Genomic DNA, 47985 nt, shown 5'->3' on the forward strand with positions numbered 1-47985 from the left:
CTATAATATAGTAAAAAAGAACGAAGGCAGATTTGTGAAATAATGAGAGAAGTTTGAAAAGTTAGGCGTAATGCCTATGAATAAGAATATTTAGAAGCTTCGGTTAATTTTAAATAGTAAATTGGAACTATAATGACTATAAAAAGATAAACACGTAATAGTCATTATTAATACGTTTGAAGCGGAAATCTGAATTTTAAAAAGTAAATTTAAAAAATATGAAAGAATAAATAAGTAGGGGAGCAAGCTATGAATCCGGTAAATATAAAACAGTTATGGCAGTTTTCAAAGATCCCAAATATTGAGGAGTCGAACTTTAATAAAGTTTTAGAGAAATTTTTTAATTTAAGGATTCCGGGCTTAACACGTGAAAATACACAAAATGCACTAGACGGGCGCCTTCTTGATTTTGATAGACCCGTTATTTTAACTATTAATACAGGTACGATAAAAAAAGAAGACATCCCGGGTATTGATGAAGTTATTGAGCGTATTTCATGTCTAAAAGGACGCAACAGTTATACAAAAGAAGCGATTGGACATATGCGTAATAAAATGGATCAAGATGAAGTGGGGTATATTTCTTTCGAAGATTTCAATACGCGAGGTCTAAAGGGTGCCATAAATGGTCAAAGTGAATCAAAGGAAGATACGTGGGCGATTTATGCTTACAACAAGGGGGTTCACTCAGAAGAAGAGGATGAATCAGTAGAAACGTCACGCGGTGGCTCTCACGGAGTTGGGAAAATTGCTTCTAATGCAGCATCTGATTTAAACCTTATGTACTTTGCCAATTGCGATGCAGAAGGGAACCAGCACCTTGGTGGTACAGTACAGCTGATCGAGCATACGTACCATGACCAAAGTTATCGCTCATCTGGCTATTTCACAGATATTGAGATCCTTGGTGATAAAAAAACGAAGTTCTATCCATTTGATAATACGTTCCACAAAGTATTCGAGAAGAAAACGCGTGGTTTAAAAATTGTTATTCCCTACCTGCGTGATGAGTACAACAATGAAAAAGAAATTATTAAGAGTGTTTGCGATAGCTTCTTTATTTCGATCCTTCAACAAAAGCTAGAAGTTGTAGTCAATGACAAAAATATTACGTCTAAAACGATTAAGGATTATGTAGAGAATCCAGATTATTTTGTGCAAGAAATAGGAGAAATGAAGAATGAATTTACACCTTTATATGTAGGTACGTATTTAAACCAAGAGCCAAGATCATTAAATGTATCAGATGGTATGAATGATTATCAGTTCAATCTTTATTTCCGTTATGATGAAGCAATTCCTAAAGGCCGGATGGCAATTGTCCGAACGATTGGTATGAAAATAGAAGACAAGAAAATAAAAGGGAATGTGAATAAGCCATTCAATGCAGTATTAATCGGGGGCGCAGCAGAGGATGGTTACTTAAAATCATTAGAAAACGAATCACATACAGAGCTTTCCTATGAGCATATTAAAGATCCGAAGCTTCAAAAGCGTGCGAAAAAATTTATAAACAACCTATCTCGTGAAATTTCTAGCATTATCGAAGAAGCAATCAAGAAAAATAACCCAACAGATGGGCTGATGAATACAAAGGATATTTTGTATGTTGTGGAAAACCAGTTTAAACGGGATTTATCAGACTCAATTGCAACCGTTAAGATCAATAAAGGTAAGTCACTTGTGAAAATGACAACAGATGTTCCAAAAAAGAAGAAAAAATCAAAAAGTGCTACAAAACCTGGCGAAACACGAAAAAAGATAAATTACGTAAAGAGAGTGAATCGCCAACTAACTGTAGAAAATGAAAGCGCTCAAGAACCAGAACGTGATAAATACATTACGCACCCAGATATCGTTGAGCGTTTAATAATTGGGAATAATGAAATGGTCCATTTTGATTTTAAAGAAAGTAAAGAAATAAATAAAGAGCACTCATGTAATATTTCATTATCAATTATTGATGGTATGGGAGTAGAGTATACGGATGAATTTAATCTTCATGAAAATTACAGCCGTGTTATTGATGGCACTACCGGTAAGGTTTGTAAAGTTGAAAACAATATCATTAAAGATGTTGCCATCATGGAAGGTGTATCTAAACTTCAATTAGAGTTAAAAAACAATTTCAATAAAGCTTTGAAATTTGTTTACTATGTAGAGGTGTAACATGATTTATAAAAAGGACGCAAACTTCCCATATCCATTATTAACAAATACATCAACAAGTTATGAAAGCAGTCAATTTACTTTAGATGTCCAATTACAGGAAAATGTAAGTAATTATCGTTTTGACATACAATATGATATCTCTTCGGAGTTTATGAATCTATTACTAGAAAAAGGAAAAGCACAGCTTATTTTAGTTATTCAATCAAAGGACAATAAGTTCTATAAACTAAGTCCGCAGGACACGTTCATTGAAATTCCAAAGTCACGTATTTCTGTCAGCAAACGAACATCTATCCAGTTACACCTTCAATCGAAAACGGATATAAATTTTAAAGACAATGATGATCTAAGCGGCATTTACCAATATTATAAAGATAACATCGTTGTACCAAAGCATTCAATTTTAGGATTCTCAAACATTGAGATATTTGAAGGAAGTTACGAAAAACCATTAGAATTATTTGAGAAGAAAGTAGATCCGAATTTATTAAGTGATGTCAAAATTGAACTTGGCAGTGAAACAATTATTATTCATTTTAAAAATGAACAGTTGCAGTTTAATCATTTGCCAATGAGTAATACATTAAATAATCCATATATTTATATGGGACTTCAAAAGGCGCTTCAAAGGTTTATCGAAATTAACGGAGATGACGGAGAAGTAGATCTAGAGCAACTCGAAACACCAATAGATCCATTGGACTTCAAATTGTATAATTTAATGAAGAAAAAGATGATTAATGAAATAAGAATTGATACGATTGACGAAGTCATTTATGCCATTTCGGATAGAATCATAGAGAAGTTTACTGCTGCTGTGAAGGGGCTAAGTTCAAATGGAAATTAGACTGCTTAAAAAAGGATATAAAAACAACGAACAGTTTTACAAGGATTTTTTAGACGATCAAATTAAGTATAAAGACGATTATTTTTCGGGGGATGTTGTCTATATAGACGAAGCGCCTGATTTCCCGATTTACTTGGCACAACGAACCGAAAAAGATCGAAAAGAATTGTTCCTGGAAGCGTTTGATGTACTGTCGCGTACCTATTTAAAAACCGATCGTGATCTTCACTTTGAAGAGGTATTTTGGCATTCCTTACTCACTGTAAAGAAGCGGGATAACTTGCTAGAGCAATACCCACAAATTGCAGATGGCATCAATCATTTTAACAATATAGTTTTAAAGGATTTTAACTGGGAAAGCTATATTTATAAATGTGTCCTTGGTGCTCAATATATTAACGATGCGGTGTCAGATAAAGCGGAGCGTATACGTTATTACGAGTTGTTAATTGATAATTTAGATATGTACAACTACATTATTAAATATGAAATTTTCCGCAATGATCGTTTCTTATTGAATATTTTAGACATTATTGACGAACTGAATGTCTCAAAAGTGATGAAGTCGAAAATTATCGGGCGTGATGATCTAGGAAAAGATGAGCGTGTTGGCCGACGTGTCATTTTCGAATTTAATAAAAGCTATCCGGTCATTATGTCACCCATGATTGAAAAGGAAGATTTAAAAGAGTTCTTCTTAACATATTTAGGCTACTATTATGACATTTCGTCGTTACAGGCAACAGTTTAAAATAAGAATTCCTAGAGAAGCCAAGTGATTTTCGATTTTCTTAGACTATTTATAATGGAAAAAGCACTTATATGTGTCGCCAAAAAATTAGGCAATGTAAAAGACTTCAAAGGATAACGAAGAAGACGAACTAATCGTAAAGGCTGCCTTGACAGCTGGCAGAGGCACGGTAGATGTATTAGTAATAAAGCAGGACTGTAATTAATCTCTCCAGTGAAGACCTCTCATGTAGAAATATGATCTTGTTAATGACGTAAATTTAAAAGGAACCTTTTTATTGACCAAACAGAATGGTACCATATGCAAAACGAATATGCCTGGACCAGTACTAGCAGGAAAAGATAGAACAACAATAGAGGAGATGCTAAACTACCACCTTAGAAAAGCGATGGATCAAAAACAAATACTCGAACCATCAAAAATTGATGCAATAGACGTATTCTTAACTTCAATAGGAGCAGCATCCATCACAGGTGAAGAAATTGATGTTACAGGTGGTATCTAATAATAAGTTAGATCTTCCCATATACTAAAATGAGTACGAAAAGATCGGAAAAGAGCATGATTTCAATTTAAATCATGCTCTTTTTTTATTAATTGATTTGAAATCTACTAGCCCTTCCAATCAATGTTACTTAAATTAGAACGTCAAAAGAAATAATCAATTTTGAAAAAAGTGAATTCTAATTTAGATCGTTTCTGTTAAATTTTTTATAGTCATTTTAATTGATGGAGATACTCGCCATGTAAAAAGTGAAAGAATCTGTACCAGTTGCAATAAGTAATAGTTTACAAATAAAGGTGAAAATTTCAAATATAATATATAATGGTACTTATATAAAATGGTTTCTTTCATTTGAATTAACCATGAAAATTTTCATTACTTTATATATTGTTTCAATATTAACAATTATTTATGAATTAGTAATTGTTAATGATTACACATTACTCTTTCATTATCACATGTCTACACAGACGAACCTATTTTATTTTCATTCGATGAATATTCAGGGAGAAGTATGTGTAAAAATATTACATAGATATTTTTGGAGGGAAAAACATGTCCATAGTTATAGAGAATTTACACCAATCTTTAATAATCAATCCTTATATTGAAGGAAAACGGAAGCTCAGAATCCTTTCCGGATATGCTTCTCCCACCTTTGTTCATCACATATTATATGCATTGGAAAATATAGAAATTGAACTTATTATTGGTATGATAAAATATGATCCCATTACAATTTGGGAGCATAATGAATATATAAAAATGGCTGATAGTACAAAACGTTTAGAAGTGAAATATTATATGGGGGATAAACCAATACATTCTAAGGTATTGTATTGGGAAGCAAATGGTATTCTTGATGAACCCTTAGCTTTTATAGGATCTGCAAATTTTACTAGGAATGGGTTTGTAAATTATCAGGAGACTATGGCCTCGGTTGAACCAGCAGAAGCTTTGACTGCCTTTCCTATTGAAAACCTGTTGAGTTTTAAAACTTCTTCTATTGAGGAATTAATAAACTTTACCTATCAAGTTAGACATACTACAAGTATTGATACATCAGCAGTTGCACAAGTTGTAAGAAACACCAAGCCATGTGTAGATTTACTGTTAACTACAGTAGATAACCCCCGTAAAATACATACTACTGGAGGATTGAATTGGGGACAGAGGCCTGGTAGGGAACGTAATCAAGCTTATATTCCTGTATCAAAGAAGTTACATAATGCTAATCCAGGTTTCTTCCCAAAAAATAAAGAAGAATTTACCCTGTTAACCGATGATGGAGAAAACTTTGTTTGTGTGATGGCCCAAGAAAATAATAAAGCACTAGAGACTTGTCATGATAATAGTATTCTAGGTAAGTATTTTAGAAATAGATTAGGCGTGCCTTTAGGAGAGTTTGTAACTATAAAACACCTGGATGATTATGGGAGGAATTACGTTACAGTATATAAATTAAATGATGAGACATATTTTATGGATTTTAGCTAAAAATCAGGAGGGTAAATAATGTTAAAACAAGTGAAAAGTAGGGTTAATAAGCTTGCAAGAGTTCTAAGAGACGAAATTGACGAAGAAGGAATCAATCAAATTATTGATACAGCCGAACAAATAAATGAGAAAATTGGCTTAGTATCTGACGGAAATGGGCAGGGTCTGTTGTTTGGACAAGTGCAGAGTGGCAAAACAAATAATATGTTAATGACAATAGCTAAAGCTTCTGATAATGGCCATCGTTTATTTGTAGTTTTAACTTCTGATAACTTGTGGCTATATGAACAAACATTAGAACGTGTTCAAGAATCGCTTCCTGGTTTATTAACATTAGGAAAAGATTCATGGAATGTGGATTCTATGACTAGCAGAGTAGAGACTGCCTTAAAACATACTGGGGTTGTACTAGTTGCAACTAAAAATAGTAGGATACTACCAAAAATGAAGGAATTTATTGAACAGCACATCTCTAATAATCTAAGAGCAATAATTTTCGATGACGAGGCAGACCAAGCTAGTTTAAATACTTTAGCAAATAGTGATAAAGATGAATTAAGCAGAATAAATGGAGACATAGTTGATATAAGAAATTATTTTGAAAGACATGTTTTCATACAAGTGACCGCAACACCACAGGCTTTATTTTTACAAGGAGCTAATACGACATTTAGACCAGATTTCACTATAATTTTCAAGCCCGGTAAAGGCTATGTGGGGGGAGAATCGTTTTTTGAGGAGAACTCCCACACAATGAGATTATTTCAAGATACAGAAATAGAATCCCTAATGAATGGAGAAAACTACGAAAATATACACAATGGGTTAGCCATCCCGACTGGATTAAGACAAGCCTTATGTACGTTCTTTATTGGAGCAGCATTAAAAATCTGTGAAGGTGAAGGAACAAACTATACTTTTTTATGTCACGTTAGTCATAAACAAGATGACCATAAACGGCTAGAAACAATAATCAATGGATTTATTACAAAACTTACTTTAGCTCTTCATGAAGATGATATGCCCGAGAGGGAAATTGTATATGGTTATCTACATGAAGCGTATCTAGATCTGAGTCAAACAAATGAAAATCTACCTTCATTTATAGAGATAGTTGAGGAAGTAGCTGAAAACATTACAAGTACACAATCACAATTACTTATTTCTGGGAGTCATTTTAAACGACCAAACTATAAATCTCCGTTTAACATTTTAATTGGTGGAAATAAGCTGGGGCGGGGAGTAACTATAAAAAGGTTGCTAGTAACATATTATGGCCGCACAAGCCAGGCACCGAAATTAGATACAATATTACAGCATGCAAGGATGTATGGTTATCGTAAAAGTGATCTTGGAGTATCAAGATTCTTTACAACCAATACAATATGGGATGTATTTAAGGAAGTATATTCTTCGGAGAAACGATTAAGAGATGTCATAGAAAAATCAAACCCAGATGATTTACAAGCTCTTGTCCTCTCGAGAACCAGTCAATCGATACTACGCCCAACAAGATCCAATGTCCTTTATGTTGACTCAATACTTTTCTATATGCCAGGAAAAAGATATTTTCCTAGATATCCTATGGAGAGTCATGTTGAAATTCTAGATGATGTCCTTAAACCGTATGAGAACAAAAAAGATTTGACGTTAGTTAAAATTCAGGACCTAATAGAGATTCTAAATCTAACAAAATCAGAAAAGACTGAAGGAGGAAGCTGGGATGACGAGGCAATTATAGCTTGTTTAAAAAACATGAAAGAAATGTATAATAATCAAGGCTACATTGCTGTCCGTACTGGTAGGGATATCACGAAAGGATCCAGATCAATGCTTTCTCCAGATGATAACACATTATTTAATGGAGCTGGTCCTACCTTAACCATTTATAAATATAATGGTAAGGAGGAGAATGGTTGGAATAACAAGCCTTTGTGGGTCCCTAATTTAAGATTCCCCGATGGTAAAACGTATTTCATGTTTTCTACAGTGGATATAACATCGGAGAACTAATTTTTGCGGTGTTAAAAGGAGTTAACATTTAAAAAAAATTTTAAAAATTATTTGGTAATATGTTACAATTAAACGTTATTTAAATTAAATGACTTTCTTGTTGGGCTTCATGTATGTTAACCTTAGCTAGGATATTTTAAATTCAACATCTAACTCATACTGCTGAATCCATTCCCTTTTATAAAAGTTGTGCAATTGGATTAAGTAGTTCGAAATAGCTGCATATGTTCGGTTCATGAGTTATACTGTATATACAAATAATGAACGAACAAGAGGTGTTCAACATGAAATTTATTAAAGGAGAATTGTTCTGCGGTCCTGGTGGATTATCTTTAGGAGCTAAAATGGCAAAATTCACTACAGGCAGTGGTGAGGTATTTGAAGTTGTTCATGGGTGGGCTAACGATAATCATCCATCAACATGTGAAACATTTCGAAGTAATATTTTGTCTGAAAGTGATGATCCTCATAGTGTAATTTGTCAAGATGTTAGGGAATTAGATATTGAGGCCTTACCAAAGATAAACGCATTTGCTTTTGGATTTCCTTGTAATGACTTTAGTACTGTAGGGGAATCTCGCGGTTTGGAAGGTAAATATGGTCCGCTTTATTCATATGGCGTTAAGGTATTACGATATCACCAACCAGATTGGTTTATTGCTGAAAATGTAAGTGGATTGCAGAGTTCCAATGATGGTAGTGCTTTTCTTCAAATTCTTAGCGAATTATCTGAGACAGGATATGTACTTACTCCACATCTGTATAAGTTTGAGGAATATGGAGTTCCACAGGCAAGACATAGAGTTATTATTGTAGGAATACGCAAGGATTTAGATGTGACTTTTAGAGTCCCGGCACCAACCACTCCAAGTAAAGAGGAATGGAAAAGTTCTAAGGAAACTTTGGAAAACCCTCCGATTCCATTAGATGCTAAAAACAATGAAAGAACTACACATAAAGAGAAAGTTGTTAGGATGTTAAAATATATTAAGCCTGGAAAAAATGCATGGAGTGAGGATATACCTGAAGATTTACGTTTGAACGTTAAAGGGGCTAGACTTTCTAATATATATAAGCGTTTAAATCCAGAACTACCAGCATATACTGTCACTGGATCAGGTGGTGGTGGTACACATATGTATCACTACTCAGAACCGAGGGCTTTAACAAATAGGGAACGTGCAAGATTACAAACTTTTCCTGATTGGTTTGTGTTTGAAGGAAAAAAAGAGGATGCAAGAAGACAGATTGGTATGGCGGTGCCCCCTGAAGGGGCTAAAGTTATTGTCGAAGCTATTTTAAAAAGTTTTGCTGGTATAGATTACTCTTGGATTGAACCGAAATGGAAAGATTTGTTGAGTATAGAAAAAGCACGTGATAAGAAGAAAAGAACTGCAAAAATAATTGAAACCGAAAACGGTCAATTAATGTTTAATAAAATGAATTAGTTACCTTAATAAAACTCTTCCTAATAGGAGGAGTTTTATTTTTAAAGATTAAAGGAAAAATGGTGTTAACCTTTCTGACTAAATCGATTATTAGCCCCTAGTTTTCACGGCGAAAGACTCATAATCGGAAGTAAGAGTTAACTTTATCTATATACAAGGAAATAATTTTTTAGATTTAGATGATTCGAAACTTTATTGGTGTAAAATAGTATTGCAAATGTTAGATTCATATTCTATTTTTTATAAATAACGCAGAGATTTATATAGCAGCAAAAACTGCCTCAGTTCTTTTTCCTAAATGCTTATACAAATATTAAGGTATCGTCCTCTTAATATCTAGAGTAGATGGCAACATATCAGACAGTCTTGATATACTTCAATGTAAAAAATACATTGAAAAAGCTGATCGACCTTTATAGCTAGTTGTATTATATGCCTGATAAAAATGAGATTCTACATGTATTACAATTATAAATAATTAGTATTTTTCAGGAAGTGATAGTATGACTAAGATAGAAGATACAGAGATTTCAATTCCAAGTGCAGCTCCACTAATAGGGTCACTGCGATCAATTGGATATGATTTAGAGACAGCAATTGCTGATATTGTAGATAACAGCATTGATGCAGGGTGCAAAAATATTGATATTACAATGAATTGGGATGAAGATGGAAGCTTTATCCGTATAGTAGATGATGGGTCAGGAATGGACAGGGAATCATTAACTGCAGCTATGAAATTAGGATCTAAAAATCCTCAATCGAATCGCAACAAGAGTGAGCTTGGGCGCTTCGGGATGGGGTTAAAAACAGCTTCTTTCTCACTCGGAAAAAGGTTGACTGTCTTAACCAAAAAAAACCAAACAACCAATATTAGATGCTGGGATTTAGATTATATTGCAAAAGAGAATAAATGGGAGATATTTTTGTTCCCTCGGGATGAAGTATCTATTGAAAGATTAGGGGATATAGAGACGGAGTCAGGTACAGTTGTTTTGATTGAACAATTAGACAGAGTAGTGAAGGAGCCCTTTTCAACGGCCAAACAAAAAAGTTTCTTCAATAAGATTGGCAAAGTAAGAAGTCATCTAGGGATGATTTTTCATCGTTATTTGAGCAGGATTGATAAAAAGATTTACATATCTTTAAATGGAAATTTAGTTGAGGGCTGGGATCCATTTTTTAATAAATCTTTTGCCACTCTAATCAGACCTGTGGATCAATATATGATCTATGACAGCCCTGTAAGTGTACGTATTTCTATCTTGCCCCACTTTTCCAAATTAACAGAACAGGAGTATGAGCAGGCAGGCGGGCCAAAAGGCTGGAGCGCTCAGCAAGGATTTTATATTTATCGCAACAAACGGATGCTGATCAGCGGCGGCTGGCTGGGTTTATTCAACCGAGAAGATAGCGCCAATTTAGCCCGTATCGAGATCGATATACAAAATGATGCTGATTTTGAATGGAATATTGATATCAAGAAGTCTAAAGCAACGCCGCCGTCCGAGATGAAAGCTATATTGGAGAAAATTGGTGCAGAAGCACGAAGATTATCACATGAAGTTTATTACCGCCGTACCGTGACAGGTGTTGGAGGAAGATCAACATTACAGCTTTATCAAGATGAATATTTATGGGAGCAAGTATCCAAAAACTCAGGTGTTCATTTCCGGATTAACAAGAAACATACTCTTCTGAGAGAAATTAGAAAAGAACTTGATGAAAAACTGAACAATAAATTAGATTACTATTTTTTACTTCTTGAAGAATATAGCCCTGGCAACTTGTTCGCCTATCCTACAAAAGCGGAAGAAAAGTATATCGAGCTTGATAAGGAACAGCAGCAAAATGTGCTTCAAATTACACAGTTGCTTAAAGATACTACAGAAAATAATCAAGACATAATAATCCAGCATATTTTGTCTTTTGAAACGTTTAGTAGCATTGATCCTAAAGAGTTAAAGAAATTCATTGTAGAAAACTGGTAAGGAGGGCTACAAATGATTGACGTTCTAAAAGATATAGTGTTAAGAATGATCGAAAAGCCATTAAATGACGGAGTACAACCAAATATAGTTGTGCCGCCAGCTGTTGAACAAGCGATTGCTCTTCCGATGTTTGTATCATTAACTGAGACAGATAAACAGCGTGCTATCGATGAGTTGATTACAAGTTTAAAACCAAGTGCTCAAAGTGGAGCTTTATTAGCAAACAAAGATGATGTGAACCATAAAGCTTGGTACAAAGAAAAGAAGGAACACATTGAATTCAATTATTGGAATCGATACCGGAAATACTTGTTACAAAAGAAAAATTGGGCTTTGGATGTTGTAAACAAGCTGGATGATTCTACTGATACAATTTTAGAGCTTTTAGAAGATCCTATGGAAAAAGGTCGCTCTTTTGACCGCCGAGGATTGGCTTTTGGTTACGTACAATCAGGGAAAACTGCCCATTTTACAGGACTAATTAACAAAGCTTTTGATGCTGGATATAAATTAATTATTGTTTTAGCAGGGATGCATAATGATTTGCGTACACAAACACAAATGCGCTTAGATGCTGAAGTACTGGGTTATGAAAATAGTGTTAAGCATACCTCGCAAAACAAAGAAAACCGTATTGGTGTAGGTACACTGCCAGGCCACTACATCTTAGAAGTTGATTCACCCACTGACCGTACTGAACAGGGGGATTTTCAATCTACAAGAGCCCTAACATTCAATAAACAGATTATGGTTATTAAGAAAAATAAAACTGTGTTAGAGAAATTGTTGAAAGCCTGTCAGAGGAGTCCACAGGCATTATATGTATCAGAGGAAGACAGTGAAGGGAAAAGGGGATATAAGATTATACATGATGTACCAATTCTCATTATTGATGATGAGGCAGATCAAGCTTCAATTGATACATCAAATATATATGATGAAAACGGTGAAATTCTAGAAGAGTATGATCCGAAAGCTATTAATAGCTATATACGTCAAATCTACAAAACGTTCAGTCAGCGTGCTTATTTGGGGTATACTGCCACACCGTTTGCGAATGTATTGATTAATCAAGATGCTGTAACAGAAATGCATGGACAGGATTTATTTCCTCAAGATTTTATAGTTAACTTGCCAAAAGCATTTAACTATGTGGGACCTGCAGAATACTTTTTGAAAACAGACGGGGATACGGGCAAATTACCCTTTGTTAGAGAGATTAATTATGATGAAAATTTTGCACCTTATCCGCATAAAAAAACATTTGAACCTGTTAAAATTCCGGACACACTTAAAAAAGCAATGTATTCTTTTATTTTATCGATTGCACTTCGCCGTCATCGCGGGCAGGAAAAAATGCATAACTCTATGCTGATACATGTTACTCGATTTAAAGACGTTCAGGAGAAAATCAAAGTACTAGTTAGCGCTATGCGAAAGGAGATTTTAGAAGACGTCGAAAATGGTCAAGGACGAGGCGAGCATTATAAAGGAATTAAAAAGCAATTTGAAGATGAGTATAATGCACAAAAATTAAATGCGATTCAAAAAATGTTTCCGGACCAATTCGATGATTACTTTACTGCGGAATGGTCCGAAATTAATCCTTTAATTTTAGGTGCTATCAAATCTATTTCGGTCATGAGTATTAATGGAAATAGTGCGGATGTTTTGGAGTACGCTGATTACGAAGACAAAGGGTTAAATGTCATCGCTATCGGCGGCGATAAACTTTCAAGAGGGTTAACGCTTGAAGGACTGACAGTAAGTTATTATTTAAGGGCTAGTAAAATGTATGACACACTTATGCAAATGGGCAGATGGTTTGGATTCCGCCAAAACTTTTTAGATGTGTGCCGTTTATATACTACGAAAGACCTTGTCGGCTGGTTCCAGTACGTAGCAGAAGCAACAGATGATCTAAGGGCGCAGCTTGATTATATGGCTGAAATTAAAGCAGAACCGAAAGAGTTTTTATTGCGCGTGCGTTCCCACCCGAACTTGCTGATCACAAGTCAGAATAAAATGCGCTCAGCAAAACAAATGAAGGTAAATTACAGCAATGAGTTGGTTCAAACGACAGTATTTCCAATTGATGATGAACAATTCTATAAGCAAAACTATTCAGCTGCGCGTGCATTAATCGAACAGGTTAATGAAAAGTATGAAATGAATCCGCAAATAGATATGCGAATTGCAAAACTAAACTCTAGCCACTATTTCTGGACGGGCGTCGAAGCTCAGCCAATAATTGATTTCTTAGAGCAGTATCAGACTGTATCAAGTGCAACAAGGGCAGACAGCAAGTATATCGGGAGGTATGTAAAAAGCTTAAGTGAAGTAGGAGAACTTACAAATTGGACGGTTGTATTAATTAATACAGGCGGTGAAGAAGAGGTATTTACAAGTAGTATTTCTCTTCAAAGAGGTATTAAACGGACAGGGATAGAAGATAAAATTCATAATCATTTAACATCTCTTAAAACTCTTATTTCAGGAGACCATGTGTTTTTCGATTTCTCTCAGAAAATGGCTGAACAAGCAAAGGAGATAAAGGGGAGAGACGAGGTTGAAAAGAAAGCAAAAGGGACAACAGCTTTAAAGATCCGGGCTTTGCGTAAGCCAACAGATGCGTTGCTTATACTATATCCTTTTAATAATGAAATTAATGGTGTCAGCAAATTAGTCGGTGATCTCACATATGCTAATAAAAGCAAGCCATTCGCCTTTGCGATTTTAACACCTGAAACTTCATCTGAAGAAGCTGAAGTTGATTATGTAATTAACGAGTCAATTGTAATTGAAAAAGATGCAGGTGCAGAGTATGTATGAATTAAAGAAGATTTTTGACCATCTAGCTTCTCTGGAAAGAGAGCTAGATGAAGCATATTTAATTCAGGAAGTGCTTGATTTGGGTGTAACCAGTGTTCTCGCAGGTTTAGACGCAGATCATAAGCGATGCGTAATTATCCCTATCAAATTACCAATAGAACGTACGGAGTATGATCGCTTTCCCAAATGGAACGGATTATCGATTGTACAGGAAAAACATGTGAATACTCTCGCGAATGGTGAGAAAAGATGGTTTTTAATATTCAAAGAAAATAAAAAGTTTGCGAATATTAATGATGAGATCATAATTCATATTTTTGAAGACATTTGCAAATCAGTCCAAACCGAAATGGTCCTTTCGCGAATTTTTGATAAAATTAGAATAGTGTTAAGGAAATGGGAAGATTTCTTTCATAAAATAGAAGGGAATCCAATTTCCAAGCAAATATTACAAGGATTGTTTGGCGAACTGCTTTTTTTGAAGCACCTTTTAATCGAAAGGGAAGAAAGTCAGCAAATTCAAATTTTAAACGGCTGGTATGGAATCGATTATGCTAAAAAAGATTTTCAATATAAACAAAAATTTATTGAAATTAAAACGTCAACTCAGCAAAAGCCATATTCTGTACGTGTATCGAGTGATACACAATTGAAAAAGCCGGATGATTATCAATTATATCTATGTTGTTTCATGCTGGAGGTAGATATTCAGCTAGGAAAAACAATTAAGATGCTTATTGAAGATATTGAAAGCCTTCTTTTAGATGATGTAAAAACATTGTTTAAGCAAAAACTTATGAACATAGGCATAATTGTGGACCTGCTGGACAACAGCTTACTAGATTTCTTTATAGTGCGTGATACATTGGTTTATGAAATTACAGAACAATTTCCAATAATCAAATCAAGTGAACTGCCAAGTGCAGTATTTAAAATTGAATACTCCTTAGCATTGGATCAGTGTGCGGATTTCAAGCTGGGAATAAATCGATTACTGGGAAAAATTGAGGTATGATAATATGAATTTGCAAGAGTTTGTAATTGAATTTAAAGACTTGCACAGCGACGGACAGAATCAAGAAGAAAAGTTCATTAATGCTTTTTGCGAATATTTAGAAGCAAACGAACTATTTACTGATTTTAAATTAAGTTACCGATCCCAATTAGGCATTCAAGCTAATGCATATGCTTATGACAGAGATCACAATAAATTAATTTTCATTGTTGCAGATTACGAAAATTTTCATTATGGAACATCAGTCTCTAAAACGATCATTCAGAAACTGTATAAGCGTGCGTTAAAATATATAAAAAAAGCAAGAACAGATTTAGTTAATGTGATTGAAGATATAGCAGGTGACTATCCTTTAGCACAATTAATTTATGAATTAGATTATGAACAGACAGAGATCGAAGTGTTAATTCTTTCTAATCGTATTTACAAAAGCAATGCTTCTGTAGAGATCGAAGTGGTTGAGGGGAAAGAGATTGTCTATCAGATTTGGGATATAGAGCGTTTATTTCAATTAGTGAACGAATCACAAGGTGTAGAAGCCATTGAAATTGATTTAACAAAGTTGTCTCAAAAAAGCTTTTCTATGCTTCGAGTAGATGAAAACAGCAACGATTTTGATTGTTTTGTCGGGTACATTTCTGGGGATACCTTAGCTACTTTATATGAACAATGGGGACAGAGATTAATTGAACGAAATGTGCGTTCATTTTTACAGTCAAGAGGTAAGGTTAACAAAGGAATTAAAAATACACTGCGCAGCGAAAAAGAAATGTTTGTCGCATATAACAATGGAATTTCAACAGTAGCCGAAGAGGTGGAAGCAGAGGTTTCAGCAGATGGCCTTCTTTATAAGATCAATAAAATAAAAGGATTGCAAGTCGTGAATGGCGGGCAAACTACAGCATCTCTGTATTATACAAAGAAAGAAGATAAAGTTGATTTAAGCAATGTATACATACAGATAAAATTAACAGTCATTAAATCACGTGAAAAGATGAACATGATGACTTCCAAAATTTCAGAGTATGCAAATACACAAAATAAAATTTCAGAATCAGATTTAAAAGCAAACCATGAGGCGCTCATCAATCTAGAAAATTTATCTCGTACCACGTGGGTTCCTTCAGCATCTAATTTGAAGTCCAATAATCGGTGGTTTTTTGAACGTGCGCGCGGCCAGTATTTAGTTGATTTAAGCAGGGAAACTACTCCTGCAAGGAAAAATGAATTCAAAAAAGTAAATCCTAAATCACAATTGCTCAGCAAAACAGATGTGGCGAAATTCTACATGTCATGGATACAATATCCTCATAAAGTAAGTAATGGAGGTGAATCCAACTTTAAAGCTTTTATGGAGCTTATCGATCAGTCCGTTGCTGATATAAATACAGCCTTTTATAAACAATTAATCGCAATGGCAATTTTATTTAAAACGTGCGATGATTTGGTGAAAGAAGCAAAGTATCCTGGTTATAAAATAAATATTGTCACGTATACCCTTGCTGCGCTTTCTTATGGAAAAGGAAATCAAATTGATCTAATGGAAATTTGGAGTCAGCAATCGGTTCCTGAAAAATGGATTTTTGAGCTTGCAAGACTTCTCCCGATTACATGGGAACATATTAATAATCCGCCAGTCTCTGGATCCAATATTACTTCCTGGTGTAAAAAGGAAGAGTGTTGGCTAAATTATCAAGAGAAATTAAAAAAACATAATAAGCAAAGTTAACTATCAATCATAAGCAGAAATATCGACATTGCTAACAAAGCAAGGATCCTTACGCTACTTTTGGGAAAGAAACCAAACAGCTTAGATATATCCCGTGTAACGTAAGGACAATTTATGGGCAATAAAAGTAGCATGACCTAGAATGGAAACAGCCATTAGAGTACTTGCTCATTTACTAGCCCCTAATAATCTAGCAAATGCTAGAGGAGCTATTTATAATCTTGAAAATTCATTAGAAAGAATTAATGGAAAAGCTAAAATTATTTTAAGTTCATAGGCCATGTTAGAGAAAATTTGATTTTTCTATTATTGTTTCTTTATGTGTAGTCTGTCATAAAAAACTGCACCATAAGTTATAGGGCCAATAGTTGAAAAATTATTTGATCATAGAAATAGAGAGAGTAAAAGGTTGTAATATTGTGGGTTCAAAAACAAAACTATTTGGAGATTAAAATAATATTTTATACTATGCTTGTTTTATGTTTTATGAGGTGGAATTGATATGGAAAGAAAATTTAAATTAGCTTTAATTGTTGCATTTTACTTATCAAAGTATGATTTAAAAGCAGCACAAGATTTAGGTTATAAATCTAGGAGACAGGCCTTTAGAGGTGTAGGTGAAAAAATAAATGTTAATCACAATACCATTAAGCATATGAGAGACCAATTTGATACTGTCCTTTCTCATAGAGCTGGTTACCACCAAAGTCCCTTACCTCCATCAAGAGCAGAAGTAGTTGAAAAATATTCCTTTTTAAGTGAGATGGCATTGTTTGAAATAGTAAAAGATATTCTTAATGTTGGTATGGAGAACAATGAGAATATAGAATCTTATGTAAAAGTGCTTGAAGAAGTAGAAGAAAAAGATAATAAAAATAAGAGAAAGGCAAAGGTTAGTACTGAATATACCACTAGAGGAATAACTGGCATAAAAGCAGAGGAGCTTTTTTTAACTAAATTTAATGAAGGAAAGATAAATGGATTTTCTGATGGAGCATTAATTGATACAAGACAAGATGGTACTGGTTATGACTTTAAATTACCAGGAGATCCTGATATTTATTTTGAGGTAAAAGGGTTGGCTTCTGTAAAGGGAGGTATATTATTTACTGATAAAGAATGGGCTGTTGCCGAAGAGAAACAAGAAGAGTATATATTGGTTTTTATTACTAATATAAGTGAGGAACCAAATATACAAATTATTAGAAATCCTTATATGAAATTAAAGCCAAATAAAAGTATCTATACCACTATTACAGTAAATTGGGCAGTAGATGCTTCTCAGCTAAAAAGCTAGATATTAGCAAGAAGTTGCTTTCTATTTGGAGAATGTGATGAAAAGGTTTTGGGGAGCACAGCGCAATCTATTATACTTTTGTATGGTCATTTTTTATGTTTTTGTACTTAGATTTCTTTTTAAGAATTTTAATTTAAAGAGAAGACACATTCCACCAAAGGTATGTCTCTTCTCTTTATAAACTCAGAAAAGTCAACATCCCTTCATGTATCGCTTCTTCTATGGGACACGGTCCAAGACAATCCCCTATTTGTTTCACGATGGGAGCATGCCTTTTCATTTCTTCGAATAATTCTGTAATGGGAATGCGGCCAAATGTACCCTAGCTAGAGTAGACACTAAAAAAGTGTCTACCTATAGGGTGCTTTTCTGTATAATTATAAAAAAATGAAATTTGGGGAGATATCTAATAAGTAAAAAGTTTTTTACAGAAAAAAAGATGGATGTACTTTCAAATAACCCTTACGTGAAATAATTGAGTCCTAAGGAATCAATTATACGGACGATTTTAAGCAACTTTTTATTACCGAAAATGAAAAGGGCAAGCTTCAAAGACAAATACTTGTGGAATGTGGGTTCGATATATTCACGTTATAGGAATGGAGCGGGTTCAGTCATCAGGAAAAAAATGGGGAAGTAAAAAGGTTTTTAATACATAGAGTGTGTTAAAGGGTGAATTCCACTACTCTTGTTATATAATATCTACAACCAGCATTCGAGCCGTTGCGAAGTTATAGTTAATATAAACCATAAAACATCCTATTTGTTTAAATAGGATGTTTTATGCGTGGGTGAAGTGAGCCTTTTTTACTGTGGGAATTTTTCATCTAATTTTTTATTAATCGAAAAAACAAATTTATTAGATTTAGAAATGTTTATTATATTTTCAGAAGGATTACTTGATTGATATTCTTTTAAAATCTCGTAAAGTAAATCATAAGTTTCACTTAATTTTTCTTGTGAAAGTAAAGATAAATCAAATTTACTAAGTTCATGATCTATGTATCTAGATTTTTGTAAAATTAAACTTACAACTATTCTAGATAAATGGTATGCAAAGTTTTTGGCTAAATCTTTTTCAATAGAGTCATTTGTATTTATTAATTTTGTTACCTCTTTATGAATAAGAGCAGCCTTTAAATATGCTCCAAATTCCAATTTGGCATTAAAGATTTTATTATATGAAGAGTCAGTTTTTATTAAAGTTGTAGGCTTTGAGCGTGCATTTGCAGGACTGAAATTTAAAATAGATTCAATAGCTTGCGCCATACTTTGTATACTTATAATTTTATTAGCCGCTTTACCTTGATTCTTATAATAATTTTTACGTCTATCGTAGAAGTAACCTTGTTCTAAACAATAGATTTCAAGATTCCTTTGAATTTCATCAGTTGCTCGTAATAATACTGGGGGTACAGGATTTTGGCTATTAGATGCTGATATAATTGTATCAATAGTTTTTTTAGTTTCTGTTTTGACCACTTTAATTAACACACAGCGATTATCTTCGGGATTAGGTGTAAAGTATTTACCTATCGAGTAAGAAGTCTGTAGTCCATTAACTATTTGAGGATTATCAAGGAATAAAGATTTTAGCAAAGGTTGACATTTAGAAGATATGATAGTAATACCGTTATTTAACCACCAAAAGTCCCTTTCATTATCATCTGAAAGGGTTTTGGCAATCTTATTATTCACATCTACTTCCCCTTGATAGTGTCTAATATTACTTTCGAAAATATTTTCTCTTATAACGTTATTTTCATCAGTAATAAAATTAAAGTAATTATTTAAGGTTGCTACTCCAATATAGCCATATTCATCATCCGAAAAGGAGATAGGAGTAGGATTTTCTTTAAACATGATTTCGAGTTGTGGCGAGTGATCTTTACTGTATAATGAAAGTAGTTCTTTAGAACTGTATGGTGTAAAAGAAATGTCTGTTACACGTGTTTGCTGTTTAGTAAGGTCAATTAATTGATCAATCTTTGATTGAAAAGCTGCATTTATACAAATTTCATTACTTTTACAACTATATATATAGTTTATTGATATTTTTGCATTTTTTACAATACTTTTCCTCCAAATTCGTCTGAATAGACCGATTTTCTCTACTAATTTCGAATTAAAACGAGTTAATAAGTGGTCTTCGTCAATATCGAGATTTAATATAAGAGGCATTGAAGATTGTAATCGATTAATAGGATCTTCTTTGAAGGAGTTTTCAAACTTAGACTGAGCAATTAAAACTTGTACTTCAGTTTTCTCTGTAATTTTAATTTCTTCTAACTGCTCGATTGACATTATAGATTTGTCATTAATTAAAATTAGGAAAGAATCTATACCTCCATCAAGGCTACCATCTACAATACATTCTGAAATTTCATCAAAGGATGTTTCTGAGTTTTGAGTTATCAATAACATTGAAAAAATTTCAAATAATTCACTAGTCCTTAGATCATTTAATTCATTAGATTGTTTAAATTCTTCTAGACATTCCGTCAATAGTGCAGAATCGTTCATAAATTTGCCTCCAATTATAATAAATAGAATTATAACATAAAAAAGTAAATTTCTGTTCTCGTTTTAGACTATTTAGGGAGAACAGTACCTTAAGTAAAGCTTCTGGTATCAAGGTGCCTATGACTAAGTTTGAAATTCTGTGAATATACTTGGATGGGGATTTTTATTCACTAAAACTGCCTATTGACTTTCTATATGGGGACTCCCTTGCTTTCCCCAACATCAACCCGGTACTAACCAATAAAAACAAAAGAGGAAAAACCATGTGGAATGCTGTCTATTGGGAGAGGGTTTGGGTTCTGATGTCCTGCTCGGTGCTCTTGAGGCCATCTTAATTTCGATTAAGAAAAACATAATTGGCTATATTTTGACATTTGGAACTGACCTATTGATTGGTGCGGTAGCAGATGAATTGCTTGCTGATTCGGTAGGTAATGGAGGAATCTGGACGGCGTAGATCGGTTTTATAGCAGGAGCCGCCGGGTTTACGCTCATGGATTTTCTTGTTTCTAAAAAAGCTGCTCCGATAAAAGGAATAGTTCAAATAATAGCTCTACATTCGAAATAATATACTATGGTAATATAGTTGGCAGTCTTCTTTTAGTAAACCAATGAGCCAGTCATGCCTAACCTATATAATCAAAAAAGAGACATCCCCCCAAGGAATGTCTCTTCTTTTTTATAAACTAATAGCACTCATCATCCCCTCATGCGTCGCTTCCTCTATCGTCCGCGGTCCAAGGCAATCCCCAATCTGTTTCACAACAGAAGCATAACCTTTCATTTCTTCGAATAGTTCTGTGTTGGGTATGCGGCCAAGGGAGAGGACGATGGAGTCCCAGTTGGTTATTTCTTCTTTTTGTTGGGTGAATAGATTCCGGATGATGACGTGATTTTCTTTGATTGCCCCGATGTCGTAGTGGGGAAGGAGTTTGACGTTTAGGTTGTATAGTTTTTTTAGGTATTCGTTCCTGAGATATTGGTGGACGGTTTCGCCGATGTGCAGTCGTGATGATATGAGTGTGACCCCATGGCCTTTTTCGGCTAGGTAGATGGCTGCTTCCATGCCGGGCCAGTCGCCGCCAAAGTCGAATACGAGTACGTTGTCCCCGACTTTTTTTGTTGAGCTGTATAGGTCATCACTCATGATGATCCGTGGGTCATCAATTCCTTCGATGGCTGGTGTATAGGGCCGTGAGCCGGTTGCACAGATGATGGCGTCCGGTTTCGCTCCTGATATTTCTTGGGCGGTGGCCGTCTTTCCTAATTGTACATTTATATTGCTTCTCATCAGTTTCCGGGAGTAGTTATCGAGCATCGATTCTGCCAGTTCGTGCCGCATCGGTGCTTTGCGCATGGTGCGGAGCAGGCCGCCGATTGATTTGCTTTGATCGATCAGTGTAACGGAATGACCAAGTAAATCTGCTGTTATGGCTGCTTGTAATCCGCCGGGTCCGGCGCCGATGACGAGGACATTCTGTTTGTTTCTTGTTTTCTTTAATTCTGGTAATATCCATGCTTCTTTACCTGTTGTCGGGTTTTGGACACAACCAATCGGCAGTCCTTTATGATAGTGGCCGATACAAGCTTGTAAACAGCCTATGCATGCATCGATTGCTTGCAGGTCGCCGTTTTTTGCTTTGTTGGGCATGTCAGGGTCGACGATTAAGGCCCTGGTCATTCCGACGACATCGGCTTTTCCGGTGGATACGATCTGTTCGGCTTCAACGGGGTCGACGATTCGATTTCCGACAAAGACCGGTACGGCTCCCGCCATCCTGATTTTGAATCCATGTGGAGATAGGTATGCGTGCTTTATCGGTGATGGCGGCACGATATGTGTTGATCCCTCGAAGGTACTTGAATCTCCGGCCGTGACATTGATGAAATCCAATCGGACTTTTTCCGCGAGATATTCGACGATTTGCACGGAATCCTTCATCGTTGTCCCGTCCATTGTCAGTTCATCCGAGCTCATGCGAATGCCGACGGTAAAGTCTTCTCCGACTCTTTCCCATACCTTCTCCAATATTTCCACGATGAATTGCATCCGATTTTCAAAAGATCCGCCATAGAGATCGGTGCGTTTATTTGTATGCACCGACCAAAACTGGGCAGGAAGATATCCGTGTGAACAGCAAATTTCGACTCCGTCAAGTCCGCCTTCCTTTGCCAGCTGTGCTGAATGGGCGAACCCCTCAATCACTCCTTCAATATCTTCTAAACTCATTGGTTTTGGCATGACGCCGAAGCGCAGGCTGGGAACGGCTGATGGCGCCCAAGCCGCATTCCGGTAGTCGCTCGATACGACTTCCCGTCCGCCATGAAATAGCTGCGAGAAAACCTTCGTTCCATACTTATGGAGCGTTTCGGAAATCTCTTTGTAGGCATCGACGATTCTTTCGTCATATCCTGCAATCGTTTTGGACGTAAGCATGCCGGATGGATGTACGGATGCTGCTTCAAGGATGATCAATCCGACGCCCCCTTTGGCGCGGGCTTCATGATAGGCGACCATATCCGAAGTGGGGATTCCGTCCGTGACATGGTTTGTTTGATGTGCTGTACTTAAGATCCGGTTTTTTAATTCAGTAGAGCCGATCGTTAAATGGGTAAACAGATTCTTGAATTGAGCCATGATCATGACCACTCCCTAATGTTAGATAGAATGAGAGTATAGAGGGCACCAATCGTCCTCTACCTATCCCTATACAGGTTCAATATGCAATAATCATGCCGTTCGGGAATTTGGGTTCATCATCGTTTTTTTACTTTGATAAAGAGGGTATGGCTCATGAATCTAGTATTTTATAGATAGATAACTGAACCTTTTTTGAAAAGTGGTGATTCATAAAAGGTTCAGCTTTAAATTTGGTTGGTATATGGACATTCGTTGCTAATGAGAGGGGCGCTTATTTCTTTGCCGCCCCGAAAAGTGTAACAAAATCGGTTCGAAATCAAATGATGGGGTGATTGTGTGGATACGGAAGCAAAAAAAGAATCACTAATTGTATTTTCCGATATTTCTATTTTGGATATAAAATCCTTACTGAAAATCAATTCTTCTCCTTTTATTGTCATGAAAAATCACTTGGAAATCCTCGGCATTTTAGAGGAAGGTTTCTTTTTGAAGAGATTGGATAGTGAGGGTCATGATCAGGAAATCACGGCTTATCTTAATACATCGTTTGTCGTCGTTGATGTTTTAGATAAGCTAAGTGAAGAGGATCTGTGCACCTTTGATTTTGTGATTCAACATGGCGATAACCAATATAGATGCTATCCGATCACTGAAGTCAGGGAAATTCTGCTTAAACAGAAGATTAAGAGCTTAATAAGTCTAAATGAATCACTGCATGAAGAGCTGGAGGTGACAAGAAAGAAGGTCAAAGAGCTGACGCAAATCCTGGATTCCAGCTATGATGAAATTTTCGTGACCGATGCCAACGGGGACACGTTATTCGTGAGTGAAGCGTGCAAGAAGCTTACAGGGCTGCCGCCGGAGGCCTTTATTAATAAGAACATTAAAGAGTTAGTTGAAAAGGGATTGATTGTCAATTCGGTTACATTAAAGACCATGAAAACGAAAGCGATCCATTCAGCGGAACAAACCTATCCGCATGGGCTGACTGTATTCTGCACCGCGAAGCCGATTTTTGATGAGGAGGGGAATTTATATAGAATCGTTTCGAATTCCAGGGATATCACCGAATTGGTTGAGATGAAGAGTAAATTGAACAGAGTGAATCTTAGGAACAAGCGAGCCCGGCATGAGAATTCAAGAACCGTTTCGTTCAATAACTTCATTACAAATTCGGATAAGATGATAAAGGTTTTGGAATTAGCTGAAAAAGTCGCACCGATGGATTCATCGATCTTCATCCATGGTGAAACCGGAGTCGGGAAAGGCGTATTAGCAAGGGTCATTCATGATCTTAGCAGTAGAAAGGATAATAAATTCATTCAAGTGAATTGCGGCGCGATTCCATCGGCATTAATCGAATCCGAGCTGTTTGGCTACGAAAGCGGTGCATTTACGGGAGCCAATAAGCATGGGAAACAAGGGCTTGTTGAGAGTGCTGATGGCGGCACGTTGTTTCTTGATGAAATCGGGGAAATGCCGCTCGACATTCAAGTGAAAATCCTCCATCTGGTCCAGGAGAGAACGTTCATGAAGGTGGGAGGTACGAAGGAGAAAAAGGTGAATATTCGTATTATCTCCGCTACGAATAAAGACTTGAAGCAAATGATCAGGAAAAATCAGTTTCGCGAAGATCTCTATTATCGGCTGCATGTCGTTCCAATGGAAATACCGCAGCTGCGTGAGCGGAAGGAAGATATTCTATTATTGACCGATTATTTTCTGAAGAAATTCAATGAAAAGTACGGTCAATCCATCACGATCGATGATCATTCGAAGTTAATTCTGCAGCTGCAGGATTACCCGGGCAATGTTCGCGAATTGGAAAATGTTATAGAACAAATTGTCGTGACGGCTAGAAAACCTATCGTAACGATAGAGGATTTGCCTTCCGAACTAACCTACAAAGATACGGCGCTAGTCAATTTAACAGGAATCATTCCTTTGAAAAAAGCGTTAGAGGAAACGGAAAAGCAATTATTGTCCCAGGCCCTTTCCACCTATAAATCTACCCGGAAAATGGCCAAGGCCCTGGAGGTCAGCCAAACGACGATCATGCGCAAACTAGGCAAATACCAATTTAGCTATCATGATGATAAATAAAATCAACCTCTATTGAAATCTGAATATTCAAAAACTTGGTATGGATATTGCATATTTCTTTATTGATTATTTCTATTTTGATAAGGGGGTCAAGAAATGGGTGAGTTGATTTTCTCTTTAAGTTATGGAGGTTCCTTAATTGTCATGGGGTGGATCACGAAGGTGTTCCTGGTGAAAATGAAAAAGAATCAAGAAGAAATAAAAGCAAAAGATCCGATCGAAAAGGTGGGGATGTAAGTGGCCTTTCTGCTTGGTATTATCGTATCCTTTTGTGTATATGTCTCGATCGGCATTTTCTTATTCAGGAAAGTGAAAAGCTCAGAGGAGTATTATGTTTCTGGACGGAGCGGAAACACATTGATGATAACCGGTACGCTTGTTGCCTCTTTCCTAAGTACGGTATCTTTCATGGGAGAAGCGGGATTTTCCTATGAAGGGTATCCGATCCTGCTGCTTATCCTCGTTATTTTTAATGCAAGCGGCTATATTTTCGGGGTGTTCCTGTTTGGCAGGTATTTAAGAAGAAGCAAATCATTGACCGTTCCTGAATTTTTCGGTAATCGCTTTCATTCGAAGAAGGTAAGACTGGCAGCTGCCATCACGACGATTCTCGGAATCGCAGCATACTTGGTTGCCGTTACCCAAGGGGCAGCGGTTTTATTGGCCGAGGTTTCCGGGGTTTCCTATCCAATGGCCCTGGTGATCATGTGGGTCGTGTATTCATCCTTTACCATTCTCTCAGGTGCGAAGGGGGTCATGGTGAATGATACCGTGATGTTCTTTTTATTCTCGATCGCAACGTATCTTAGCTTTCCTTATATCATCAAATCAGCAGGCGGTTTCCCTGATGCCATTACTAAAGCGGCAAACCTGGCCGAACGGCCTGATTTATTAAGCTGGCATGGCATTACCGGACCTGGCGCAACGATGGGCACGCCTTGGGAAGCATTGGCCTGGGCAGTCATCATGGGTTTGGTCTGGGGCATTGTCATTGCAGTGAGTCCATGGCAAAGCAGCCGATATTTGATGGCTAAGAATGAACACGTAGCCATCCGGGCCGGCGTATGGGCAACGATATCGATTTTAACCGTCTATTTGTTCCTTCATATCAGCATCTCGACAATCACCACCATTAAAGCGGATATCGCTCCGACGGAAAAGGTATTCATTTGGGCAGCGATGAATATTGTCCCGACATGGCTTGGAGTCATCATCGTCAGCGGCATCATGGCTGCGGCTTTATCTTCCTGTTCGAGCTTCCTTCAGATTATAGGAAGCAGCATAACACGGGATATCATGGAACAATCACGGAAAAAGGAATACACAGATCAACATTTATTACGGGCCAGCCGCATTTCCATGGTCGTGATCAGCTTGATCATTCTATTGATTGGATTGTTCCAGCCGCCTGCCGTCATGTGGATCGGCTACTTTGCGGCTACATTATTTGCGGCATCATGGGGGCCGATTGCCATATCAAGCGTATTTTCAAAGAAGGTAACGAAAGAAGGAGCCTTTTGGAGCATCGTATTCGGCTTCTTTGGCGTGATTCTCGGAGAAAGCCTCGGCATGTTCGGAATAAGCCTTCCCGTTTACCTCAATCCTGTCATCATAGGTTTAATCTTAAGCATAGGTGCACTCATCATTGGCTCCAAGTATGGAACGATCACCATCGAAGAAAGGGAGTTTCAAGCCAATATCCTTCAAACTCCTATTGAAATAGACGAGCAAAAAGAAATGAACATCACCCGCAGATACCCAGCCTATTTAATGATCAGCGGCGTCATGATCATCATGGTTACGCTAGTGTTTTATTATTGGCCGATCAGTATGAATTGATGGAAATGGCAGGGGGGATCCCTGTCATTTTTTTCTGAAAACTAGCTAAAATTCAAACTATGTATCACCCTGTCTATTTTTCAATGAATATTCACTTTAAAATTCGGGTATGATATCCTTATATTAACATAAACTAAAAACAGCCCCATGCTGGAACATGAGGCTGACAACTAGCAAGAGTGGTTGGTCACAACTAATAACTCTTAATCAGAAGAAGAACCATTGCCATCTTGGAGGGATGAGTGGTTCTTTTTCCTTTCTTGGCGAACGCAGACAGGAGTCATTAATCATCTATTATAATAAATATTGACTATTGGAAATATTCTGGTTAGAATAGGGGCAAGAATTGAAAGGAGCGATAAACGTGGCATTTTTACATCTATACTGATATACACACATATTATGGAAAAAACCACTTTGTATAAGGGGTTATTTGCTGTGTGTATAGGATGGATATGTTGTAGGAGTTTTGTCGTTCTACCGGATATCTATGCGGTTTTTTTCAGTACACAGAGCCTTCTGTGTACTTTTTGTTTTGGAGGGATTTTTACATGATGCTGTTACTTTTCACGAGTTTGGAAATTTCGAATATGTGATCATTCAGCGGTGACTTTGAAGACGGGGGGAATGTACATTGCAGTTCTTATTATTCTTTTGATGCGAGCTTGAAATAGAAGCTCGTATCGATCCAAGCTATCGATACGAAATCAAAAATTTCGGAGGTAGCGAATATGGAACAAATATGCTTTGAATTGGAAAATGTCGAAGTGACATATTTAGATAAACAGATATTGAAGATTGAACGATTGGCTGTACATCAATTTGACCGCATCGGCATCGTCGGGAAAAATGGTACAGGAAAAAGTACGTTATTGAAGTTACTTGCCGGAGAAATTCAACCGGCAAGCGGAAAAGTAAAGGGGTATGTTGATCGTGGTTATTTTGAGCAAGTAGAAGCGCCTGCTGTTGCAGAGGCTGATCCGGCGTTACTGGGAAAATTGGCAGTTCCGCGATATTCAGGGTCGCTAAGCGGCGGTGAGCAAACGAGGCTGAAGCTTGCCCAATTGTTTACCCACTATTTTGAAGCGTTACTTATCGATGAGCCGACAACCAATTTGGACCAAGACGGGATTTCGTTTTTACTTGATGAATTACGCTATTACTATGGTGCGCTTGTATTAATTAGTCATGACAGGGCTTTATTGGATGAACTTGTGACAACGATTTGGGAAGTGCATGAAGGCAAGGTACACGTATATTCAGGAAATTACAGCGAGTACATGGCACAGAAGCAGTTACAACGTGAACAACAGAGGCAGGCTCATGAACAATTCATAAAAGAAAAGAGCCGGCTTGAAAAAGCAGCGCAGGAAAAAATGAAAAAAGCTGAAAAAATCGCCCAGGCTGGAAGGTTATCGAAAAAAGAGGCGAATGCAAAACCGAATAAGACGTTCATGACGAAATCGAAAGGCACAAGCCAAAAAGCCGCACAACGTGCAGCGAAGGCAATTGAGCAGCGAGCGGAAAAGCTTCAGGAAGTCGATGCTGTACAAGAGGAAAGGCGAATCGTATTTCGCCAGTCAAAGCAATTGGAATTGCATAATAAGTTCCCGATCATGGCAGACCGATTGACTCTTCAAGTGAAGGAGAAAGTATTATTGGATGAAGTGAGTTTCCAGCTGCCGCTCGGTAAAAAAATAGCCATTACAGGCAGCAATGGCAGCGGTAAAAGTACTTTGCTTCACCATATTGCGAATGATGATGGCGCAGGCTTGGCGCTTTCTCCAAAAGCGAAAATAGGTTACTTCCGTCAAATGAGCTATCGATTTGCAAGAGATGAAACGGTTCTGCAATTCTTGGGAAACCGGTCAGAATATGATGAAGGATTTTTAAGAAGCATCCTGCATTCGATGCAGTTTGTTGGGACGGATATACTGAAAAGTGTTCAGTCATTAAGTGGCGGCGAAGCGATTCGCCTCCAACTTTGTCAGTTGTTCTTAGGCGAATACAACATTCTGCTTTTAGATGAACCGACCAATTTTCTGGATATTACGGCCACTGAAGCATTAGAACGATTTATCGCGGCATATGAAGGGACGATTATATTTGTATCGCATGATCAAGCGTTCATAAACCATGTAGCAGATCTTCAGTATAAAATTCAGGCGAAGAAATTGGTTCAAGTGTGATTTTACGTTCATGCCAAAATAAGCCGATGGGACAATTCCATCGGCTTATTTATCATCATTCCTAAACACATTAAGGATGAATCGTAACCATTGTCCCGATTGGAACAATCCTTGATAATTCCTCCACGTCCCGATTATGCATGCGAATACAGCCCTTTGAGACAGCTTTACCGATCGAGCTGGGATCATTCGTTCCATGAATGCCATAGTGCTCTTTTGATAAACTCATCCACATTGTACCGAATGGGCCTCCGGGGTTGGGGACTTTATTAATGATGATGAATTGTCCTACTGGTGTACCGAATAGCATTCTTCCAACAGCAATCGGGTATTGTTTTTGCAGTACGCCATTCTTTAGCAGCCTTAGCTTACGATTGTTAACGGATACATCGATTCTAAATGGAATGGTATCAGGAGGGGGAAAACCGGGGATCAGGATGGGTTGACCAGGATAAATGACATTTGGATTGATGTTCGGGTTAGCAGTGATGATTGCCGATAGCGGTTTCCGATAGTCCCTGGAAATCTGTGTCAGTGTTTCACCTGGTTTAACTGTATGAATCAGTCTGAACACCTCCATAGGTTATGGTTGTCATGTTTCATTCTATGTGATTTTTCAAAAGTGTTTCGTAACTCGCTGTTATCTGTTTTTAATGAAACTTATATGTTAAGTAACTTAGCCGAAAAGAAACCGAAATGAAGTTTTGATAAAATAAGTTTTTATGGAAATGAATTTTTTGTTGTTAAAGAGGGGGAATAAAGGTGGAGGAACATGTGAAAAATGCTTTAGTAGAATGGAATGAAGAAATCAGTGATGTGTTAAAAGGGATAGAAAAGGAATATGAAGAAGTTAAGCGTGATCTTCAGGTTTATTCCTATAAGTTCAATATTACCAAACAAGTTGTACAATCCACTATAAATGATGAAATCATTCGAAATATCCGTGAGCTCTATCATAAACCTTTTGAACAAAAATTGAATGAATTGAAAGAATCGATAAAAGAGCTGGAAGAAAAGAGAAAGGTTTTTCAAATGTTTGTCGATAAAATAGAAAAGGTTAGTGAAAGAGAAGAAGGAAAACCGCAAATATCAGTCATATAAGGCAGCGAAGGGCAGGATAGTCATGAAGAATCTACTATTCTATACACAAAAACCATGGCAGCGAATATAACTGCTTTTTTTTGCTGGAATTTACAAAAAGCAGCCCCTTGTTTACCCCAGCATCTACCAGGGTACACTATCCTATAAAAAGGAAATGGGGGAATTCTATGTGGAATGCGGTCTTTTGGGGAGGGGTTTCGGGTTCTGCTGTCCTGCTTGGCGCATTAGCCGCCATATTCATTCCGATAAAGAAAAACATCATTGGCTATATTATGGCTTTTGGTACGGGTGTATTGATCGGTGCAGCGGCATATGAGCTGCTTGCCGATTCGGTGAGTGATGGAGGAATCTGGGCGACGGGGATCGGATTCATAACAGGGGCCGCCGTATTTACCGCCTTGGATTTTCTTATTTCCAAAAAAGGTGCGGATAAAAGGAAACGGTCCAATAATAGCTCTAAGAAGGAAGCGGGCCTAGCCATTTTCATCGGGACGGTGATGGATGCCATACCGGAGTCGATCATGATTGGCGCAAGCTTAATAAGCGGTGGCTCGGTAAGCTGGTTATTGGTCATTGCCATTTTCATAAGTAATATTCCGGAGGGGCTCTCAAGTACAACTGGTCTGCTCAAAAGTGAGTATTCGAAGAAGAAAATCATGCTGCTGTGGTTATCCGTATTGCTCATTTCGGCACTATCCTCGATGTCGGGCTATCTATTCCTCGATCATGCCCCGGACTATATCCTGGCAGCGATGGCAGCATTTGCGGGCGGCGGAATCATCGCCATGATTGCCTCGACGATGATGCCTGAAGCATATGAAGACGGAGGACCGATGACGGGCATTTTCGCCGCCGCCGGCCTGCTTATCTCTTTGGTTCTGGATTCGATGTGATAACGAAAAAGTGATTGTCCCCTTGGAAAGAAAGGGGGCAATTTTTTTGTTTAAAATCTATCATAGTAGGAAATGCATAGGCGAAATAAAGGAATCTATCTTAAAAGAATTAATTGTTGGTGTTAAAATATCATTTCAAATCATACACTCTTCATATAGATTTTAGACATTGAGGGGATGTTAGAAATGAACTTCGAGATGCGAATAGCGAATATGCTGGCTGATAATATGAATGGTTTCATTACATTCGTCCGTGAAAATCATGAAAATGAAAATAATTGCTTTTGTTTAAATAGAGATAAATTGTATCAATTGAAGCTTCTTGTCGAGGAGTTCAAGTTTCAAGTATTGGCAGATGAACTTAAACGAATCAATCGGTTTACATGGGATGAAAACTACACGCATTTATTAGTTGAAAGATTCAGGAAAGGGATGGGGATCATTGAAGAGTACGTTGAAAACAACTACAGCGATTTATTCATTTTTACCGCTAGACTCTATACGTTGAATAACCTCAGCCTATTACTTTGCAAGGAGGAAGAATCGGATACAGCCCTCAGCGAATAAAAGAAGAGCACATATTATCGTATATAATATGTGCTCTTCTTTTATTTGGTTATAGGGATACTATGCTTCCGGGCCGGCCTTATTTGCTTGGCATCGTGGAGATATATTTTTTGACCACTTCATAAACATATTCTTGATTGGCTGCTGCTGTATTCGGGTTATATTTACCGCCATTCACTTTATTATTGGATAGCACTCGTATACCTAAGAAGGGAACATCGTAAGCTTTTGCGATTTGGGCAGCCGAAGCTCCTTCCATTTCCTCGACAGATGTACCATATTTCGTATGGAACCACTTAATCCGATCCACTTCATTATTCCAAACGTCTGCAGAACCGATAGTGCCATCGACAACCTTACCTTTTGTGTAAGTATCTTTAACTGCATGAGCAGCAGCGAGTAAATCCTTATCTCCCTCGTAGAAGCGTGGCTTTTCAGCGTTAGGATCTTCTCCTGCACTTCCTTCAGAAGCCATTAGGTCCATCGGTTTCCAAATGGTTGGATCAATTCCTTGGTTTTCAGTTTTATCTGCCGTTTTCAATGAACCTAGGTTTACCGTTCTTTTTCCTAAAACGATATCAAAAACGTTTAAGTTTGGATCATGTCCGCCTGATGTCCCTTGATTGATAATGGCAATAGGGTTATATCTTTCAATGGCCAATGCTGTAGCGGCAGCCGTGTTTTCCATCCCTTTACCTGTTTTTGCAACGATTACAGGATAATTGTCTAACGTTCCAATGTAAAATACAAAATCACCTGATTTTTCTTCTTTAACATTTTTTAACCTTTTCGCGAAATTTTCAGCCTCGATTGGCATTGGACCTTGGATCATGATAGGCCTTTGAGTCTTTTTTTCGGCCGTTTCATTTTTGGAAGCAGAACTGCATGCTGCAATCACCGATACGAAAAGTAATGTAATGATTCCTAATATCGTGTACTTTTTAAACATGTTTTTTCTCATATAATTTCTCCTTAAAACATATTATTCGATTGTTTGATACACTCGCAGTTGAGGCCAAAGAAAAAGGTCCAGAACGGCAGAATGATTACTGCCTTCTAGACCTACGATAGTCAAAGTAAAGATGATTAAGCAAAATGATTATCATGCAAAATCATTTACTGCTCAAGAAAGCGGGCAGCCGAATACTTTAACTCGTAGTCTAGTTCTTTCACTGGGAACCAGGTAGAAACGCTCAGACCATATTTCCGAGCATATACGAGTAAATTACGATTATTACTTTGCTAATATAACAAATAAATGATAGATAATCAATAAAAAAGTGAACATTAAAATATAAATATAAATTAATGTTCGTATTTGGAGAGGGGTAATTCGATAATAACGTTGATTTTTTAAAAGGTAAATGGGGTTTTAGTGAAGGTTTGGACACAATCATTATGTGGATGCTTTTCGAATAGTATAATTTAAAGGCCAAGTCAGAGATAGAAGATTCGGTAGGTTCTCATCCGAACCAATTTTAAAACAAGACTATGGTTTTTTAGTATTATGAAAACCTCATTGGATGAAAGAAATTTGAGACACTCCTGCCGAATAACCGGCTAGCCGAGACCCCACAGACGCTTGCGTCGAGGGGGCTTGGCAGACAGTCGGCGGAAAGGGAGCGGATTTCTGAAATCAAACTGGAATTTTTTGTTAATAAAAAGACTATAGGCAAACTGACTTTTTCTCGAATTTGACTAAAGTCTGGAGAGGGGCGGAATGGCCTCATCTCGAACCATATAGGGATAGATGGCCAATAAGATTCTAATTCTTTATTAAAATAGTTAACCTTTTAAAGGTACTTTCCCTATGAAGGTATTCATTTGAAGATCATAATGGTTTTCTATATATAGATATTTATTTATCTGAGTATTCTGACATTAATATTTTTAAAGAAGCTTTATCTCACCCATCTCTTTTTCTGTTACTATCTACTGTTGTTTCTTTAGAAATATATAGCATTATATTGTATTTTATTAATTGTCCAAACTATAATATTAATTAGGTCTAAATGAAGTAGTCACTCCTGGTAAAACGCTAAAGCGAGATTGATTTAATGCATATGCTGTACCTGTAAGAGTTGCATATCCACCGTTATTTTTATTCATTGTTACACCACCGCTAATAGTTGAACCTAAAGCTCCCATGCCGCCTACAGGTGCATCTCTTTTAAAACCGGAATGATATCTTAATTTTACAATACCTTTAAAATTATACGGCCATGCTGTAGCTGGCTTAACAGACCAATATACACTTCTGCCTGTATCACTTGCTACAATACTAGCACGTCCTCCAGGACCAGTAACTGATGAATACAACATGGGATTATTCTCATTTACAACAACACTATTAGGATGAGTAAAAATAACATCAGATATTTCTGTATCATTTCCAAAACTTCTAACTGTAATTTCATCGTCCATATAGATAATTTCACCTTTTTGTTGAGCTAATTCTTCTAATTCTTGATCATCTTTTTCACTGGAAAATGTCGGGGTAGCTAATACTAAAGAAAACAGCATGAAAACTATGGGTAAAACGATCTTTTTCACAAAGTTTACCTCTTCTTCTATAATGTGTATTTTAGTTATATAATAAATAAAATATGAGGTGGTTAATTTGAAACAAAATCATGATTATTATCAAAATCTATTAAAAAGACTTTGTAAAGCTGATAATATTTCTCCTCGAAAACCTAGGTTTGAAAATATTGAAGATCTAGTAATTATTCATGTTAAAAATCATTTGAAAGAAGGGGTGGATTTAGAATGTTTTAAAATTTTAAATCTTATTTATCAAACAGTCGTACCTTTAGGTATAAAATTCAATCAACAGTTATATTTATATCCAAATGGAGATAGATTAGATAGAGTAGCGATAACCTTTAACAAAAATGATTATATACTTTTAAATGAAAAACTAGAAAAAGGAGAGATATAAATAATCAATACATATTGGAGATTGCCGCCCTATAAGTGGGCTATTTTTTTTGGTCTTCCTCATTGTTTTAGATACGCCGGTTGGTAAAATGCAAGCACCGCCAAAATTCAAAATACTACCAGACCCCTGCATGTAGAAAAACTTTTTTATTCAACATTCTCCCCCCTTGGTAATGTATTTTTACTGGAAAGACAGGATGTGTTTACCATGTTACATTAAAACAATTAAAAATAAAAGAGTTTTATAGTTAAAAATACCCAGATAGTGTTAATTAATATTTGTGTTTAAAACTCCAACCTCATACTCCTACGGAAAAATCCATAGGAGTATGAGGTTGGGTTTTTCAATTATCTGCAATTCTGTTCCGTATTCAAAAAATTTGTTTCGTACTCTCTCGCGATCGTGAATGGAGAGAAGGGATAATTAAATGGTCATTAGAATTGTTGTCTCTTCTCAACCAATGCAACCCATTAGAAACATAGGACATCCGAATATGAGCGGGACAGCGGTGCCTGGAGTGGAGCACATCGATCAAATTACAAGTTCTCCCTATTTTCGAGATAATGGCTAACTGAGCATTCTCCAAAAGGAGAAAAAGTTCCAGAAGCATAGGTGGAAAAAGTTCGCAAAAAGCGAGGTGTGCAAAGCACTGTCAGGGTCTATCATGATTAACCAAGGTTATGACTACATTTCCCTTTTTATGTCCTTGTTCTACATATCTATGAGCCTCGGGAAGCTGTTCCAGCGGGTAGCGTTTATCTATGACCGATTTTATTTTTCCAGCTTCGATTAGCTCCTTGAGAAGTAATAAATCTTCCGTAAGTACCTTTGCTATTCCTTGCCCTTCGACGGACACATATCGCCCGTTCGGGGTCAGTGCTTTCTTGCAAGCGGCTTTCGAGCTTTTCCCGACTGCATCAAAGATGATGTCATATCGCTCTTGTCTTTCCGTGAAATCCTCTTCCGTATAATCAATTACCTCATCTGCTCCCAATGATTTCACCAATTCAAAATTAGCGGCACTGCATACTCCGGTAACTTCTGTTCCAAAGTATTTGGCTAGCTGCACGGCTGAAGTCCCTACCGACCCGGATGCACCGTAGATGAGGACTTTTTGTCCGTCCTGTATATCGGCTTTTCTGAAAAAATGAAGGGCTGTCGTTCCCCCAAAAGAAACGGCGGCCGCTTCCTCATAGGTAACGTTGGCAGGCTTCATTGCGATTGGCCCGTCTTCTGGTAAACATGTGTATTCGGCATGAGCCCCGAAATTCATTCCAGTCATGGCAAAAATCCGGTCGCCTTTTTTGAATTTTTTCACATTCCTGCCTGTTTCCACTATTTCCCCGGCCAACTCCACTCCGAGTACCGGTTTTCGCGGTTTTCTAAGACCAAGGAAGATCCGCATCGGCAGCCATAATAAGAAGGGGCTATTGAAACTACGGACTCTTATGTCCCCTGAAGCCACTGTTGCCGCATGAACCTTTACCAGAACTTCGTTGTCCTTGGGCGTTGGTTTTGCCAGCTCTTGGAGTTCCAGTACATCGGGTGAACCGTATTTTGTGCATACCATTGCTTTCATCGCGAGTCTCCTTTTTTTTTGATACAATCTTTTAATACTATGATGGAAGTTGTAAGATAAAACTACATGTAAGCAAAACGGAAGAATGAATGCTTAAAAGCATTAGGTGTTGTCAGCAATCGATCAGGGGCAAATGTCTTGCTGAGCGGTCGAAACCATATGGGACATTCTATAAGACGAAGGAGCTAAAAGTATGGCCATTAACGAAAGACCGAGAAGAATAGTTTTAGATTTAGCAGTTACTTTAGATGGCTTTATTGAAGGGCCAAAAGGAGAAGTGGACTGGTGCATTATGGACCCTGAAATGGGGTTCACGGATTTCTTAAATCAAATTGATGCTATTTTTTATGGAAGAAAAAGCTATGAATTATGGGGACAATATACTCCAGGAAATGAGGTATCTGATACTGAAAAAGAAATGTGGAATTTAGTTCATGGCAAAGAAAAATTCATGTTTTCCCAAACAAAAAAAGCACTGATGATAAAGTGACGATCATAAATGATCATATTGTTGAAGAAGTAAATAAATTAAAGAAAAAGCCCGGTAAAGACATCTGGCTTTATGGCGGGGCAAGTCTTATTACATCTTTTATAGGATTTGGGCTGGTTGATGAATTTAGGTTATCTGTTCACCCTGTTGTTTTAGGGGAAGGAAAACCTTTGTTTATTGACATGAAGGAGAGATTGAATCTTAAACTGGTTGATACAAAAAGATTTTCCTCTGGCGTTGTTCAACTTTGCTATCACCTTAATGAAGAGTAATTGATAAGCATGATGATATAAATTTCTTCTTCACTGAAGAGATGATGCTTTTATTAAATGCTTCACCTTGGTAAAAGCCATACCCTATAAACAAAAATGGAGCCCTCAATTAGTTGAAGGCTCCGTTTTTTATTCCTTTATATTAAGCATTACAATGTAAAAGTTTGATTAGACTAACCTTTTTGTCTCTATCTAACTTTATAATTTGCTTTTAATATTCTACTTTTCGATGTTAGCCGTCCATTGACCGTCTGCAGTGATAACTAATAAGTAGTAACCATCTGTCGTTAATGGATGTCTCATAACCTACCACTCCTAAGAAATTTAACACTACAGCACCCACACTTCATCAAATTTTGTAGTAATGAATAAAACTACTAATAGTAATGATAGCATAAAGTGAAGGAAAAATAGGTATTTTAACCCGTGTTACAATAGGTATTTATATCCAAAAAGAGGTGATTTTTAACAATGTTGGAAGGGAAAGCTTGGCGATTGAATGAAAAGTACTGATAAGAGATAGGTTTGCAGAACCATATTTAATCCAGTTTATGAAAGTTATCAATCATTTGGTGAAATCAAAACAAAAAAACGCCGTTCTTCCCCCATTACCCCAGGAAGTAGCAGCGTTTTATTTTGACTTTAATGTCAAATTTCCAAACTAACTCCCTCGTTCAGCATCTTCAATAATTCTTTCAGGGCGAAGGAATGGTAGGCGTCTTTTTTGGTGATGATCCCGAGTTTCCAGTGGAGGTTCGAGTTTTTTAACGGGATGATTTTAACATCTTCGTTGGTTTGCTTATGATAAATCGATCTGGGCAGGAGGGTGATGCCCAGTTTGGATGAGACGAGTTCGATGATCAGGTCCCATTGTGAGCTTTGGTATGAGATGTCAGGGGTGAATCCGTCCCTTTCACATGCCTGGATAATGTAATCATGTAAGGTGAAGTCTTCTGAAAAAAGGATGAATTTCTCGTCTTTCAATTCAGTTAAGGAAACGGCTGAATGGCGGGCAAGTCTGTGCTCTTCATGAAGAAATAGAACGAATTCGTCTTCAATGAACCGGTAAATATTGAATTTTTCTTCACTGGCTGGCAATACGACGATGCCGAGATCGATTTCGCCTTCTTCGACAAGCTTGCCGATCAGCTTGGCGCCTTCTTCGACCAATTCGAGGGAAACTTTCGGATAACGTTCTTGAAAGCTGCGGGCAATTTCCGGGAAAAACAGGGTGCCGATCAGCGGCGGGATGCCGATTTTCACAACGCCTGATGTCATGTCCCTGAGGTCATCCAGGAGTACGTTCAATTCGGATAATGCCGCGAAGGCTTTTTGGCCTTGCTTGTACACGATTTGTCCGGCATCCGTCAGGCGCAGGTGTCTTGTTGAGCGGTCGAAGAGTTCCACACGCAGCTCTTCTTCGAGTTTTTTGACGGCTTTGCTTAAGGAAGGCTGTGTTAAATAAGAATTGGCGGCGGCATTCGTAAAACTTTTATGAAGGGCCACTTCCATGAATGATTTTAAATCTCGTAATTCCATATCTGTCTCCTATTTATTCGTAATTAGCATAAAGTGTATTCCTATTATTCATTTTACTTATAAATTAGCGGGATGTAAACTAGATGAGGATTAAAAGCAAGTATAAATAACCCTATATCAATAAAGTATTCTTTACCGTGGAAGTATAAGGAGAAAGTGCTTGATTTATGAGCTGTATCTAGGAATTTTATGTTTATGGATATATTTCCAATGAGCCAAGCAACTTATTCACCTTTCTCGGAAAACGGACAAGGTTTTATTAAGAAGATATTTTAAGATAACAAAAAACGGGTATGTATTGTTGTGTCCGCTTTATTGTTCTTAATAATGGCGTATTTAGGGTTGATGCTGTAAGGCACGGATTATGATGTCTGCAGCATAGGGGATTTACTCAATCAAGGGGGAACCATGATGGAAAGCAAAACGATTTACATCACCTTGGAAAGAGGTGATTTCGAGTGTTAAGTATAATTGTAGGCTTAGTGTTGCTGATGGCTTTAGCTTATTTGGGATGGTCCATCATTTGGGTGGCCCCGCTGGTGGCTGGAGTTGTAGCATTGATGAGCGGATTGGATGTATTTGATACGTATACCGGAACGTATATGACCGGCTTGGTCGGGTTCGTTCAGAAGTGGTTCCCAATCTTCTTGCTCGGAGCGATTTTCGGAAAGTTGATGGAAGAAACAGGTGCAGCGAAATCCGTTGCGAAGAAGGTAACGCAGATCATTGGTAAAAAGAGGGCGATTCTTGGAGTACTGATCGCTTCCGCTTTATTGACTTATGGCGGAGTTAGTTTATTTGTGGTCGTATTTGCCGTTTATCCGATCGCGCTTGCGTTATTTAAAGAAGCAAACGTTACGAGAAGGCTGCTTGTTCCCACTTTTGCGCTTGGGGCATTCACCTTCACGATGACGGCTATACCGGGTACACCGCAAATCCAAAACCTGATACCGATGGAGTATTTCCATACGACGCCAACTTCAGGGATGATCATTGGGATCGTCACTTCATTGATCATGGCAGTTGGCGGGTATTTCTGGTTATCCTATAGAGAAAGATCTCTTTCTGCTAAAGGAGAAGGATTCATCGAATCGGATGAATCGGTTACCGGTTCCGAGCAAGATGAAAAAGTACCGAATTGGTTATTGTCTTTAGTTCCGCTGCTAATTGTTGTCCTATTGCTCAACGTGGTGAAATTAGAACCCATTTATGCATTATTATTAGGGGTTCTGAGCATTATGGTCATCAATATCAAGGATTACAAAAAGTTCATTTTCTCAGTTAATGAGGGAGCGAAAGGATCAGTGATGGCCATCCTGAATACGAGTGCCGCTGTTGGATTCGGGGCTGTCATTGCAATTATACCTGCATTTGACAACATCACTTCATGGCTGCTGAATATTTCGAGCAATCCGCTCGTTGCTGAATCCCTTGCCGTACAAATCATGGCGATCATCACCGGTTCCGCTTCAGGCGGTATGGGTATTGCACTTAATGCCCTTGGCGATACTTTTTACAGCTTGTCCCAATCGACGGGAATCAGCCCGGATGTATTCCACAGAATGGCGGCAGTCGCTTCAGGTGCATCCATTTTCCCTAATAATGGTGCTCTATTAACACTATTGGCGGTTACAGGATTAACTCATAAAGAAACATATAAAGATGTTTTCGTGGTTGCGTTCATCATCCCGACCATTGCCATGATCGTCGGCATCATAATGGGTGCCATCGGTATCGTTTAATGAATATCGATGATGCCAAAAAATTAGTTTACTCTAGGAGGAATTCATAATGGTTGAAAATAAAGTCGTTATTATTACAGGTTCTGCACGCGGTATTGGATTTGAAATCGGTAAGCACTTCGCTGAAAGTGGAGCCAAAGTGGTTCTTTCCGACATTAATGAAGAATCGGTGAAAGAAGCTGCAGAATCATTGAAAAAACTTGGTTTCGATTCAATTGGAATCAAAGCAGATGTAACAAAAGAAGAAGATATCGTAAATATGGTGAAGGAAGCTAAAGAAACGTATGGTTCGATTGACATCGTGATTAACAATGCCGGTTTGCAGCATGTATCACCAATCGAAGATTTCCCGACTGAAAAATACGAATTGATGATCAAAATCATGTTGACAGCGCCGTTCATTCTAACGAAAGCCGTGTTCCCGATCATGAAGGAACAAGGTTTCGGCCGCATCATCAACGTCTCTTCCATTAACGGTGTTATCGGGTTCGCAGGTAAAGCGGCCTATAACAGCGCAAAACACGGAGTGATAGGTTTAACGAAAGTTGCTGCTTTGGAAGGTGCAGAACACGGTATTACGGTTAATGCTTTATGCCCTGGATATGTGGATACTCCACTTGTTCGCGGACAAATGGCAGACTTGGCGAAAACACGCAATGTACCGCTTGAAGATGTATTGGCAGAAGTCCTTCTTCCATTAGTGCCTCAAAAACGTTTATTGGATGTTAGTGAAATTGCTGATTATGCATTGTTCTTAGCAAGCGATAAAGCGAAAAGCGTAACAGGTCAAGCTGTTGTCATTGACGGCGGCTACACAGCACAATAATAACTATTTATAACAAAATAAAGGTGAACCTTTCTGACAAATTTTAATCTGGCAGAGAGGTTCACTTTTGGCGTATTTTTAACTAGTTTGGGGAAATTATTCAAACTTGGAATATATGTTTAAGGGGGACTTTCATGGACTTAATGATCATATTGCTGGCATTGGCACTATTGATGTTTGCAGCCTACCGTGGCTATTCCGTCATTTTATTTGCACCAATCTTTGCACTTTTACCGGTCTTCTTCATTGACCCGGGTAATGTTTTGCCGTTCTATTCCGGCGTCTTCATGGAAAAGATGGTCATTTTCATAAAAAACTATTTTCCCGTCTTTTTATTAGGGGCCATATTCGGGAAGATCATCGAAATGTCGGGAATCGCCGAATCGATTGCGAAGACGATCGTCCGCTTGATCGGTGCCAAACAGGCGATGCTGACGATCGTCCTTTTGGGTGCAATTTTAACCTATAGCGGCGTGAGTTTATTTGTGGCGGTTTTCGCCATTTATCCTTTTGCCGTTCAATTGTTCAAGCAAGCCGACATACCTAAAAGGCTTATGCCGGCTACCATCGCACTTGGGGCATTCACGTTCACGATGGATGCATTGCCGGGAACTCCGCAAATTCAAAATGTCATTCCAACGTCCTTCTTTGGGACAAACATATATGCGGCTCCGATCCTTGGAATCATAGGGGCCATCTTTGTCTTATCGGTTGGATTGGCCTACTTGGAAAGCAGAAAGAGGCGAGCCAAAAAGGCGGGTGAAGGCTATTATGGACTTTCAGGGGAAAATGCCGCTGTTCCTGAACAGGAAAAAGGGGAGCCAGTCCCTGATTTACATTCAAACCAATCTGTATTACGGCAGATTTTAGCATTCGTTCCGCTTGGATTGGTTGCCGTCATGAATAATTATCTGTCTAAAGCCATACCGAAATGGTATCCGGATGGATTTGATTTTTCTGCAATGGGGTTAGAGAATTATTCCGTTGATGTTGCGGCAAATGCTGCAATCTGGTCGGTGGAGATTGCACTGATCGTCGGAATCATCACAGCCCTTGCCTATGATTGGAAACGAGTGACGAAAAACATGAAAGAAGGGCTGAACAACAGTATTGGCGGCTCATTGCTTGCCGTCATGAACACTGGTTCGGAATATGGATTCGGCGGAGTCATCGCTGCCCTTCCAGGATTCGCGAAAATCAGTGATGGAATATCCGGTGTGTTCTCGAATCCGCTTGTCAACGGTGCTGTCACAACCAGCGCACTGGCAGGCATAACAGGATCGGCCTCCGGGGGGATGGGGATTGCATTAAGCGCAATGGCCGATAAATACAATCAAGCAATCGCTGCGGCCAATATCTCACCCGAAGTGATGCACCGAGTAGTCGCCATGGCATCAGGCGGCATGGACACACTTCCGCATAACGGGGCCGTCATAACCCTGCTTGCCGTCACAGGATTGACGCATAGACAATCGTATGGCAGCATCTTCATGATCACCGTCATTAAATCATTGGCTGTCTTTGTCGTCATTGCCCTCTATACTTGGTTTGGTATTATTTAAAATGATGAATTCACGATATCGATGAAAACACAGGTTTATCTCCGAAAATGGAGATATATCGACGAAAACTACAAGTTTATCTCCGAATATAGAGATAAATCGACGAAAACTACAGGTTTATACCCGAAAATGGCTATATACGAGTAAATCCCCAAAACCTAAGGTAATACCATAAATAAGGCTAGTGAGGTATCCACACTTGATGTGTGGGTACCTTTTTTTATACATTTTGCAATTTATAAATTATAAAATGTAATATATATATTGCAAAAAGTAAAATAAATCATATAATAAGGGTAAGCGGTGGAATTAAATGGAGGTCGATTGATGATGGGTTTATTTAAACGAACGAAAAAAATCACGGATGAGCGGGTTGAGCATGTAAGAAATAAAATTTATAAAGAAATGTACCACGTCATCTTGGCCATTTGCCTGGTGAGTGCACTTTTCAAACTATATAAATATGGTGCAGGCAGCGGGGAGTTATATCTGGAATTCGTGATCCTTGTTGCAGGAGGGCTGTATTACTTAGCTCGTTCCATTTTCTTAGGTGTATTCTGGGATGAAGTGGAGATGCATGACCGCACAAGCAAAACTACGATGAGCAGGAAGACGATTCTTGGGTCGGTTATTTTTGCACTCATCATCGCTATATTCATGGGGGTGAATAGTGCTGTATCCTATGCGGATGGCAGTTCACAGGGCGTATGGTATTTTGTATTGGTATCGTTTGTATCCGTTATGATCTATTTGCCGATTTTACTTTTGTTTTTTGGCGGTATATACTTGCTGGCGAAGAAGATCGGAATGAAAAATAGCGAAGATAATAAGAAATTGTAGGTGCCTTCCCTTGAAAAATATAAAACTGAAGCTTGCGAGAGTAGAAAAGGACTTGTCACAAGATGAACTGGCCAAAATTGTCGGCGTTTCCAGGCAAACGATAGGATTGATTGAATCAGGAAAGTATAATCCCTCCTTAAGTTTGTGTGTCGGTATTTGTAAAGCATTATCGCGTACATTGGATGATTTGTTTTGGGAGGAAGACTGATTAGGGATATCCATTGATTTGGATATCTTTTTTTTAGGAATTTATCATCAAAAAATGGGGGAAGGTATAGCATGTAAGAAAAAAATCTAACATTCGAGAGGGATGGTTTGATGGATCGTACGATTGGTTACTTACGTGAGATATTATCTAACTATACGGACCAATATCCTGAAGCACAGGAAATTTATAATAAAATCAAAAGCGGGCATTTTCATTCTGAAGAAGAACTCGTCAATAAGCTATCCGGAAGGGAAGCCAGCCTCCTTAACCATATTCTTCCTAAGGAAATCAAGCATGCGAAGGAAGCGAGTGATACGGAACGGGTCACGCAATTATCAGAGGTATATGAACTGATTCTTATATGATAAAACCTTGTCCATGAAGTTCATGGACAAGGTTTTGTTGGTTTTTTTATTCCATTTCACTAAGTGAATCCATATGACTGGCGATCATGGCGATGATCGTGCTTGCTTCTTCCTTACTGAAAATGAAATTCGTTTCATCCTTTATCAGGTCATCATCCGCTGTCCGAATCCGGTTGATCCGTTTCAGCACACCATCACCTGTTTCCTGAACGATACCGAATTGGTAGGTGACCTCCACTTCATTATCCTGGATATAGGCGGTCACTTCAGGCGTTTCCCATTCTACATCGATTTCGTATATATCGGAACCCTCGCCGTCCGGATCATACAAATCATCATTTTCATCATCCATATCATATTCGTAAGCATAATCAACATCATCCTCTTCCAAATAGTTATGGAAGCTCTCGTGGACAGCATCGACGATATCTTCAATGTCTGAAAGGATGACCTTGCTGATCTGCCCTAAATCCGGCTCAAATGATTCCATATAAAATTCTTCATTATACGGATCAAAAAACAGCGTGGAAAAATAATCCCTTTCATTGTCATCCAGCTCTGTATAAAACTCGATCCGTGGATGCTTCGACCCGCGCTCCACGATCATACTGCCATTACGATCGTATTTCTCACAAATTGATTGAAGATGATCCTGCAATTCCCCGCTAACTCTGTCAAACCATTCTAATGACATTCCACATCCACATCCTTTCGTGATTATTATTTCCCAGAAAACACGAACATGACGTGCCATTTAAAGCCAAATGCCATTTATCTTCCCACCAAAAAATCAGTTATAAAAAAATAATTCAAAGGGAAAATAAGCTGAATAGCAAAAACGGTATTTCCAACGGGACGGGCTTTAGGCTCAGTAATTGCTGCAACAACGAATTGGCATTTTTAATCTTCCCTATACCTTTCAATAATGAAGTCAATAAAATATCTGCTTGCTATTGGCAATATCCTTTTATCCTTGTATGCCAAAGTAATTGTCCGAATAATGGAGGGAGAGATAGTTTTCGTTACAATATTATAGGGACATTTATTTAAGAGAAGTTTCGGTAAAATCGAAATGCCAAGCTCTTGCTCAATCATCGACATAATCGCATAGGGATCAAATACTCGGTATTGTGTATCAGGTTCAAAATTGTACTGTTCAAAACCTATTAATGGTTCATTTATAACTCCCTCATCCAACAGAATATAAGGATCTTTTAGCAATTCTTTCAATGATACTTTTGTGGAGGATGCTAAAGGATGATTCATTGGCATTACAGCCAGCATTTCATCTTTCTGCAGGGGTATCGTAGTTAGGTCAGAAACATTTGAATTCACAAAGCCAAAGTCTACGCTTCCTTCTTTAATCCAATTTGAGATTTCCGTATAATTTCCTTGATGTAATTCGAAATGGACAGTTGGGTAAAGTTCCTTAAAATCTTTGATCATTCCCGGTATCCAATGACATGTAACACTGGAAAAGGTGCCAATTCGAATAAGGCCGCTTTGCAGTCCCTCCATTTCTTTGTGCTTTTCAGTCAGTTCCCTATGTGAATTACAAATCTTCCTGATAAATGGCAAAAATTCCTCGCCATCTGGTGTCAGTGTAATGCCCTTTCGAGAACGTAAAATAAGAGTGGTGGAAAGTTCCTCCTCTAATGAATGCACCATTTGGCTAATGGCTGACTGAGTATAGCCAAGTTCTTCGGCAGCTTTTGTGAAACTGCCTGTTTCTATGGTTTTGATAAAAGCATAATACGAATTCAACCCCACTAACCCCCCTATGCATTAGTGATTCTAATAGAACTATTATAAAAATTGGTTTTACTAATGTAAATGGAAGAAATAAAATTATAGTTGTGAAGAATTATTTGGTCAGGAGTTGAAGTAGAAGAATAATGAGTATTAACGTTAAATACCGAAATATTATTTATGCATTTTTTATGGCTTTTAGTATGTCCTTTTTTATTTCATTTATATTAGTCTCAATAAATAGTGGTTATGATCATATATTCTTATCTACATGGTTAAAAACTTGGTCACAGGCTTTCATCTGTGCATTCTTTGGAGCTTACTTTTTTCCGAGAGTAATACAACAAATGATGAGAAGAATTAATTTTGTAGAAAAGCCGCCAATAATCGAGAAAGATTAGTAAGAGAAGAAGACAATGGATAATGTTTTAATGGATTTCCTGAAAAGTAGTAAAAATATGGATTTTGCAGAGCTGCCCGAACGATGGGGAGCTTTTTATTCGTTTCCCTGAAAAATTTCAGGACCATGCTACTTTCATCCCATAAAAGTTTATATAGAGTGTGAAAGGGGGTGAGTGTTATGGCAAGTCAGATTCCAGTTTCAAGTACGTTGCGGATCGATTTTGAGACGGGGTTAAATGAAAAAGGGGCTCTCGTTTTCAAGCGGAGGGCATTTTCGAACATCAAGTTCGAGGCGACGGCGGATCAGTTGTTTTCGGCAGCTGTTTCAATTGCAAGTGTGCAGAATCATCCAATGGGTGAAGTGACCCGGATGGATACGTATTCATTGATAGGCTAAACGGTTTTGATGTCGTACGAGGGGGAGGTGATTTGAAATGGCTAAAGTACTGGAATTGATTTTCGTTACGGAGGAAGGAAAGTCAGCGACGATTTCCGTTGATAATCCGAAGGAGCCGGTAGAGGTAAATACGGTTAAACTGGCAATGGAAAAAATCATTGCGGGGAACGTGTTCGTTACATCTTCCGGGGATTTCGTCGATTTGAAGGCGGCGCGCCTTGTCGAGCGGAATGTCGAGGAAGTGGAACTTATCTGATGCAAGGGACTTGTTGGACACCCTGGAAGTGAGGTGAATGAAAAGTGGATCAAATCCTGCCATTTGTCAGTGATATTGGGTTCCCGATCATTGTTACCCTTTATTTGCTTCATAGGTTTGAAACGAAATTGGATACTTTGAATGAAACCCTTGTAGAGCTGCCAGATCGCCTGCGAGAAGGGATTCCCAAGTCAGGTTAAGGATAAGAGGGAAGCATCATGGGTGATATCATTCATGATGCTTTTCCTTTTAAATGGTAAAGTTTTAATAGATTCTAGTTTCATATCAAAACTATCGGGTATACATAAAACTGTAGCTAGTTCATCAAAAATCCCAAACAATAAGGAGGAGTTTTAATGACTAACAACAATGAAAAAATGAGCAGGGAAGAAGCTGGCCGCAAAGGCGGGGAAGCAACAGCAAAAAAACATGATAAGGAATTTTTCCAAGAGATTGGTCAAAAAGGCGGAGAGGCCACTTCCGAAAATCATGATAAGGAATTCTATCAGGAAATTGGCAAAAAGGGCGGAGAGGCTCGAGCAGATCAACGTGATGGGTCCGATGACTGAAAAATGAGCAAGGAAGAAACAGGACGCATTGGCGGAGAAAGAAGTCGCGGCTAAATAAAGGAAGCGACCTGAAGCATTTAGCTGATTCTAGTTTTATAGCTGTTCAAGCGGGTACATGATATATGTGGCTAGTTCAATGAAAATCCGAATAATAAGGAGGAATTTTTAATGACTAACAACAATGATAAAATGAGTCGTGAAGAAGCAGGCCGTAAGGGTGGAGAAACAACAGCGAAAAAACATGATAAGGAATTCTATCAAGAGATTGGCCAAAAAGGCGGAGAAGCAACATCCG

The 47985-nt window shown here is 37.8% G+C and carries 41 protein-coding genes, 3 pseudogenes and 1 riboswitch; of the genes and pseudogenes, 35 read left to right on the top strand and 9 right to left on the bottom strand.

What is annotated here, in order from left to right:
- The first annotated feature begins 249 nt into the window (after nt 1–249).
- The 13 genes from ACFRAK_RS23820 to ACFRAK_RS23880 all read left to right on the top strand — a co-directional run bounded on the left by ACFRAK_RS23820 (nt 250) and on the right by ACFRAK_RS23880 (nt 18097).
- A complete protein-coding gene (locus ACFRAK_RS23820; protein WP_394572632.1) occupies nt 250–2169 on the top strand; it encodes a hypothetical protein in 1920 nt (639 codons plus the stop codon).
- A 1-nt stretch (nt 2170) separates the two neighbouring features.
- Entirely contained in the window at nt 2171–3019 is an 849-nt protein-coding gene (locus ACFRAK_RS23825) for a hypothetical protein (RefSeq protein ID WP_394572633.1), read from the top strand.
- Nucleotides 3009–3770 carry a hypothetical protein gene (locus ACFRAK_RS23830; protein WP_394572634.1) on the top strand — a complete coding sequence of 254 codons (762 nt, stop codon included), beginning with the start codon at nt 3009–3011 and terminating at the stop codon, nt 3768–3770. The genes ACFRAK_RS23825 and ACFRAK_RS23830 overlap by 11 nt, the downstream gene beginning before the upstream one ends.
- A gap of 277 nt (nt 3771–4047) precedes the next feature.
- A complete protein-coding gene (locus ACFRAK_RS23835) occupies nt 4048–4275 on the top strand; it encodes a Rossmann-fold NAD(P)-binding domain-containing protein (RefSeq protein WP_394572635.1) in 228 nt (75 codons plus the stop codon).
- A gap of 555 nt (nt 4276–4830) precedes the next feature.
- A complete protein-coding gene (locus ACFRAK_RS23840; protein ID WP_394572636.1) occupies nt 4831–5772 on the top strand; it encodes a restriction endonuclease PLD domain-containing protein in 942 nt (313 codons plus the stop codon).
- 18 nt (nt 5773–5790) lie between these two features.
- Nucleotides 5791–7785: a Z1 domain-containing protein gene (locus ACFRAK_RS23845; RefSeq protein WP_283898373.1), complete on the top strand. Its 1995-nt coding sequence runs from the start codon at nt 5791–5793 to the stop codon at nt 7783–7785.
- Nucleotides 7786–8069: 284 nt separating this feature from the next.
- On the top strand, nt 8070–9233 hold the full coding sequence (locus ACFRAK_RS23850) for a DNA cytosine methyltransferase (RefSeq protein ID WP_394572637.1): 1164 nt from the start codon (nt 8070–8072) through the stop codon (nt 9231–9233).
- Between the two features lie 503 nt (nt 9234–9736).
- Nucleotides 9737–11224: an ATP-binding protein gene (locus ACFRAK_RS23855; protein ID WP_394572639.1), complete on the top strand. Its 1488-nt coding sequence runs from the start codon at nt 9737–9739 to the stop codon at nt 11222–11224.
- Between the two features lie 12 nt (nt 11225–11236).
- On the top strand, nt 11237–14056 hold the full coding sequence (locus ACFRAK_RS23860; protein WP_394572641.1) for a Z1 domain-containing protein: 2820 nt from the start codon (nt 11237–11239) through the stop codon (nt 14054–14056).
- Complete coding sequence (locus tag ACFRAK_RS23865) at nt 14049–15071, top strand: PD-(D/E)XK motif protein (RefSeq protein ID WP_394572643.1); 1023 nt, start codon at nt 14049–14051, stop codon at nt 15069–15071. The genes ACFRAK_RS23860 and ACFRAK_RS23865 overlap by 8 nt, the downstream gene beginning before the upstream one ends.
- 4 nt (nt 15072–15075) lie before the next feature.
- Nucleotides 15076–16800, top strand: coding sequence for an AIPR family protein (locus ACFRAK_RS23870; RefSeq protein ID WP_394572644.1), 1725 nt, complete (start codon nt 15076–15078; stop codon nt 16798–16800).
- A gap of 142 nt (nt 16801–16942) precedes the next feature.
- Nucleotides 16943–17077, top strand: a complete 135-nt coding sequence (locus ACFRAK_RS23875; RefSeq protein ID WP_394572645.1) for a hypothetical protein — start codon at nt 16943–16945, stop codon at nt 17075–17077.
- 225 nt (nt 17078–17302) lie between these two features.
- Nucleotides 17303–18097, top strand: a complete 795-nt coding sequence (locus ACFRAK_RS23880) for a protein NO VEIN domain-containing protein (RefSeq protein WP_394572647.1) — start codon at nt 17303–17305, stop codon at nt 18095–18097.
- A gap of 807 nt (nt 18098–18904) precedes the next feature.
- On the opposite strand, the gene ACFRAK_RS23885 is transcribed toward ACFRAK_RS23880, so the two are convergent.
- Nucleotides 18905–20620 (bottom strand): AIPR family protein, encoded by a 1716-nt coding sequence (locus ACFRAK_RS23885; protein WP_394572649.1) that lies wholly within the window; start codon nt 20618–20620, stop codon nt 18905–18907.
- A 292-nt stretch (nt 20621–20912) separates the two neighbouring features.
- Between ACFRAK_RS23885 and ACFRAK_RS23890 the strand changes: the two genes are divergently transcribed.
- The gene (locus ACFRAK_RS23890) at nt 20913–21077 is read left to right on the top strand and encodes a hypothetical protein (RefSeq protein WP_394572650.1); all 165 of its coding nucleotides are present in this window, start codon (nt 20913–20915) and stop codon (nt 21075–21077) included.
- Between the two features lie 222 nt (nt 21078–21299).
- Here ACFRAK_RS23890 and ACFRAK_RS23895 read toward each other — a convergent pair whose 3' ends face one another.
- Nucleotides 21300–23258, bottom strand: a complete 1959-nt coding sequence (locus tag ACFRAK_RS23895) for an oxidoreductase (protein ID WP_394572651.1) — start codon at nt 23256–23258, stop codon at nt 21300–21302.
- A 339-nt stretch (nt 23259–23597) separates the two neighbouring features.
- Between ACFRAK_RS23895 and ACFRAK_RS23900 the strand changes: the two genes are divergently transcribed.
- From ACFRAK_RS23900 to ACFRAK_RS23915, 4 genes are all read left to right on the top strand, one after another.
- Complete coding sequence (locus ACFRAK_RS23900) at nt 23598–25364, top strand: sigma-54 interaction domain-containing protein (RefSeq protein ID WP_394572653.1); 1767 nt, start codon at nt 23598–23600, stop codon at nt 25362–25364.
- Nucleotides 25365–25460: 96 nt separating this feature from the next.
- Nucleotides 25461–25601, top strand: a complete 141-nt coding sequence (locus tag ACFRAK_RS23905) for a hypothetical protein (protein WP_214793556.1) — start codon at nt 25461–25463, stop codon at nt 25599–25601.
- Nucleotides 25602–27203 carry a sodium:solute symporter family protein gene (locus tag ACFRAK_RS23910; RefSeq protein WP_387600405.1) on the top strand — a complete coding sequence of 534 codons (1602 nt, stop codon included), beginning with the start codon at nt 25602–25604 and terminating at the stop codon, nt 27201–27203.
- Between the two features lie 731 nt (nt 27204–27934).
- On the top strand, nt 27935–29392 hold the full coding sequence (locus ACFRAK_RS23915) for an Msr family ABC-F type ribosomal protection protein (protein ID WP_387600408.1): 1458 nt from the start codon (nt 27935–27937) through the stop codon (nt 29390–29392).
- Between the two features lie 70 nt (nt 29393–29462).
- Here ACFRAK_RS23915 and ACFRAK_RS23920 read toward each other — a convergent pair whose 3' ends face one another.
- Nucleotides 29463–29957, bottom strand: a complete 495-nt coding sequence (locus ACFRAK_RS23920; protein WP_387600998.1) for a L,D-transpeptidase family protein — start codon at nt 29955–29957, stop codon at nt 29463–29465.
- Between the two features lie 197 nt (nt 29958–30154).
- Between ACFRAK_RS23920 and ACFRAK_RS23925 the strand changes: the two genes are divergently transcribed.
- From ACFRAK_RS23925 to ACFRAK_RS23935, 3 genes are all read left to right on the top strand, one after another.
- A complete protein-coding gene (locus ACFRAK_RS23925) occupies nt 30155–30493 on the top strand; it encodes a hypothetical protein (protein WP_260287100.1) in 339 nt (112 codons plus the stop codon).
- 167 nt (nt 30494–30660) lie between these two features.
- A complete protein-coding gene (locus ACFRAK_RS23930; protein ID WP_387600412.1) occupies nt 30661–31386 on the top strand; it encodes a ZIP family metal transporter in 726 nt (241 codons plus the stop codon).
- A 186-nt stretch (nt 31387–31572) separates the two neighbouring features.
- Complete coding sequence (locus ACFRAK_RS23935) at nt 31573–31953, top strand: hypothetical protein (protein ID WP_387707027.1); 381 nt, start codon at nt 31573–31575, stop codon at nt 31951–31953.
- Nucleotides 31954–32032: 79 nt separating this feature from the next.
- Here ACFRAK_RS23935 and ACFRAK_RS23940 read toward each other — a convergent pair whose 3' ends face one another.
- A complete protein-coding gene (locus ACFRAK_RS23940) occupies nt 32033–32914 on the bottom strand; it encodes a 5'-methylthioadenosine/S-adenosylhomocysteine nucleosidase (RefSeq protein ID WP_260287104.1) in 882 nt (293 codons plus the stop codon).
- Nucleotides 32915–33089: 175 nt separating this feature from the next.
- Nucleotides 33090–33193: riboswitch (purine riboswitch) on the bottom strand.
- 758 nt (nt 33194–33951) lie between these two features.
- A complete protein-coding gene (locus ACFRAK_RS23945; protein ID WP_387704937.1) occupies nt 33952–34506 on the bottom strand; it encodes a hypothetical protein in 555 nt (184 codons plus the stop codon).
- A 67-nt stretch (nt 34507–34573) separates the two neighbouring features.
- On the opposite strand from ACFRAK_RS23945, the gene ACFRAK_RS23950 reads away from it, so the two are divergent.
- A complete protein-coding gene (locus ACFRAK_RS23950) occupies nt 34574–34894 on the top strand; it encodes a hypothetical protein (protein ID WP_283915628.1) in 321 nt (106 codons plus the stop codon).
- Nucleotides 34895–35546: 652 nt separating this feature from the next.
- Here the strand turns inward: ACFRAK_RS23950 and ACFRAK_RS23955 are convergent.
- Nucleotides 35547–36473: an NAD(P)-dependent alcohol dehydrogenase gene (locus tag ACFRAK_RS23955; protein ID WP_394572656.1), complete on the bottom strand. Its 927-nt coding sequence runs from the start codon at nt 36471–36473 to the stop codon at nt 35547–35549.
- A gap of 193 nt (nt 36474–36666) precedes the next feature.
- On the opposite strand from ACFRAK_RS23955, the pseudogene ACFRAK_RS23960 reads away from it, so the two are divergent.
- Nucleotides 36667–37235: pseudogene (locus tag ACFRAK_RS23960) on the top strand (dihydrofolate reductase family protein).
- Nucleotides 37236–37883: 648 nt separating this feature from the next.
- Here the strand turns inward: ACFRAK_RS23960 and ACFRAK_RS23965 are convergent.
- Nucleotides 37884–38774, bottom strand: coding sequence for a LysR family transcriptional regulator (locus tag ACFRAK_RS23965; protein WP_387600434.1), 891 nt, complete (start codon nt 38772–38774; stop codon nt 37884–37886).
- Nucleotides 38775–39232: 458 nt separating this feature from the next.
- Between ACFRAK_RS23965 and ACFRAK_RS23970 the strand changes: the two genes are divergently transcribed.
- From ACFRAK_RS23970 to ACFRAK_RS23995, 6 genes are all read left to right on the top strand, one after another.
- Nucleotides 39233–40516, top strand: coding sequence for a GntP family permease (locus tag ACFRAK_RS23970; protein ID WP_387704933.1), 1284 nt, complete (start codon nt 39233–39235; stop codon nt 40514–40516).
- 49 nt (nt 40517–40565) lie between these two features.
- Nucleotides 40566–41342, top strand: a complete 777-nt coding sequence (locus tag ACFRAK_RS23975; RefSeq protein WP_387600440.1) for a 3-hydroxybutyrate dehydrogenase — start codon at nt 40566–40568, stop codon at nt 41340–41342.
- A gap of 134 nt (nt 41343–41476) precedes the next feature.
- Nucleotides 41477–42904, top strand: a complete 1428-nt coding sequence (locus ACFRAK_RS23980; protein ID WP_387704931.1) for a GntP family permease — start codon at nt 41477–41479, stop codon at nt 42902–42904.
- A gap of 327 nt (nt 42905–43231) precedes the next feature.
- The gene (locus ACFRAK_RS23985) at nt 43232–43744 is read left to right on the top strand and encodes a DUF6773 family protein (RefSeq protein ID WP_387600446.1); all 513 of its coding nucleotides are present in this window, start codon (nt 43232–43234) and stop codon (nt 43742–43744) included.
- 10 nt (nt 43745–43754) lie between these two features.
- Nucleotides 43755–43952, top strand: coding sequence for a helix-turn-helix transcriptional regulator (locus ACFRAK_RS23990; protein ID WP_063235187.1), 198 nt, complete (start codon nt 43755–43757; stop codon nt 43950–43952).
- Nucleotides 43953–44062: 110 nt separating this feature from the next.
- On the top strand, nt 44063–44317 hold the full coding sequence (locus tag ACFRAK_RS23995; RefSeq protein ID WP_387600450.1) for a sigma-G-dependent sporulation-specific acid-soluble spore protein CsgA: 255 nt from the start codon (nt 44063–44065) through the stop codon (nt 44315–44317).
- 46 nt (nt 44318–44363) lie between these two features.
- On the opposite strand, the gene ACFRAK_RS24000 is transcribed toward ACFRAK_RS23995, so the two are convergent.
- Together ACFRAK_RS24000 and ACFRAK_RS24005 are read right to left on the bottom strand one after the other, a co-directional pair.
- Nucleotides 44364–45011, bottom strand: coding sequence for a hypothetical protein (locus ACFRAK_RS24000; RefSeq protein ID WP_387600453.1), 648 nt, complete (start codon nt 45009–45011; stop codon nt 44364–44366).
- Nucleotides 45012–45217: 206 nt separating this feature from the next.
- Nucleotides 45218–46081, bottom strand: coding sequence for a LysR family transcriptional regulator (locus ACFRAK_RS24005; protein ID WP_387600456.1), 864 nt, complete (start codon nt 46079–46081; stop codon nt 45218–45220).
- Nucleotides 46082–46212: 131 nt separating this feature from the next.
- Here ACFRAK_RS24005 and ACFRAK_RS24010 point away from each other — a divergent pair, with 131 nt between their 5' ends.
- From ACFRAK_RS24010 to gsiB, 6 genes and pseudogenes are all read left to right on the top strand, one after another.
- On the top strand, nt 46213–46467 hold the full coding sequence (locus ACFRAK_RS24010) for a DUF2798 domain-containing protein (protein ID WP_483878288.1): 255 nt from the start codon (nt 46213–46215) through the stop codon (nt 46465–46467).
- A 179-nt stretch (nt 46468–46646) separates the two neighbouring features.
- Nucleotides 46647–46865: a DUF1659 domain-containing protein gene (locus ACFRAK_RS24015; RefSeq protein WP_387600459.1), complete on the top strand. Its 219-nt coding sequence runs from the start codon at nt 46647–46649 to the stop codon at nt 46863–46865.
- Between the two features lie 37 nt (nt 46866–46902).
- Nucleotides 46903–47121 (top strand): DUF2922 domain-containing protein, encoded by a 219-nt coding sequence (locus tag ACFRAK_RS24020; RefSeq protein WP_053536155.1) that lies wholly within the window; start codon nt 46903–46905, stop codon nt 47119–47121.
- Between the two features lie 44 nt (nt 47122–47165).
- On the top strand, nt 47166–47321 hold the full coding sequence (locus tag ACFRAK_RS24025) for a YvrJ family protein (RefSeq protein ID WP_387600463.1): 156 nt from the start codon (nt 47166–47168) through the stop codon (nt 47319–47321).
- Between the two features lie 156 nt (nt 47322–47477).
- Nucleotides 47478–47675 (top strand): annotated as a pseudogene (locus ACFRAK_RS24030) (KGG domain-containing protein); the annotation flags it as partial.
- Nucleotides 47676–47858: 183 nt separating this feature from the next.
- Nucleotides 47859–47985 (top strand): annotated as a pseudogene (gene gsiB, locus ACFRAK_RS24035) (glucose starvation-inducible protein GsiB); the annotation flags it as partial.

This window comes from Peribacillus sp. NPDC056705 (genome assembly GCF_043656335.1).

What these genes read in the sequence shown, in the direction of transcription:
- ACFRAK_RS23820 (WP_394572632.1), top strand. Translation starts at nt 250, where the DNA reads ATGAATCCGGTAAATATAAAACAGTTATGGCAGTTTTCAAAGATCCCA.
- ACFRAK_RS23825 (WP_394572633.1), top strand. Translation starts at nt 2,171, where the DNA reads ATGATTTATAAAAAGGACGCAAACTTCCCATATCCATTATTAACAAAT.
- ACFRAK_RS23830 (WP_394572634.1), top strand. Translation starts at nt 3,009, where the DNA reads ATGGAAATTAGACTGCTTAAAAAAGGATATAAAAACAACGAACAGTTT.
- ACFRAK_RS23840 (WP_394572636.1), top strand. Translation starts at nt 4,831, where the DNA reads ATGTCCATAGTTATAGAGAATTTACACCAATCTTTAATAATCAATCCT.
- ACFRAK_RS23845 (WP_283898373.1), top strand. Translation starts at nt 5,791, where the DNA reads ATGTTAAAACAAGTGAAAAGTAGGGTTAATAAGCTTGCAAGAGTTCTA.
- ACFRAK_RS23850 (WP_394572637.1), top strand. Translation starts at nt 8,070, where the DNA reads ATGAAATTTATTAAAGGAGAATTGTTCTGCGGTCCTGGTGGATTATCT.
- ACFRAK_RS23855 (WP_394572639.1), top strand. Translation starts at nt 9,737, where the DNA reads ATGACTAAGATAGAAGATACAGAGATTTCAATTCCAAGTGCAGCTCCA.
- ACFRAK_RS23860 (WP_394572641.1), top strand. Translation starts at nt 11,237, where the DNA reads ATGATTGACGTTCTAAAAGATATAGTGTTAAGAATGATCGAAAAGCCA.
- ACFRAK_RS23865 (WP_394572643.1), top strand. Translation starts at nt 14,049, where the DNA reads ATGTATGAATTAAAGAAGATTTTTGACCATCTAGCTTCTCTGGAAAGA.
- ACFRAK_RS23870 (WP_394572644.1), top strand. Translation starts at nt 15,076, where the DNA reads ATGAATTTGCAAGAGTTTGTAATTGAATTTAAAGACTTGCACAGCGAC.
- ACFRAK_RS23875 (WP_394572645.1), top strand. Translation starts at nt 16,943, where the DNA reads ATGGAAACAGCCATTAGAGTACTTGCTCATTTACTAGCCCCTAATAAT.
- ACFRAK_RS23880 (WP_394572647.1), top strand. Translation starts at nt 17,303, where the DNA reads ATGGAAAGAAAATTTAAATTAGCTTTAATTGTTGCATTTTACTTATCA.
- ACFRAK_RS23885 (WP_394572649.1), bottom strand. Translation starts at nt 20,620, where the DNA reads ATGAACGATTCTGCACTATTGACGGAATGTCTAGAAGAATTTAAACAA.
- ACFRAK_RS23895 (WP_394572651.1), bottom strand. Translation starts at nt 23,258, where the DNA reads ATGGCTCAATTCAAGAATCTGTTTACCCATTTAACGATCGGCTCTACT.
- ACFRAK_RS23905 (WP_214793556.1), top strand. Translation starts at nt 25,461, where the DNA reads ATGGGTGAGTTGATTTTCTCTTTAAGTTATGGAGGTTCCTTAATTGTC.
- ACFRAK_RS23915 (WP_387600408.1), top strand. Translation starts at nt 27,935, where the DNA reads ATGGAACAAATATGCTTTGAATTGGAAAATGTCGAAGTGACATATTTA.
- ACFRAK_RS23930 (WP_387600412.1), top strand. Translation starts at nt 30,661, where the DNA reads ATGTGGAATGCGGTCTTTTGGGGAGGGGTTTCGGGTTCTGCTGTCCTG.
- ACFRAK_RS23935 (WP_387707027.1), top strand. Translation starts at nt 31,573, where the DNA reads ATGAACTTCGAGATGCGAATAGCGAATATGCTGGCTGATAATATGAAT.
- ACFRAK_RS23940 (WP_260287104.1), bottom strand. Translation starts at nt 32,914, where the DNA reads ATGAGAAAAAACATGTTTAAAAAGTACACGATATTAGGAATCATTACA.
- ACFRAK_RS23955 (WP_394572656.1), bottom strand. Translation starts at nt 36,473, where the DNA reads ATGAAAGCAATGGTATGCACAAAATACGGTTCACCCGATGTACTGGAA.
- ACFRAK_RS23965 (WP_387600434.1), bottom strand. Translation starts at nt 38,774, where the DNA reads ATGGAATTACGAGATTTAAAATCATTCATGGAAGTGGCCCTTCATAAA.
- ACFRAK_RS23975 (WP_387600440.1), top strand. Translation starts at nt 40,566, where the DNA reads ATGGTTGAAAATAAAGTCGTTATTATTACAGGTTCTGCACGCGGTATT.
- ACFRAK_RS23980 (WP_387704931.1), top strand. Translation starts at nt 41,477, where the DNA reads ATGGACTTAATGATCATATTGCTGGCATTGGCACTATTGATGTTTGCA.
- ACFRAK_RS23985 (WP_387600446.1), top strand. Translation starts at nt 43,232, where the DNA reads ATGATGGGTTTATTTAAACGAACGAAAAAAATCACGGATGAGCGGGTT.
- ACFRAK_RS23995 (WP_387600450.1), top strand. Translation starts at nt 44,063, where the DNA reads ATGGATCGTACGATTGGTTACTTACGTGAGATATTATCTAACTATACG.
- ACFRAK_RS24000 (WP_387600453.1), bottom strand. Translation starts at nt 45,011, where the DNA reads ATGTCATTAGAATGGTTTGACAGAGTTAGCGGGGAATTGCAGGATCAT.
- ACFRAK_RS24010 (WP_483878288.1), top strand. Translation starts at nt 46,213, where the DNA reads ATGAGTATTAACGTTAAATACCGAAATATTATTTATGCATTTTTTATG.
- ACFRAK_RS24015 (WP_387600459.1), top strand. Translation starts at nt 46,647, where the DNA reads ATGGCAAGTCAGATTCCAGTTTCAAGTACGTTGCGGATCGATTTTGAG.
- ACFRAK_RS24020 (WP_053536155.1), top strand. Translation starts at nt 46,903, where the DNA reads ATGGCTAAAGTACTGGAATTGATTTTCGTTACGGAGGAAGGAAAGTCA.